Genomic DNA, 57,428 nt, shown 5'->3' with positions numbered 1-57,428 from the left:
GTACGCGGCGAACGAGGCGCCGGCACCGGGGTGGTAGCCCCGGGCGGCCTTGACCAGGCCCAGGAACGCGACCTGCACGAGGTCGTCCCAGGACTCGCCCCGGTTGCGGTAGCGCGAGGCCAGCCCCCGCGCCAGGTCCAGGTGTTCCACGACCAGGCCCTCGACGGCCCAGGTGGTGGTCTCGCTCGACGCTGCCGCGTCGACGTCGGGAACTAGAGCGGTCACGGAACCCTCCGCATCTGTTCGTGCTCGGTGGCCAGGCGATCTGCTGCACCCGCGGGCCACAGTCGAGCACCGACACCCCCGGTCGGCAACCGCAGCCGGACGGGTTCACGGGCTCCGCTCAGGAACCGGCCGGCACGACCTCCAGCAGCTCGAGCAGGTGCACGAACGCCTGTGCGAACGGGCGCTCGCGCACCCGCTCGCGCACCTCGTCCCAGTCGACGGCCTCGCGGATGCTGCGCACCACCCGCAGGCCCGGCGCGAAGTCGCAGGTGTGCTCGTCGAACGCGCACAGCTTGTGCACCACGACGTCGGTCGCGCTGATGACGGGCATCTCCACCGACAGCACCTCGTGCCGGCCCGCACGAGAGAGGAGGTCGTCGTCGACCGGCACGCCGCCGCCGCGGTGCAGCAGGTCGACCTCCACCCCGTCGCTGAGGACCTTGAACAGCCAGTCCTCCGGCGGGCTGAGCACCTCGTACCCGGCCTCACGGAAGTGCTCGCGCACGCGTTCCGCGTCGCACGCGCGCAGGTCGAAGTCGACGTCGTGCACCGGTTCGGGGGCGCCGTGGACCCACGCCGCGTACCCGCCCGCCAGGGCGAACGGGACCTCGGCGCGCTTGAGCTCCGCGGCGACCCGCACCAGCGCCGTGCGCCGCTGCTCGATCGTCGTCGCGGTCGCGTTGACGCCCGCGTCCACCTCCCCGTCCCCGACGCCGTGCGCTCCCCTGTTCTCCACCGTGCCCCTCCTGCCCTCGTGGCGCACCCTGGAGGGGTGCGACTGGCGACCTTCAACATCCTGCACGGCAGATCGCTCGAGGACGACCGGGTGGACGTCGCCCGCTACGCGGACGCGATCGCCTCCCTCGACGCGGACGTGGTGGCGCTGCAGGAGGTGGACCGCTCGCAGGAGCGCTCGGCGCGCGCGGACCTGACGGCGGTGGCCGCCGGGGCGCTGGGCGCCGACGAGCACCGGTTCGTCGCGGCGCTGTCGGGAACCCCGGGAGCGACGTGGATGGCGGCCACCGGGGCGGAGCAGCCCGACGAGGCCGCCTACGGCATCGCCCTGCTGTCGCGGCTGCCGGTGCGCTCCTGGGAGGTGGTGCGGCTGCCGTCGGTGCCGTGCACGGTGCCGGTGGTCTTCCCCGGCCGGCGGCGCCCGACGCTGGTGCGCGACGAACCGCGGGTGGCGGTCGTCGCCGTCGTGGAGGATCCCGCGACGGGGCGCTGCCTGACCGTGGCGGGCACCCACCTGTCGTTCATCCCCGGCTGGAACACCTGGCAGTTGCGGCGCTTGGTGCGCACGCTGCGCCGCTGCCCCGCCCCGGTGGTGCTCATGGGGGACCTCAACCTGGAGGCGGAGGCGGTGCGCCGCAGCACGGGGATGCGCTCGCTCGTGCGGGCCGACACCTTCCCCGCGCACGCCCCGCAGCGCCAGCTGGACCACGTGCTGGTGGGCGGCGACGGCACCCGCCCGCTGCGCGTGCTCGACGCCGGAGCCCGGCGCCTGCCGCTGTCGGACCACCTGGCCCTGACGGTCGACCTGGGCTGAAGCCCCCGCGAGCGCTGCGGGACCCGCCCGCGCGAGAACGCTCAACCCCGCACCCGCGAGCGCCGATGGACCCAGGACGCCGATGCGCAGCGGAGACGGAGGGTGACGTGAGCACCAGCACGGACAGGGCCCTCGCGCCCGCCCGCGCGCGCGCCGCCGACCCGGCCCCGGCGCCGGACCCCGAGGTCGCGGCGGCCGTCCGCCTGGCCGCCGCCGTGGCGGGGCTGTCCAGCCGGGACGTGGAGGTGCTGACCGGGGACGAGCCGTGCGCGCTGGAGCCCGGCGCGGCCTGCACGTGCGCGCGCGTGCCGGTGGTGGGGGCGTGGGGAGCAGCGCTGGGTGCCCTGTGCCTGCACGCCGCGCACCCGGACGCGGCGCTCCTGGCCGGCCTGGAGGACGTGGCGCTGCTGCTGGTGCCGGTGCTGGAGCGGCGCACCGGCGCCTCGGTCTCCCGCGACGCGCTGGACGCCGAGGAGCAGCGCACGCTGGCCGAGCTGGTCATGGCGGAGGTCGAGCACCGCCGCGAGCTGACCGAGGCGGTGCTGGCCACCGTGGACGTGGGCATCCTCGTCGCCGACCCCGAGGGACGGCTGCAGCTGGGCAACGACACGGCCATCGACTGGCTCGGGCAGCCGGTGCGCGACGACCTGGACCCCGAGGACCAGCCGGCCCACTACGGCCTGTACGGGGCGGACGGGCGGACCCTGCTCACCGCGGCGGGCTCCCCCCTGCAGCGCGCGCTGCGCGGGGAGGACGTCGTGGACGCCGAGGTGGTGGTGGTGCCGTTCGGGCGTCCCGCCCGCACGGTGCTGTGCACGGCGCGCACGATGAGCACCGCGACGGGGAACCTGCTGGGCGCGGTGCTGGCCATGCACGACGTGACCGCCGCCCGCGCCCGCGAGGCGGCGCTGGCCGAGGCGCACGCGCAGCTCGCCGAGCACGCCGAGCAGGTCGAGGCCCTGGCGCGGGCCTCGCGCGCGGTGGCCACCGCCGAGGACCCGCGCGAGGCGGTGTGCGAGGCGGTGCGCGAGCTGGCGGGCGCGGACGCCGTGTACCTGCTGCAGCCGGAGGAGCCCGGTGTCCTGGTGCCCACCGCGGCGGCGGGGACGGGGACCGTGGCGGGCACCCGCGTGGACGTCACCTCCCGCACCGGCCTGACGGCCACGGCCTTCCTGGACGGCGAGCAGGTCTTCGCCCCCGACCTGGCCACCCACCCGGGCGCCGACCCGGACCTGGCCCGCTCGGTGCGGGCCGCCTCGGCGGTGTGGCAGCCGGTGCTGCTGCGCGACGACGAGCCGATCGGCGTCCTCAGCGTGGTGTGGCACCGGCGCGTGGCGGCGCTGCCGGCGGGACTGTCCTCCCTGCTGCGCACGTTCGCCGGGGAGGCGGCCCACGCGGTGGAGCGTGCGGACCTGCTGGCGCGGCTGGCGCGGGCCGCGGAGCGCGACGCCCTGACCGGTCTGGCGAACCGCCGCCGCTGGGACGAGACGGCACCGCGGGAGATCGCCCGGGCCCAGCGCACGGCGACCCCGCTGACGTTCGCGCTCATCGACCTGGACCACTTCAAGCGCTACAACGACACGTTCGGCCACCTGGAGGGCGACGCGCTGCTGCGCGAGTTCGCCGACCTGGCCGGGTCCTGCCTGCGGGAGGCCGACACCCTGGCCCGCTGGGGTGGGGAGGAGTTCGTGCTGGCCCTGCCCGGGTGCACCGCCGCGGAGGCGGTGCACGTGGCCGACCGGATCCGCGCGGTGGTGCCGCGCGGGCAGAGCGCGACCGTCGGGGTGGCCCAGTGGGTGCCGGGCGCGTCGGCGGCCGAGGTGCTCGCGCTGGCCGACGAGGCCCTGTACCGCGGCAAGCACGCGGGACGCGACACCACGGTCGTCGCGACGCCGGCCGCGCCCTGCGGGCTCCCGGCGGCCACAACCCCCTGCTGACGCGGCCGGCGGCGTCCCCGCAGCGGGCCCTACACGCGGGTCCAGTGCCGTGCGACGAGCTCGCGCGGGTCGCGCACGGTGGTGGGGGTGGGGTGCGGTTCGCGCGGCGGGACGCCGGCGGCGCTGGCGGGCAGGTCCTGCAGGAGCGCGGTGGCCAGGTCGAACAGCTTGACGTTGTGCGCCTGCGAGACCCGGGACAGCTGCTGGAAGGCGGTCTCCTCGTCGCAGCGGGCCACCGCCATGACCGCGCCCTTGGCCATGTCGATGACGGGCCGGCGGGTCAGGGCGACGCGCAGCTGCGCGACCTCGGTGCGCAGCTGCTCGAGCTCGGCGCGCTCCCCCGCGCGTTCGTCCCCGGGCCGGGCCAGGGGTCCGGTGCCGTGCTCGCGCGCCGGCGCGCCGTCCTGCATGAGGAACCTCCGTACGACGTCTCCCGGGCGCACGTCCACGCCGGGTCCGCGCACGGCGAGGTCCGGGCCACGCGCTGTCCGCAGCCTAGCCATCGCTCGCAGTGACGGTCGCGCCGGCCCGCGGCGCCCCTCTCACCCCAGGTGCGGGCCCAGCAGCGACAGGTCGGCCGTGGACAGGCGGTCCTTCGCGGTGGCCGCCTGGTGCCAGTGCGGGTAGCGCAGCGGCACCGCGCTGACCTCGTCCAGGCGGCGGCGCTCGTCGCCGGTGAGCACGAGGTCGGCGGCGGCGAGGTTGTCGCGCAGCTGCTCCTCGGTGCGCGCGCCGATCACCAGGGACGTCACGCCGGGGCGGCCGAGCAGCCAGGCCAGCGCCACCTGCGCGGCGGAGACGCCGTGCGCCTCGCCCACCTCGACGAGGACCTCCACGGTGTCGTACAGCTTGCCTTCGTCGTGCACGGGCGGTTCGCTCCACTCGGTGAGGTGCCGCGAGCCCTCCGGTGCGCTGCGGTCGCGGCGGTACTTGCCGGACAGCAGCCCACCCGCCAGCGGGCTCCACACCAGGATGCCGAGGTCCTGGTCGAGCGTCAGCGGCACCAGCTCGTCCTCCGCGTCGCGCGCCTGCAGCGTGTAGTGGATCTGCTGGGACACGTATCGCTGGTACCCGCGGGCGTCGGCCACCGCCAGCGCCTTCATCAGCTGCCAGCCGGCGTAGTTGGAGGCGCCGACGTAGCGGACCTTGCCGGAGCGCACGAGCGTGTCCAGCGCCTCCAGCGTCTCCTCCAGCGGGGTCTGCCCGTCCCACTCGTGGATCTGGTAGAGGTCCACGTGGTCGGTGCGCAGGCGGCGCAGGCTGCGCTCCACCGAGCGCACGAGGTGGTGCCGCGAGGCGCCGCCGTCGTTGGGGCCCGGGCCGGTGACCATGCGCGCCTTGGTGGCGACGAGGACGTCGTCGCGACGGCCCTGCAGCACCTCCCCGGTGATCTCCTCGCTGACGCCGTCGGAGTAGATGTCCGCGGTGTCGAAGAGGTTCACGCCGGCGTCGAGCGCCGTGTCCACCTGGCGGCGGGCCTGCTCGACGTCGGTGTTGCCGACGTTCGCGAAGGCGCCCCTGCCGCCGAACGTCATCGTGCCCATGGTGATCGTCGAGACGCGCAGCCCCGACCGTCCGAGTCGTCGGTACTCCATGCCCGCGACCCTACGCGCGCCCCTCCCCGCCCGCCCGGGAGCGCCACGCCTCCTCGATCGCGGCGGGGCGCTGCTGCGCGGCGCGCACCCGCGCCACGTCCAGCTTCTGCGAGCGGTCGAAGGAGTAGACGCCGTTCTGCTCCTGGAAGACGTCGGTGAGCTGGGTGTAGCAGTAGCCGAACATCAGCGGGTCGTCCAGGAGGGCGGCGGTCAGCCCGGCGAAGCGCTCGTGGAACTCCTCCTCGCTGCGCGGGGCCTGCCCGTAGCCCCAGGACGACTCCGCACCGCGGTCCACGGAGGAGTCGCTGGCCTGGGTGTCCGGTCGCCACCAGATGCCGCCGAACTCGCTGCAGAACCAGGGCTGGCCGCCGTAGGGCACCGACCACACCTCCCCGTCGGGGCCGCGGTTGGTGTGCGGGTCGTCCTGCGCCAGGCCGCCGACCTCCCGGGCGAACTCGACGGGGTCCTGCGTGTAGTCGTGCGAGTCCCACACGTCGGACTCGGCGACGCGGTGCGAGTACCCGGAGGCGTCCAGGACGGGGCGGGAGGTGTCCATCGCCTTCGCCGCCAGGAACATCGCGCGGGTGACGTCGTCCAGCACGGTGATCCGGTCGGTGAGGCGCTGGTAGGTCTCGTTCAGCCCGCACCAGCCGATGAGCGAGGGGTGCGAGTGGTCGCGCTCGAGGGCCTCCAGCCACTGCGTGACGAAGGACGCGGTGGGCCGCTGGAACTCGTGGTCCAGCTGCGTGCCGCGCTCGGCGGCGCCCCAGTCGCCGAACTCCCCCCAGCACAGGTACCCCAGGCGGTCGGCGTGGAAGAGGAACCGCTCCTCGAAGACCTTCTGGTGCAGCCGGGCGCCGTTGAACCCGGCGGCCAGCGACAGCTCGATGTCGCGCACCAGGGCCTCGTCGCTGGGCGCGGTCATCAGCCCGTCGGGCCAGTACCCCTGGTCCAGCACCAGGCGCTGGAAGACCGGCCGGCCGTTGAGCAGCACCGCCTTGCCGTCGATGGAGACCGAGCGCAGGCCCGCGTAGGTGTCCACGGCGTCGACCTCGGCGCCGTCGGCGTCCAGCAGCGCGATCCGCACGTCGTACAGGTGCGGGTCCTGCGGCGACCACAGCCGCACCCGGTCCTGCGGCAGCGCCAGCACCAGGCGCGGGGACAGGTCCAGGTCGGCGCGCGCGGCGGCGGTGAGCACCTCGCCGTCCGCGTCGGAGACGGTGGCGCGCAGCGTCCAGCCGGCGCGGTCCCCGGCGCTGCCGGTGCCGGAACGGCGCAGCGGCTGCTCCAGGTGGAACGCGGAGCCGGCGACGTCCGGGGTGATCCGCGGCCGCGCCAGGGAGACGTCCGGCACCGGCTCCGCCCACACCGTCTGCCAGATGCCGGTGGTGCGCGCGTAGAAGCACTCGTAGGCGTCGTAGCGGGTGGACTGCTTGCCGCGCGCCTGCGGGCCCCACCGGCTGTCGCGGGCGCGGACCACGACGGTCACCGTGCCGCTGCGGTGCCCCAGGTCGACCGTGAACGGGGTGAACCCGCCGCGGTGGCGGGCCAGCTCCTCGCCGTCCACCCACACGGTCGCGTCGTGGTCGACGGCACCGAAGTGCAGCAGGGTGCGCCGGCCGGCCCACTGCGCGGGCAGCTCGACCTCGCGGCGGTACCAGACGGCCGGCAGGAAGTCCGTCGTCCCCACCCCCGACAGCTGCGACTCCGGGGCGAACGGCACGGTGATCGCCCCGGCGAGCGGGCGTTCCAGCAGGCCGCGCTCCAGACCGGAGTCCCCGGCGTCCACCTCGAACTCCCAGCGGCCGTTCAGGCAGAGCCAGTCCGGGCGGCGCACCGAGGGCCGGGGGTGCTCCGGCCGGGGGACGTGGTTCGGGTGGTCGGAGCGGCCGGTGGCCTGGGGCACGGGAGCCTCCTCGTCGAGGGCTGGGACGAGCGCAGCATGCCGCCGCCGCGACGGTGCGGGCAACACCCCTCGACGGCTCCTGACAACGTTGCAGGTCGGTGCTAGCGTCCGGCAGCACCAGCGGGGACATCGGAGTCCCCGCCCGGGCGAGGGACGGACGGCGTGACCAGTTCTCCACCTGCACCACGGCGCCGGGCGATGACCCGGCGCTCCCTCCTGCACGGCGGCCTCGCCGCCGGCGGCCTCGGGCTGGCCGCGACGGCCTCCGGGTGCGGGACGCCCTTCGCGGCAGGTGTCGCAGGCACCCAGCTCGCGCCCGGCACCGTGACCTTCTGGAACCTCTTCGGCGGCGGCGACGGCGCCCGGCTGCAGCTCATGCTCGACCAGTACGAGCAGCAGCACGGCGGCTCGGGCGCGCTGCAGGCGGCGACGTTCGCCTGGGGCAACCCGTACTACACGAAGGTCTCCCTGGCCACGCTCGGCGACAAGCCCCCGGACGTGGCCGTGGCCCACGCGACGCGGGCGACGAACCTCGCGCGCGCCGGGCTGCTCACCGAGATCACCGAGGAGATGCTGGCCTCGGTGGGGCTCTCGTCGACCGACTTCACGCCCAAGGTGTGGGAGTCCACCGTCCTGGACGGCAAGGCCTACGCGATCCCGCTGGACACCCACCCGTTCGTCCTCTTCTACAACAAGACGGTCTGCCGCGACGCCGGCCTGCTCGACGCGGACGACGAACTGGTGCCCATCCAGGGCACCGAGCAGTGGGAGGCCGCCCTGACGGCGGCGAAGGAGGTCACCGGGGCCTACGGCGCGAGCGTCGCGACGGTCAGCGAGACGGCGACGCCCTGGCGCTTCTTCCAGACGCTGTACTCCCAGCGCAACGGCAGCACCCCCTTTCTCTCCGACGGCGGGACGGAACTCACGTTCGACGAGGCGCTCGTCGCGGACACGCTGGCGTACCTGCAGGGCCTGACCGGCAGCGGCCTGATGCCGCAGGCGACGGACTACGCCGGCTCGCAGACGCTCATGTTCACCGGGCAGTCGGCGTTCTACCTGCAGGGCGAGTGGGAGATCACCACTGCGCAGAGCGTCGAGGGGCTGGAGTTCGGGATGGCCCCCGTCCCCACCCTGTTCGACCAGCCGGCCTGCCAGGCCGACTCCCACGCGTTCGTCCTGCCCACGATGGAGCGCACCCCGGACCAGCTGGAACGTGCGATGGGCTTCGTGAAGTCCATGCTCGACCAGAGCCTGGCCTGGGCGGAGGGCGGGCACGTCCCGGCCTACCTGCCCGCGCTGCGCAGCCCCGAGTACGCCGCGATGGAACCGCAGTCCGACTACGCGGAGGCCGCCGACTACGCCGTCTACGACGCCCCGGCGTGGTACTCCGGGTCGGGGTCGAACTTCGAGAACATCGTCGGGGCCCAGATCGGCCTGGTCATGCAGGGCATCGCCAGCCCCGAGCAGGCCATCGCCAGCATGCGCTCGCAGCTGGGCACCTACGCCAGGACCGCGGACCCGCTGTCGTGAGCCCCGTACCGCAAACCCGCTCGTGCCGACAGGAGAGCCGCTCGTGAGTGCACCGACCATCACGCAACCCGGAGCGGCCGCCTCTCAGCCGTTGAGGAAGGACCGGATGCGTGCGGGCGACACCAAGCCCGCCTGGCTGTTCATCGCCCCCTTCGCCCTCTTCTACGTGCTGTTCCTCATCTGGCCGACCGTCTACATGGTCGTCGCCAGCTTCTTCAACACCAGCATCGTCCAGGAGGGGTTCGGCTCCTTCGCCGGCTTCGGGAACTACCAGGAGATGCTGACCCGGCCGGAGTTCTGGTCGGCGATGTGGCACACCCTGCAGTTCACGATCTACACGACGCCGCCGCTGGTCGTGCTGGCCTTCCTGTTCGCCATCCTCGCCAACCGGGTGCGCAGGGGGCAGGCGCTCTTCCGCCTGGCCTTCTTCGTTCCGTTCATCCTGCCGTCCGCCGCCATCGCGCTGATCTGGAACTTCATCTACACCCCGGCCAGCGGCCTGCTGGCGGTGGTCCAGGGGTGGTTCGGCGTGGATGCCCCCTCGCCCGTGCTGGGCACGCCGAGCATCGCCATGGTCGGCATCGCCGTCACCACCGTCTGGTGGACGATCGGGTTCAACTTCATCCTCTACCTCGCCGGCCTGCAGGACATCCCGCGGGAGCTGTACGAGGCGGCCGCCCTGGACGGCGCCACGCCGTGGCAGCAGATCCGGTGGATCACCATCCCCATGCTCAGCCGCACGACGACCCTGGTCGTCCTGCTGCAGATCATCGCCAGCCTGAAGATCTTCGACCAGGTCTACCTCATGACCGGCGGCGGCCCCGGCATCGCCACGGAGGTCGCCCTGGGCCTGATCACCACGTCGGCGTTCACCGACTTCCGGGTGGGGGCCGCCTCGGCCGCCTCGGTGCTTCTCTTCATCGTCATCGTGATCATCGCAGTGCTGCGGCAGCTCATCGACCGCGCGCAGGAGAGGAGGGCCTGACATGGCGTCCACCGGAACGAGCAGCACCCCGCGCCGCACCCCCGGGATCTCGGCCGCGGCCCCGCCGCCGCGGCGGGTGACGGACTCGTCGAAGAACAGCAGCCGCGCCTTCAACGTCGTGTGCGGCGCCGTGCTGGGCGTCTTCGCGGTCCTGTGGCTGATCCCCAGCCTCTGGGCGATCAAGACGTCGCTGACCCCGAACAGCGTGTCCGCGGTCGGGGCCGAGGAGATCCTCCGCCACGGCGGCCTGACCCTCGAGCCGTACGCCAACATCCTGCGCGACGGCGCCATCTGGGACTGGTACCTGGCCAGCTTCTTCACCGCCGCGGTCACCACCGCGCTGACCGTCGTGTTCGCGTCGATGAGCGGGTACGCCCTGTCCAGGCTGCAGTTCCGCGGCCGAGGACTGGTCTTCGTGCTCATGCTGGCCGGCATCATGATCCCGAACCAGGTCCTCGTGGTGCCGATCTTCCAGATGCTCGACGCGGCCTCGCTGCTCAACACCTACTGGGCGGTGATCCTGCCGCAGATCCCGTACGTCATCGCGGTGTTCGTCTTCAAGCAGTTCTTCGACGGCCTGCCCAAGGAGCTGGAGGAGTCCGCCCGCATCGACGGCGCGGGCTTCTGGCGCATCTACCGCTCCATCATCATGCCGCTGTCCAAGCCGGTCGTCTCCGCGATGGCGATCCTGGCGTTCGTCAACGTCTGGAACAACCTGCTGCTGCCGCTGTTCGTGGTCTCCAACCCGGAGCTGATGACCATCCCGGTCGGCCTGGCGACGGTGCAGGGTTCGTTCGGCCAGCGCTACTCCGACATCCAGGCGTCGTCCATCCTGGGCGCCCTGCCGCTGGTGATCCTGTTCCTGCTCTTCCAGCGCCGCATCGTCGAGGGCGTCGCCGGGACCGGCCTGAAGGGCTGAACCGGCGCCCGCTCGCGAGGCGCTCCCAGCGGGCCCCCGGCCGTTCGGCCGGGGGCCCGCTGCCGCTCAGGCGGGAGCGTCCGCCCGCCACCCCAGCGCGGGGCCGAGCCGGGTCGCGGTGTCGGTGAGGATCTGCACGTAGTCCTCGTGCGCGAAGCCGAACGGCAGGGCGAACACCACCTCGCTCACCTCCTGGTACCCCGGGTGCGCGCGCAGCGCGGCGGCGATCTCCTCGCTGCCGCCCAGCAGGTCCGGGGCGAACAGCAACCGGGCCGGCCCCTGCGGTTCCCGGGTGCGCGGGGTGCGCGCGGCCACGTAGGCGGCGTAGCGCTCCCGCTGGGCTCGGCTCGCCCCGTCGGTGGGGATCACCACCAGGCCCTGCGAGGTGCGGGCCGCCGCGCCGGCCGGGTGGGCGGCGCGGAACGCCCGCACCTGCGTGCGCTGCAACCGCCCGAAGTCCCACGGCCCGTCCCCCTCGGCCTTCACGACGCTGGAGGTCAGCAGGTTCAGCCCGTTGCGCCCCGCCCAGCGGGCCGAGGCCAGGCTCGAGGCCCCGTACCAGAGGCGCCGCGCCAGCCCCGGTGAGTGCGGCTGCACCCGCTCGGAGTACGTCTCGGTGCCCTCGGTGCCGCTGAAGGAACTGGCAGCCTCGCCGCCCAGCAGGCGCTGCAACCGCAGCACCCGCTCGTAGCCGAAGTCCTCGGCGTCCGCGGTGCCCGGGTACAGCGCGTCGCGCACGTGCGGGAAGTGGGCCGGCGGCCCGACGCTGACGCCGGGTTCCAGCCGGCCGCCGGACAGGACGTCCACGGTCGCCAGGTCCTCCGCCAGGCGCAGCGGGTTCTCCCACCCCAGCGGCGTCACCGCCGTGCCCAGCCGGATGCGGCGGGTGCGCTGGGACGCGGCGGCCAGCACCGCGACCGGGGAGGAGATGCCGTGCTGCAGGTGGCGGTGGCGCACCCACGCGCTGTCGAAGCCCAGCCGCTCCCCCAGCTCGATCACCTCCAGGGTGCTGCGGTGCCCCGGGCCGGGGTCGTCGGGGTCGAACGAGCCGATGGTGAGGAACCCCATCCGCTCCAGCGGCTCTCCTTCGCGCGGCACGCGCTCCTCCTCGTCCGGGACACGGGACACTCGCCCCGCATCCTCACCCGCGTGGTCGTCTCCCACGCACCCGGCCCCTCACCCCTCCAGGCCGTGGGTGCGCAGCACCCCCGGCAGGGCGCCCGCCGGGACCCCGCGGCCGTCCGGGCGCGGCCAGTGCACGACGACCTCGTCGAAACCGGCCGCGGCCAGGCGGTCGGCGAACTCGCCGTACCGCTCGAGCACGCCCGTCTCGTCGCGGCCCACCAGGGCCAGGCGGCGCGGCTCGCGCTCGGGGGCGACCGCGCGGCGGGTCCGCTCGAACCGCTCGGCGGCCGCGACGTACCCGGCGGTGACGGCCTCCGGCCCGGTGGCGGACGGGTCGCCGTAGGTGACCCACGCGCTCGCGGTGCGGGCGGCGAACGCCATCCCGCGCGGCCCGGCGGCGGCGACGGTGAGCGGCACCCCGCCCGGCTGCGCGGGGCCGGGGACGGTGCGGGCGTCGTGCGCGGTGTAGTGCTCGCCGCTCGCGTCGGTGACCCGCTGCGCCAGCAGCCGGGTCAGCAACGTCGCCCACTCCTCGAACCGCCGCTGCCGCTGCCCCGGCGTCAGCGGCGGGGCACCGAGCACGGCGGCGTCGTGCGCCGACGTGCCCGCACCCACCCCCAGCTCGAAGCGACCGCCGCACACGTGGTCCAGCGTCATCACCTCGGAGGCGAACGTGACCGGGTGGCGGAAGTTCGGGGACGCCACGAGCGTGCCCAGCCGCACCGTGCTCGTGGCCGTGCCCGCGGCGGCCAGCAGCGGCACGGCGTTGAACCAGGGCCCCTCGCGCATGTCCCGCCAGGACAGGTGGTCGTACGTCCACGCCGTGCGCAGCCCCGCGGCCTCCACCTCCCGCACGGCGGCGCTGAACGCCGCGGGCGCGTGGTCGTTGAGGACGACGGCGGACAGGGCCAGGCTCACGGCGCGACCCTAGACCGGCGAGGGCTCAGCCGCGCCGCCGCCACCACCGGCGGCGCACCGGCACCGCGGCCGCGGGCGGCGCGGCGGGTGCGGGGCGGGTGGCCTCCCAGCGCTCGCGCAGCCGCGCGGCGTCCAGCAGCGCGACGACCACCAGCGGGCCGTCGGCCGGGCGCCGGTACAGCTCGCGCACCCGGTCGTTGAACCCCTCCACGACGGCGTCGACCTCCGCGGCCGAGCGCAGCTCACCCAGGTCCCGCAGCAGGACCTCCCGCTCGCGGCGCAGCGCGAGCGCCGGCGGCAGCATCGCCGAGACGTCGAAGCCCTCGCGGCGCGCCTTGTCGGCGGCCCACTCCTCCGCGGAGAACGGGCGGTCGAGGTGGCGCAGCGGTTCGCCGGAACCGCGCAGGCCGTCGAACTCGCCGCGCTCGGCGGCCTCGCGCACCTGCCGCTCGACCCAGCTCTCGAAGGAGCTGCCGGCGGGTTTCCGGCTCGTCACCCCAGCGAGGCTACGGCCGGGGGCCGGGCCACGCGCGGTGCCGCGGACGCCGGTCCCCCGGTCCCGGCTGGCCGGGCCGCGCCCGGCCGCGCAGACTTCCCCGGGTGGGGACGAGCGAGGCCGAGCAGCACCTGCTGACCTGGCCGGAACGGGGCGACGCGCAGGAGGCGCTGGACCTCTTCGACGCCCTGGCCCCCCTCTCGCCGGCCGAGCTGCGCGGGCGCTGGCGCGGCACGGGGCTGCCCACCGGGCACCGCCTGGACGGGTTGCTGGAGCTGCACGGCTGGTACGGCAAGGAGTTCCTCGGCCCGGAGGAGGTCCACCCGCTGCTGTTCCGCGACGCCCGCGGCCGCCCGAGGCCCGTCGACCCGCGCTGGGCACCGGTCGGGTTGCTGCGCGAGCACGGCCACCTGGCCCGCAACCGCCTCGCGCGCTGCGCCTCCGCCGTTGCGCGCCCGTTGCTGTTCACGCGGCGGCCGGCGGCGCGGCTGCGGCTGGTGGAGCACCGCGGGGCGCCGACGGCCACCGTCGTCTACGACGACCTGCCCGTGCTGGACCACCTGCGCCGCGCCGGGCCCACCACGCTGCTCGGGGTGATGGACCTGCGCGGGTTGCGGGAACCGTTCTTCTTCGTGCTGCACCGGGCTCCGGAGCGGCCCTGAGCGCAGCGCACCCTCAGACCTCGGAGTCGATCTCGTCGGCGATGCGCCGGCCGATCTCCAGCGAGGCGGTCGCCGCGGGCGAGGGGGCGTTCAGGACGTGCACCTGGCGGATGCCGCGCTCGAAGTAGAAGTCGTCCACCAGCGCGCCGCTGCGGTGCAGGGCCTGCGCGCGCACCCCGGCGTGGGTGGGCACGAGGGCGTCGTCGGCCAGCGCCGGCACGAGCTCGCGCAGGCTGGCCAGGAAGCGCTTGCGCGAGGCGGAGCGCAGCACCTCGTCGATGCCGGTCCGCCAGTACTTCTGCCCCAGCTTCCACGTGCCGGGCCAGCGGAACGTGTCGAGCAGGTCGCCGGCGGAGACGTCGCGCCAGGTGTAGCCCTCGCGCTTGAGGGCGAGCACCGCGTTGGGGCCGGCGTGCACGCCGCCGCCGATCATCTTGGTCAGGTGCACTCCGAGGAACGGCAGCGTGGCGTCGGGAACCGGGTAGATCAGGCCCTTGACCAGGTGCGACTGCTGCGGGGTGAGCTCGAAGTACTCCCCGCGGAACGGCACGATGCGCACCTCCGGCTCCAGGCCGGCCAGGCGGGCGATGCGGTCGGACTGCAGGCCGCCGCAGTTGACGAACACGTCGCCGGTGACCTCGCCGGTGGTGGTCTGCACGGTCACCGAGCGGAACGTGGAGGAGACCCCGACGATCTCGGAGCCGGTGCGGATCTCGCCGCCGTCCTTCTCCACGAGCTGCGCGAGGGTGTCGCACACGCCGCGGTAGTCGACGATGCCGGTGCTTTCCACCCGCAGGGCCGCCACGCAGGTGACGTGCGGCTCGAACTCGCGGGCCTCCTCCGGGGAGATCAACCGCACGGGCACGCCATTGGCGCGGCCACGCTCCAGCAGGCGGCGCAGCGCCGGGACCTGCTTGGGGGTGGTGGCCACGACGAGCTTGCCGCAGATGTCGACGGCGACGCCGTGCTCCTCGGCGAACTCGCGCATCGACTTCGCGCCGGCGGTGCCGAGCGTGGCCTTCAGGCTGCCGGGCGCGTAGTACAGGCCCGAGTGGATGACGCCGGAGTTGTTGCCCGTCTGGTGCTCGGCGAGGCGGTCCTCCTTCTCCAGGACCGTGACGCGGTGCCCGCGCGAGCTCAGCGCCCAGGCCGTGGACAGGCCGACGATGCCCCCACCTGCGACGACGACGTGGCTACCCATGCGTGTTCCTCCCCCTGCTGCTGCGGTGCGGTGCGTGCTCCCGCGGCGCCGGGCGCGCGGGACCCCCGCAGGAGTGTCGCGCATCGGCGGGGCACCGGGGGACCACCCTCGCGGATCGCTGCGCCACCCCGGGCACGTCGCACCCGTGCGCAGCTAGATGCTGACGGCCAGTGACCGGCGGTGGTCAGCGGAGCGGTGCGGGGCGGGGCTCGTCGCGCTGGGCGCGCTTGCGCTCGTACATCGCCTCGTCGGCGCGGTGCAGCAGGTCCTCCACCCCGTCGCCCGCGGCCGAGACGGCCACCCCGACGCTGACGGAGATCGACACCTCCACCCCTCCCAGGGGGATCGGGTCGGTCACCGCCCGGGACAACCGGTCCGCGACCTCGCGCACCGCGCCGAGCGCAGGCCGCCCGGGCGGCGCGGTCAGCGCGACGATGAACTCGTCGCCCCCCAGGCGCGCCACGAGGCCGCCCGGCGGCAGGACGTCGCGCAGCCGGCCGGCCACCGCCACGAGCAGGTCGTCGCCCGCGCCGTGGCCGAAGCGGTCGTTGACGGCCTTGAAACCGTCGAGGTCGCAGAACAGCAGGGCGACCGCGTCCCCCGCCGCCAGCGCGCCGGCCACCCGGTCGGCCAGGTGGCGGCGGTTCGGCAGGCCCGTCAGGGCGTCGGTGCGGGCCAGGTCCTCGATGCGCCGCAGGTGGGCGCGGGTGCGCTCGCGCTCCACCTCCAGGGCCCGTTGCGCCTCCACCCGCTCGGTGACGTCGTTCTGCAGGCCGACGTAGCGCACCACGCGCCCGGCGGCATCGCGCACGGGGGCCAGCTGGATCTCGTTCCACCAGGGGGTGCGCTCGGGGCCTCGGTGGTTCAGCACCACCCCGCGCCACTCCCGCCCGTCCTCGATCGCCGCCCGCAGCGCCGCCAGCGCCACCGGGTCGGTGCCCGGCCCCTGCAGGAACCGGCAGTTGCGGCCCAGCACCTGCTCCGAGCGCAACCCGGACAGCACCTCGAAGGCGGCGTTGACGTACACCAGCGGCTGGTCCGGGCGGGTGACGTCGGCGATCGTCACGCCGTGCGAGGTGGTGCCCAGCACGCGCTGCAGGACGCGCTCGGCGACGGAGGCGTCCGCGCCGAGGCCGGCGACGCCCGCGGCGACCGCGGCCGCCCCGACGGCGGCGGCCACGCCCGGGCCGACGGCCGTGGTCGTGCCGGCGGCCACGGCCGTCGCGGCCGGCGCGGGGACGCCTGCGGGGGGCGCGGCCCGCGGCGCCACCCTGGACAGCAGCGAGTGCGCGGCCGCCACGACCGTCCTGCGGTCGTACGTCAGGGCGTACTCGAACGTGCGGCGGGGGTCCGGGCCGTCGTCGCCCAGGTCGCGCGCCAGCAGCGCCACGGCGAAGTGCGGGCCGAGGACGACGACGTCCCACTCCCCGCGCACCGGGTCGTGCGGAGACAGCGCCGCACCGCGCAGGCCGGGCAGGGGCTCGGCGGGCAGCCCCTCGCCCAGCGCGCACACGAACCCGGTGCGCTCGACCAGGTCGCGGTAGCGGCCGGTGGCGGCGGGGGTGAAGTGCCGCGCCTCCTGGAAGGTGGCGGCGACCACGCACGTGGAACCGATGCGCAGCGCCTCGCGCTCGAGCTGCTTGGACAGCTCGATGAGCAGCGACTTCGGCGAGCGCCGCAGGGGCGTGCCGGGCGGCAGCAGCGCGAACGGCGACGACTCCGCGAAGCGCCCCACCGCCGGCGCCTCGAGCAGGCGCAGCTCGCCGGCGCGCAGGCCGGGCACCGGGGCCGGGCCGGGGCGGCCGAACAGCCAGCCCTGCCCCAGGTGGGCGCCCAGGGCGCGCGCCATCGTCAGGTGTCGCTCGTCCTCGATGCCCTCGGCCAGCACGGTCGCCCCGCTCGCCTGGGCGTACGCGTTGACCGCGTGCATGATCTCGGCGACGGCGGCGCCGGGGCGCTCCTGCACCAGGCGCAGGTCCAGCTTGACCACGTCCGGCTGCAGCAGCGGCATGAACGCCAGCGACATCGCGTCGGCACCCACGTCGTCCAGGGCGACGCCCCAGCCGAGCTCGCGCACGCGGGCGACCGTGCGCAGCAGCTCCGCGGGGCGGGCGGCGAGGGCGCGCTCGGTGATCTCCACGACGACGCGCAGGTCCCCGGGCGCGCCCTCGGCGATGGCCAGGAGCTCGTCGAGCGGGGCGCTGTCGAGCACCTCGGGCTCGACGTTGACGAACAGCGTCAGGGGCGCCAGCAGCCCGCTCGCCACGGCGCCGCGGAACGCCGCCGCGCGGCACGCCTCGTCCAGCTGCGCGAGCAGGCCCTCGGCGCGGGCGGCGGCGAACAACCGGTCGGGGCGCTCCAGCGGGCCGACGGGGCCGCGGGCCAGCGCCTCGTAGGCGACGACGTCACCGGTGTCCAGCTCGACGATCGGCTGGAACACGCTGCGCACCCCCGCGCCGAGCAGCACGTCGCGGACCTGCACGGTCACCTCCTGCGTCACCCGCGGGTGTTCGGCACGGCGGCCGCCCGGCTTGAGCCCGGCCCGGCCCGGTGCGGCCGGCGGGTTCAAGCGTGCACCGGCACGTCCACCCCGTCCTCCTCGTCACGGTCCTGCGCGAAGAACGTGGAGACCACCTCGGAGACCGCGCCGGCCACGCCGGGCCGCGCCGTCCACGGCTCCACCGCGGACAGCACCCCGAGCTCGACCAGGGCGCGCACCGTCTCCAGCGCCGCGGGCAGCTCCTCGCCGTCCCCGGTGGTGTCCAGCACGGCCTGCAGCTGCTGCGTCGTCATGGGCCCCAGCACGGAGGAGGTGACGACGCTGAGGCCCCCCACGACGGCGGCGGGGGTCGAGGAGGCGGCGAGCACGGTGGTGATCGCGGAGGCCAGGGCCCCGGCGGCGACGTCGCGGCGGGCCTCCACGTCGTGCAGCGCGTCCACGGGCCCGGGCACGTGGGTGCGCCCGTCGACGACCTCCACGACGCCGGCGGCGCTCCAGTCCAGCCACAGCGCCACCGGGTCCAGCACCTCGCCGACCTGCGCGCGCAGCGCGTCGATGACGGGGCCGTCCACGACGGGCTCCTCCCCCACCGGGACCCCGGCGCGCAGGGCGTCCAGGGCGCGCAGGGCACCGGTGACCACGGGCACGGCCTGCAGGTCGCGCAGCTCCTCCTCGGCCGGCACGGCCAGGGCCGCCGCCTCCAGGGCGTCCAGCACGCTGTGCTGGTCCGAGGCGGCGCCCGCGATGCCGCCGGAGGCGACGTCCAGGCAGTCCGCGAGCTCCTCCGGGTCCCCCCGCCAGGCGCCGGACTCGCCCAGGAACATCAGGTACGTCGTCCACGCCACGCGGACCTCGTCGACGAGCTCCTGCGGGTCCAGGCCGTTGTGCTCGGCGACGGCGGGGACGACCTCGGTGAACAGCTCGCGCAGCTGCGCCGGCGAGAACCACGTGGCGGAGCCCTGGACGATCGGCTCGCCGGAGTCGAGCAGCAGCCAGCCCAGCGACTCCATCAGGCGCGCCTCGAGGTCACCGGGCGCCAGGACCGCCTCGTCCTCCTCGGTCTCCAGGAAGGTGCGGTACGCCACCTGCAGGTCGCCCAGGGCGCGGCCCCCGGCCCGCAGGGGTGCGGGGCCGGGCGCGGGCCGCGTCCCGGTGGTGCGGCGGGCGGGCTTCTTCTTCTTCGGCACGGCGGCACCTCGGCGTCGGGGGCGGTCCCCCGCACCCTACCCAGCGTGGCCGTGGAAGGACCTGCCGTCAGGCGGGAGCGCCGGGCCCTGCCGGGCCCACCGCCCACCACCCCGACCCGGTGACGGGGAAGCGGCGGCCGCTCAGGTCGCCGCGCACCCGCACGAAGCGGCCCTTGCCGCCGGCCTGCCAGGGGGCCAGGTGCACCGAGGCGGTGTCCAGCAGCTCGGCCATGCGCGTGACCTGGTGCGCCACGCCGCGCAGCACGACGCTCCAGGCCAGGTCGCCGCTCACGCCGTCGACCTCGAAGGCCACGGGCGAGCCGGACGCGACCGCGGCCAGCTTGCCGCCGTCGGCCGTGCGGAACAGGACGCTGCCGTGGTCGACGGCGTGGTTGACGGGGAACACGTCCGGGCGCCCGTCGGCGTCCACCACGACGAAGCGGCCGTAGGGGGCCTGCCGCAGCAGCTCCCAGCAGGTGCGCTCGTCGAGGACCTCCACGCCGGGGACCGGCGCTGCGGCGCTCACCGGCCCAGCCCCCGCGCGAGGTCCTGCGCGCGGTCCTGCGTGAGGTCCACGACGCGGTCCCGCCCCGGTGGCGGGACCAGGCGGCGGTCAGCGTCGACGTGGTCCAGCGTCGCCACGGCGGGCACGGCGTGGGCGGCCCGGCCGGTGCCCCGCTCCCCCGGGAGCGCCCGGCGCTCGAGCGCGGTCAGCGCGGTCAGCGCGGTGAGGTGGCTCATGCCCCGACGGTGCCCCCCGCGGGTGCCGGTGGGGCAGGGCCGAAGGTCCCCACCGGGGTCCCGGCCGGTCGGGACCTCCGGCCCTGCCGGCGCCGCCCGCCCCGCAGCAGGCTGGAGGTGTTCCCGGGGCGGTCGGTCGCCCCGGTCCCACGTCCGGGAGGACACCGTGAGAGCTGCCGTCGTCACCGAGTTCGCCGCCCCGCTGCAGGTGCGCGAGGTCCCCGTGCCCACCCCGGGACCGGGTGACGTCCTGGTGCGCATCGAGGCCAGCGGCCTGTGCCACACCGACATCCACGCCGCGCACGGCGACTGGCCGGTGAAGCCGAACCCGCCGTTCGTGCCCGGCCACGAGGGCATCGGGATCGTCGAGGCGCTCGGGGAGGGGGTGACCTCCCGCCGCGTGGGCGAGCGGGTCGCGATCGCGTGGCTGGGCTCGGCGTGCGGCAGCTGCCGGCACTGCGTGAGCGGCTGGGAGACGCTGTGCGCGCAGCAGCGCAACTCCGGGTACTCCGTCGACGGCGCGTTCGCCGAGTACGCGGTGCTGCCGGCGGCGTTCGCCACCCCGGTCCTGGAGGGCATCACCCCGCTGGACGCCGCACCGCTGACGTGCGCGGGAGTGACCACCTACAAGGCCGTGAAGGTCGCCCGGGTGGCGCCCGCCGAGACGGTCGCCGTCTTCGGCATCGGCGGGCTGGGGCACCTGGCGCTGCAGTACGCGCGCATCGCCGGCGGCTTCACCGTGGCGGTGGACGTGCAGGAGGACAAGCTGCAGCTGGCGAAGGAGCTGGGCGCCGACCACCTCGTGAACGCCCGCGAGGTGGACGCCGCCGAGGCGGTGCAGGCCCTGGGCGGTGCCGACGTCAGCATCGCCCTGGCGGCCTCCCCGGCCTCCTTCGAGCAGGCGTACCGGGCACTGCGCCCCGGTGGCCGGCTGGTGTGCGTGGCGCTGCCCGCCGACGGCACCATCACCCTGCCCATCTTCGACACCGTCCTGCAGGGCAAGTCCGTCATCGGCTCCATCGTGGGCACCCGCAACGACCTGGCGGACGTTTTCGCCCTGCACGCCGCCGGCCGCACGCGGGTGGTGGCGGTGCCCCGCCCGCTGGAGAGCGTCAACGAGGCCATGGCCGACGTCCTCGCCGGCCGCGTGCCGGCCCGGGTGGTCTTCGAGCTCTGAGCGGCACCAGCACCCCCGGCGGCCCCGGCGGCCCCGGCGGCCCCGGCGGCCCCGGCGGCCCCGGCGCGCAGCGGACCCCGCGCGCCGGGGCCGCTGGGCGTGCTGCGGGGGCGGGTGCGAAGCTGTGCCCTGCACGGGCGGGTCCGGGCACGACGGAGACCGCGACGGGAGCGGGGGGACGACGCGCGGGACCATGGACGACGGCACGCACGAGAGCACCCAGCGACGACCCCGCGAGAGCGCCGGGGCGCTCGACGAGCCCGTCCCCGGTGAGGAGCGGGCGGACACCGGCGAGCGCTGGCACCTGGACCTGGAGCACCACCTGTCCTCGGTGCCGCTGGCCCGGCACTGGGTCGTGCAGCGGTGCACGGCGGTGCGGGTGCCGCTGCCGGTGCTGACGGTCGTGGAGCTGCTGACGGCCGAGCTGACCGCCAACGCCGTCCTGCACGGCCGCCCCCCGGTGCGGCTGGACCTGCGGCGCACCGCCGGGGAGGTGCGGGTGGCCGTCGCCGACGCCGGCAGCACCCCCCCGGTGCGGCGCACGGTCGGCCCGGAGGCCACCGGCGGGCGGGGCGTGGCCCTGGTGGACCTGCTCTCCAGCGAGTGGGGCGTCGAGCAGCACGGGGGCGGCAAGACGGTGTGGTTCACGGTCGCGCTGCCCGGCGGCTGAGCGCCGCGCACCGGTGCGCCGGTGGGGGCTCGCGCGTAGGGTCGGAAGTCCCTGGTCCTGAGCGCCCGCGCGCGCGAGGGTCGGTGCATCCACCGAGGAGGAAGCACGCATGTCCACGACCAGCGCCCCCACCACCACCACCACCGTGAAGGGCGCCACGCCGCAGCTCGTCGACGCCCTGGCCCACCCCACCCCGGACGAGGTGACCGCCCTCGACGCGTGGTGGCGGGCCTGCAACTACCTGACCGTGGGGCAGATCTACCTGCGCGCCAACCCGCTGCTGCGCGAGGAGCTGAGCAGCGAGCACATCAAGCCGCGCCTGCTGGGGCACTGGGGCACCAGCCCGGGCCTGTCCTTCGTGTACGCGCACCTGTCCCGGCTGATCCGCCGCACGGGGCAGTCCTCGCTCTTCCTCACCGGCCCGGGCCACGGCGGTCCCGCCCTGGTGGCGGCCGGCTACCTGGAGGGCACCTACACCGAGAAGTTCCCCCAGGTGACGCTGGACACCGAGGGCATGACGCGGCTGTTCCGGCAGTTCTCCGCCCCCGGCGGCATCCCCAGCCACGTGTCCGTGACGACACCCGGCTCCATCCACGAGGGCGGTGAGCTGGGGTACGTGCTCGTGCACGCCTTCGGCGCCGTCATGGACAACCCGGACCTGCTGGCGCTGGCCGTCGTGGGCGACGGCGAGGCGGAGACGGGCCCGCTGGAGGGCTCCTGGAAGGGGATCTCCTTCCTGGACCCCGCGCGCGACGGCGCGGTGCTGCCGGTGCTGCACCTGAACGGCGCGAAGATCTCCGGGCCGACGGTGCTGGCTCGCAAGGACCCCGCCGAGGTGCGCTCGCTGCTGGAGGGGCACGGCTACGAGGTGCTGGAGGTCGGCGGCGACGACCTGCCCGGCATGCACGAGCGGTTCGCCGCCACCCTGGCGCAGGCGTGGGGCCGCATCCGCGAGATCCAGACGTCCGCCCGCGCCGAGGGGGCGCCCGCCGACGCGCCCCGGCCGCGCTGGCCGCTCATCGTCCTGCGCACCCCCAAGGGGTGGACGGGCCCGGACCAGGTGGACGGCGTGCAGGTGCAGGGCACGTTCCGCTCGCACCAGGTGCCGCTGTCCGGGGTGCGCGACAACGCCGACCACCTGCGGCTGCTCGCCGAGTGGATGCGCTCCTACGGCCCCGACGACCTCTTCGACGCCTCCGGGGCCCCCGTGGAACTGGTCCGCTCCGCGAACCCGGAGGGGGACCTGCGCATGAGCGCCACCCCCCACGCCAACGGCGGCCTGCTCACGCAGGACCTGGACCTGCCCGACTTCCGCGACTACGCCGTGCAGGTGGACCGCCCGGCGGCGGGCCGCGCGGAGTCCACCCGCCGCCTGGGCGAGATGCTGCGGGACGTCTACGCCCGCAACCCCCGCACGTTCCGGTTGTTCTCCCCCGACGAGACGAACTCGAACCGCCTGGGTGCGGTGTTCGAGGTCTCCGACCGGGCGTTCGCCGAGCGCACGTACCCCGAGGACGTCTCGATCAGCCGCTCCGGGCGCGTCATGGAGGTCCTCAGCGAGCACAACTGCCACGGCTGGCTGGAGGGCTACACCCTCACCGGCCGGCACGGGATGTTCGCCACCTACGAGGCGTTCGCGATGGTCAGCGCCTCGCAGACCGTCCAGCACGCCAAGTGGCTGGAGGAGGCCGGCGGCCTGCCGTGGCGCGCCGACGTGCCGAGCCTGAACGTCCTGCTGACCTCCACCGCGTGGCGCAACGACCACAACGGCTTCTCCCACCAGGGGCCGGGCCTGCTGCAGGTGGCCATCACCCAGCGCCCGGAGGTCTCCCGGGTGTACCTGCCGCCGGACGCGAACTGCCTGCTGTCCGTCGCGGACCACTGCTTCCGCTCGCGGAACTACGTGAACCTGATCGTCATCGACAAGCAGCCGCAACTGCAGTACCTGTCGGTCGAGGAGGCGGTGGAGCACTGCCGCCGGGGCGCGTCGGTGTGGGAGTGGGCCGGCAACGACGACGGGCTAGCCGACCCGGACGTCGTCCTGGGCTGCGCCGGGGACGTGGTGACGATGGAGACGGTCGCGGCCGCGCAGATCCTGCGCGAGCGGCTGCCGCAGCTGCGCTTCCGCGTCGTCAACGTCGTGGACCTCATGGCGCTGCAGCGCCCCAAGGACCACCCGCACGGCATGAGCGACCTGGTGTTCCGGGAACTGTTCACCGACTCCGTCGACGTGGTCTTCGCCTTCCACGGGTTCCCCGGCGCGATCCACCAGGTCGTCCACGGCCGCCCCGACGCCGACCGCTTCCACGTGCGCGGGTTCATGGAGGAGGGCACCACCACCACGCCCTTCGACATGACCGTGCGCAACCGCGCGTCGCGGTACCACCTGGTGATGGACGCGCTCAACAACGCCCGCCGCCTGCCGCCGGGCGCCGGGGACCTGATGGCGTACTGCGAGGCGCAGCTGGCGCGCCACCACGACTACGTGGTGGAGCACCTGGAGGACATGCCCGAGGTGCGCGACTGGTCCCTGGGGGACTCCACCACGCTGGCCTGATCCGGCGGGCCGGGCCCGGCCGGGAGCGGGGTAGCGTCACCGGCGTGACGCACCCCGCTCCCCCCGCCGCGCCCACCCGCGAGGAGATCGCCGCCGCCGCCGCGCGGATCGCCGGCCGCGTCCGGCGCACCCCGGTGATCGAGTGGTCGGTGCCGGTGGGCGGCCGCGAGGTGCCCGTCACCGTGAAGCTGGAACTGCTCCAGCACACCGGCTCCTTCAAGCCCCGCGGGGCGTTCCACCGCGTCCTCACCGCTCCCGAGCGCCCGTCGCTGGTGGTGGCGGCCTCCGGCGGCAACCACGGCCTCGCCGTCGCCCACGCCGCCCGCGCCCTGGGGGTCGAGGCGGAGGTGTTCGTGCCCGAGTCCGCGCCCGCCGTGAAGGTCGCCGGCATCCGCGCCCGCGGCGCGCGGGTGACCCTGGTGGGCGCCTCCTACGCCGAGGCCGCCGCCGCGAGCGCCGAGCGGGCGAGCTCGCCCGGCGCGCTGGCCGTGCACGCCTACGACGACCCGGCGGTGCTGGCCGGGCAGGGCACGGTCGCCCTCGAGCTGTCCGAGCAGGCCCCGGACCTGGACACCGTGCTCGTCGCCACCGGCGGCGGCGGGCTGGTCGGCGGCATCGCCGCCTGGTACGGCCCCGGCACGCGGGTGGTGGGCGTGGAGACGCACGGCGCACCGACTCTGCACGCGGCCCTGGCGGCCGGCCGGCCGGTGGACGTGGAGGTCGGCGGGCTCGCGGCGGACTCCCTGGGTGCGCGGCGCATCGGCGAGCACGGGTTCGCGAGCGCCGTCGCGGCCGGGGTGCGCGCCGTCCTGGTGAGCGAGGAGGCGGTGCGCGCCGCGCGCCGGCTGCTGTGGCAGGAGCTGCGGGTGACCGCCGAACCCGGCGGGGCGGTGGCGCTGGCGGCGCTGCTGGACGGTGCCCACGTGCCGGGGGACGGAGAGCGGGTCGGGGTCGTGGTGTGCGGGGGCAACGCGGACCCGCACGACCTGGCGGAACCCCGCTGAGGGGACGGTCCCGGCCCGTCAGAGCGAGAAGCCGAACACCAGCGGGCCGAGGGTGAAGACGACGGCCGTGAGCAGCACCACGGCGACGAGGTTCAGCCACACCCCCGAGCGGACCATCTGCCCGATCGTGACGCGGCCGGTGCCGTACGCGATGGCGTTCGGCGGCGTCCCCACCGGCATCATGAACGAGCAGGAGGCGGCGAGCGCGGCCGGGACGAGCAGCAGCAGCGGCTCGGCGCCGACGCCGACGGCGACGGCGGCGAGCACCGGCAGGAAGGTCGCCGCGGTGGCGGTGTTCGAGGTGAGTTCCGTCAGCGCCAGGATCCCCAGCGCCACGGCGGCGACCAGCAGGACGAGCGGCAGCGCGTCCAGGCCGCTGAAGCGCTCGCCGATGTAGGTGTCCAGGCCGCTCGCCTGGATGGCGGCGGCCATCGACAGCCCGCCGCCGAACAGCAGCAGGACTCCCCACGGGACGCCCTTCTGCAAGGTCGACCAGTCCAGCGCGCCGCGGCCGCGCTGGCCCCGCACGGGCACGAGGAACAGCGCGATCAGCGCGGCGATCGCGATGCCGCCGTCGGACATCCGCGTGACGAGGGGGACGGCGTCCGTCAGCGCGGCCCAGTCGCTCAGCGGCGCGCGGAACACCCACAGCAGCGCCGTGGCGACGAACACGACGGCGACGGTCCACTCGCCGGCCGACATCCGGCCGAGGGCGCGCAGCTCCTCGGTGATCGCCTGCCGGCCCCCGGCGATCTCCCCGATGCGGGGCCGGTACTGGACCTTGGTGAGCAGCAGCCACGTGATCACGAGCATCACGACGGAGAGGGGCACACCGACGGCCATCCAGGTGGCGAAGCCGATCTCGATGCCCAGGCTCGACTCCGCCACGCCCGCCAGGATGAGGTTGGGCGGGCTGCCGACGAGCGTGGCCAGGCCGCCGATGGTGGCGGCGTAGGCGATGGCGAGCACGAGACCCGCCCCGAAGCGCTGCACCTCGTGCTCGGGCAGGGTGCCGCTCGTGCGGCGGTCGACGAGGGCGAGGACGCTGACGCCGATCGGCACCATCAGCAGCGTGGTCGCGGTGTTGCTCACCCACATCGACAGGAACGCCGTCGCGATCATCACGCCCAGCACGAGCCGGGTGGGGCGGGTCCCGACGACGCGCACCGTCGCCAGCGCGATGCGCTGGTGCAGGCCCCACCGCTGCATCGCCAGGGCGATGGCGAACCCCCCGAGGAACAGGAACACGGTGGGGTCGCCGTAGGCGGCGGTGGCCGTGCCCAGCTCGACCACCCCGGCCAGGGGGAAGACGACGATGGGCACCAGCGCGGTCGCCGCCAGCGGCAGCGCCTCCGTCATCCACCAGACGGCGATGAGCACCGCGAGCGCCGCGGTGACGCGCCCCTGCGGGGTGAGCGCCGGGGAGGCCGGCAGCGCCACGTGCACGAGCACGGCGAGCAGCGGCCCGAGGACCAGGCCGGCCCCCTGCAGCCGCGTGCGCCCCCCGGCGGCCCCCTCCCCCTCCCGCCCGCCGGGCGGGGGTCCACCCCGGTGCTCGACCCGCAGCTCCTCGGCCCGCTGCGGGCTCTCCGGCGCGGGCCGGCCGTCCTCGACTGCGCCCGCGGTGCCGCTCGCTGCTCTCCTCGTCCTCATGTCGCCGCCCCGTCTCCTCGTCGAGAGTGCTGAACGCCGGTGGTGCACCGCCGGGCGCGGGTCGTCCTCGGCCCGTCGCCCTCCAGCGTGCTCCCGCCGCGGCCGCTCAGCAGGTCGAGCGCGCCGCGCGCCGCCGCCGCACCGCGCCGGGCTGGGACACTGGTGCTCCCCGGGCGGGAGCCGCCCCGGGACGCGATCACGGGAGCTGTTGTGCTGCGCACGGTCATGCACGGGAAGATCCACCGGGCCACGGTCACGGAGGCCGACCTGCACTACGTCGGCTCGATCACCCTGGACGCCGACCTGTGCCGGGCCGCGGACCTGGTGGAGGGCGAGCGCGTCCAGGTCGTCGACGTCACCAACGGCGCGCGCCTGGAGACGTACGTCATCGTCGGCGAGGCCGGCAGCGGGGACGTGCGCATCAACGGCGCCGCCGCGCACCTCGTCCGCCCCGGCGACCTGGTGATCATCATCTCGTACGTGCAGCTCGACGAGGCCGAGCGCGCCGCGCACCGCCCCCGCGTGGTGCACGTGGACGGGACCAACCGCGTCGTGGCGCTGGGCTCGGACGCGGCCGAGCCGGTGCCGGGCGCCGAGGACCAGGTGCGCTCGCGGTAGCCGGCCACCCGCCGCAGCCGCACGCGGGTGACCGCGCCCGGCGCGGGGGCGTGCGGACAGCGGTCACGGGAGATGATGGGGCTCCCGTGTCCCGTCGAGCCGTGAGGAGCCGCCGTGCCCAGGCGCCGCGTCCACCTGTCCTCCCTCGGGCGCCGGGGGGCGGTCCCCTCCACCCGCAACCTCGCGCAGGACGGAGCCATCCCGACCGAGCCGCTGGGGCGCAGCAGCCTGGTGGACTCCGGCGTGTACGCCCGGGGCGAGCGGGTCGCCTCCCCGGCCACGCTGGCGGACACGTACCGCTGCCTGCACGAGGACGACGCCCGCATCGCGTGGATCGGGCTGTACCGCCCCTCCGCCACGGAACTGGGCTCGCTGGCCCGGGAGTTCGACCTGCACGAGCTGGCCGTCGAGGACGCGATCGTGGCGCACCAGCGACCCAAGCTGGAGCGCTACGGCGACACGCTGTTCGTGGTGCTGCGCGCAGCGCGCTACGACGACGCCGCCGAGGAGGTCGAGTTCGGCGAGCTGCACCTGTTCATCGGCCCGGACTTCGTCATCACCGTGCGGCACGCCGAGTCCCCCGATCTGGCGCAGGTGCGCCGGCGCATGGAGCTGGACCCGGAGATGCTGGCGCTGGGCACCGAGGCCGTGCTGTACGCGATCCTCGACGCGGTCGTCGACGGGTACGCCCCCGTGCTGCGCGGGCTGGAGAACGACATCGACGAGATCGAGGTGCAGGTCTTCGACGGCGACCCGTCGGTGTCGCGGCGCATCTACGAGCTGTCCAGGGAGGTGACGAACTTCCAGCGCGCGGTCGTCCCGTTGACCGCCGTGCTGGGCGGCCTCAGCGACGGCTTCGCGAAGTACCGCGTCGACGAGGAGCTGCAGCGCTACCTGCGCGACGTCACCGACCACGTCACGGTGGCCGCCGAGCGCATCGAGAACTTCCGCAGCCAGTTGCGCGACATCCTCACCGTGAACTCCACGCTGGTCGCGCAGCGGCAGAACGAGGAGATGCGCTCGCTGACGGAGGCGAGCTACGCGCAGAGCGAGGAGGTCAAGAAGATCTCCTCGTGGGCGGCGATCCTGTTCGCCCCCACGCTCGTCGGCGGGATCTACGGCATGAACTTCGAGCACATGCCGGAGCTGGACTGGACGTACGGTTACCCGCTGGCACTGCTGCTGATGTTCAGCAGCTGCCTGGTGCTGTACGTGGTGTTCAAGAGGAGGGGATGGCTGTGACCGGAGAACCGCAGCACGCCGACGCCGGGGCGGAGCTGTCCAGGCTGCGGCACAGCATCGACAACCTGGACGCCGCCCTGGTGCACCTGCTCGCCGAGCGGTTCAAGCTGACCGAGGCGGTGGGCCACCTCAAGGCCGCGCACCGGCTGCCGCCCGCGGACCCGGCCAGGGAGCAGCAGCAGACCGCGCGCCTTCGCGTGCTGGCCGTGGAGTCCGGCCTCGACCCCGTGTTCGCGGAGAAGTTCCTGGCGTTCGTCATCGCCGAGGTGATCCGCCACCACCGGGCCATCGGCGAGGTGGCCGGGTGACCCGGCGGGCGCCCGGGCGGCCGGCGAACGGGCTCGCCGCGGCCTGCGCCGCCGCGCTGCTGCTGGTCCTGGCCGGCGGCTGCACGAGCCCCGGCTCCCCCACCGGCGGGACGACCGCCCCTGCCGGGACCCCGACCGAGGAGGAGACCGTGACCCCCGCGAAGGAGACGCCCGGCTGGTGGAGCCCCGAGCCGGGCACCGCCTGGCAGTGGCAGCTGTCCGGCGACCTGGACCTCACCGTGGACGTGCCCGTCTACGACGTCGACCACCAGGTCCCCGGGGAGGTCGTCGACCGCTTGCACGCCGAGGGGCGCCGCGTGGTCTGCTACCTCAGCGCCGGCACCGTGGAGGCGTACCGCGACGACGCGCACCGCTTCCCCGCCGAGGTGGTCGGGAAGGTCCTGGGCGACTGGCCGGACGAGCGCTGGCTGGACGTGCGCCGCATCGACCTCATCGGCCCGGTGCTGCTGGACCGCCTCGACGAGTGCCGCGACAAGGGGTTCGACGCCGTCGAACCCGACAACGTCGACGCCTGGGCCAACGACAGCGGGTTCGACCTCACCGCCGCGGACCAGTTGCGCTTCAACCGCTGGATCGCCGCCGCCGCCCACGAGCGCGGCATGGGCGTGGCGCTGAAGAACGACCTCGACCAGGTCCGCGACCTCGTCGACGACTTCGACTTCGCCGTCAACGAGTCCTGCGCACGCTACGAGGAGTGCGACCTGCTGCAGCCGTTCGTGGACGCGGGCAAGGCGGTGCTGCACGTCGAGTACGACTTCACCCCGGAGCGGTTCTGCCGCACCGCGCACCGCCCGGGTTTCTCCTCGATGCTCAAGGACGGCGACCTGACGGCCTACCGGTACGTCTGCGACCACGACTGACCCGCCGCCCCCGCCACCGGGAACGCCGAGAGCCCACCCGGAGACCGGGTGGGCTCGGGCGCGGCCGGTGTCAGCAGTCGTCCCAGCGCCACTGGCCGTCCTCGACGGTCCAGCGCTCGCCGGTCACGTCACGGCCGGGTTCGGCGTAGGAGTAGTCGACCTGCGCGGTGCCGCCGGTCGCGCGGCTGGTCACCGCGGTGACGGCGGCGAACCCGGCGCCGGCGGCCGCGCGCAGCGCGTCGTCGGGCACGGCGGGCCGGCAGCGCAGCGACACCAGGCGCTGGGCGGTGGGGACGTCCCCGGCGAGCAGGGCGTCCGAACGCAGCCGCACCGCGACCTCCAGCTCCGTCGTGGTGCCCAGCGGCACGGGGGCGACGGCCTCGCCCTGCTCACCCTCCCCGACCGGGGCCGCCGCAGCGGCGCTCCCCGGAGCGGACGTCGCCGGGACGGGCGCGGCGGCCGTGCCGGCGGGCGCCGACGGGGCGGGCGCCGACGAGGTGGGTGCCGTCGGGGTGGGTGCCGTGGTGGTGGTGGGGGCCGCAGGAGCGGTGGGCGTGGCGGCGGTCGTCGGGGCGGCGGGGGAACCGTCCGCCGCACCGACCGCCGGGGCGCCGCACGCACCGCTCGCCGCCACCGCTGCGGTGAGCGCAGCGGTGGCGGCGAGGCGCGCGAGGGGGAACCTCACCACGCGTGCACGGTGTTCGAGGCAGCCGAGGCGGTGCCCGCACCGGCCGCGGTGACGGCCTGCACGGTGAACCGGTACCGGGCGCCGCGCACCGGCAGGGCCACGGTGGCGCTGCCGGCGGTGGCCGCGTGCACCGTCGGATCGGTCACCGTGGACAGCGGTGCGCCGAAGAACGACAGGCGGGTCGCCGTGATGCGGTAACCGGTGATCGGCGTCCCGCCGGTGCTCGGCGGGCTCCAGCGCACGGTGGCGGTGGCGGTCCGGTCCCAGATGCTGCCGGAGGAGGCGGTGCCGATGACCGGCGCACCCGGCAGCGTCGGGGCCGGCGTCGTCGGAACGGGCGTGCTCGGAACCGGCGTCGTCGGAACCGGCGTCGTCGGAACGGGCGTGCTCGGAACCGGCGTCGTCGGAACCGGGGTCGTCGGTTCCGGGGTCGCCGGGGTGCCGACGTAGCCGAACCGCGCGGCGGCGGGGGTGGCGAGGACCGTGTCGGTCGTGGGCGCGGTGATCCACGCCGAGCGCTGCCCGCCGTGCTCCTCCAGGGCGACGGTGGTGGACGCGTCCCCGGGGACGGTCAGCGGGACGGTGGTGCCCGCGGGCCCGCTGACGTGCACGCCCTCGTCGTCCACGTACGCGGTCACGCCGGTGCGCGCCTGGCGCCACTCGCTCGCGCGGCTGAGCTGGCGGCTCTGCTCGGTGAGGGTGGTCGTGATCAGCGGGGCGTCGGCGGTGTGGGTGGAGCGGTACGCCTCCAGCACGCCCTGCACCACGGGCAGCAGCAGCGCGTCCTCGGCGAGGTTGGACTGGTGCGCGTAGAAGGGGCGCGGGTCGTCGGCGAGGACGCGGCGCAGGGCGTTGCGGACCTCGAGCGGCTGGAGGTACTGCTCGTAGCTGCTGCGGGCCTGCTCGGCGTCCGCCGCCGGCAGCGGGGTGATGCACGTGGTCGTGGCGGGGTTGTCGTCGCAGACGCCGCTGCCGCCGGTGGTGCGCGAGGTGTAGTACCAGTTGTACTCGTCGATCTGGTCGAGGTACGTGCCGGTGTTGTAGTAGATGTTCATCGGGTACCGCGGCACGGTGACGGCCTCATCCACGGCGCGCGCGTCCGCCTCCCGGGAGGCGTCGGAGGCCAGCGTGGTCACCCCCGCGGCCTGCAGCGCCGGCGCCAGGAAGGGGTTGTCCTCCGGCTGGTTCGTCGTCATCAGCCCGGAGTGCTCCCCGGTGACCAGCTCGGTGGCGTCGAAGCGCGGCAGCGCGTTGGCCCGCGCCCAGTCGATGTTGTCGGTCACCTGCTGGGTGATGAACGCCTGCGACGCCCACTGCAGCCCGCCGCTCTCCTGGGCTTCGACGTCGGGGTCCTGGCGCGGCGTCTCGGCCGGATCGGTGGCGCAGTGCCACGGCTGCCCGACGACCGTGGGGGCGATCTGCACGCACCCCAGGTACGGGTGGCTGAAGGTGTGGTTCACCCAGGTGAACTCGTCCTTGCGGGCGAGGAAGGCGTCGGTGAGGGGGTCGGTGCCGCCGTTCTCCGTCTTCGCCGCGTCGCTGCCTCCGCCGTTGAAGACCATCGTCAGCTCGAAGTCCTGGGCCTGCTGCCACTCCGACAGGCGCTGCACGTCGGCGTCCGTCATGCGGATGTCCGTCGTGGTGACGGCGGGGTCGACGCAGTCGTCGCCGGGGGTGCAGTTCCCGTCGGCGCTCCAGCGGCCGTCGGGCAGGAAGACGTCGTCGACCTGGACGTCGAAGTAGGAGCGGTGGTACCCGAGGTGCACGCCGCGGGTCATCCACGAGACGATCCCGTGCCCGACCGTGCTGAACCACTGCATGGACTCGTTGTAGGCGGCGGACACCATGAGCTGCACGCGCCCGCCGGACTCGAACTCCCAGGCGATGCTGCCGTCGACGTCGCCCTGGCGGGCGGTGAGCAGCGGGGTGACGCGCTCACCGTCCGCGGGGGCCGGTTGGGCGAGGTACCCGTACACCTCCAGCGTCCCCGCGTCGACGTCGTCGACGGGGAACGACCCCGACAACTCCGAGAAACCGTCGGTCTGGCCGTCGGCGGTGACGGTGCCGGCGGCGCCGTCGAGGGAACCGGCATACGTGGCGCTGCCCCCGGTTCCCGTGCCGGGGTAGACGTACGCGTTGACCTGACGCACGCCGAAGCGGCGCTCGTAGGCGGCCAGGGCGTCCAGTTCTTCCTGGCTCACCCCGGCGGGAGCGGCGTTGGGCAGCACGACGGCCTGGTAGCGAGCCGCACCGGTGACCGGGTCGACGAGGAACTGCTCGTCGATGGCGGGGCGGTCCCCGGCGGTGAGGTCGACGCGGGTGTGGGGAACGCCCTCGCGGTCCAGCTGGGCGGCGATCGCGTTCACCGAGGGGCCGCCGTCGGCGACGACGAGCACCTCCAGGTTCACGCGGGTTCCGGTGGCCGCCTGCGCGGGCACCGCGGCCGACAGCGGCAGCGCCACCGAACCGGTCAGGGCCAGCAGCAGCAGGCGTGCGGCGGTGCTGTGGTGGCGGGTGTTCCTGCGCCTGGGCGGCATGCCGTCCTCCGTCTTCCTGTCAGGGTTTCGTGAGGACGGTAAGCACCGCCGGTGACCTGGCCGGCGATACCAGCCGCGGTGGCACCAGGTCGGGGGTGAAGTTCACCCGCACCACCCACCGCGTGACGGGGGGGATGCCAGCCCTCACCGCACGTGACCGGTTTCGGCGTGAATGCGGTGCGTCACCGGTGTGTCGCAGCAGCTCACCCCTTCGGAGCAGCACCGGCACGACGTTCGACCTCCACGACCCCGCACACGGGTGAACCCGCTGCGGGTCCCTCGGGGCGGTACGGGGGTTCCGTTACCGTCGCTGCCCGTGACGGCCGGTGGGAGATCGGCCCCTGACGAGGAGGAACCATGCGGGTTCGCCGGTGGAAGCGCGGGGACGCGACGAACCGTGACGAGGCGGAACTGCGCGCCGAGGTCGATCGCCTGAACCAGGAGGTGCTGCGCCTGCGCCTGGAACGTCAGCGGCCGGTGAGCATCGGCAGCGTCGCGGAACAGCTCAGCGCCCTGGCCGCGGTCCGTGCCGACACGGCCACCGCGTCGCGCGCGCAGGACCAGCTGGAGGAGCAGGACCAGGCGCACCACGTCCTGGCGCAGGCGGAGTCGATGCGGCAGTCGCTGCTGGACGTGCTCGACCAGCTGGTCGTGGCCGCCTCGCAGATGCAGCGCCAGTTGCTGGCGGGAACCTCCGTCATGGAGATCGACCGGCGCGTGCTGGACCGCCGCCGCCGGGCAGCGGATCGCGGCCAGGCGCAGCCCGGCGGGGACGGTGCCCCGGCACCGGGCGCCCAGGCTCCCGCGGAGCGGGTCGCCGGGTGACGACCGCGGACCACCGCGGCGGGCGGCCCGCCGCGCAGGCCGAGGTCCGCGTGCTGGTGCTGGCCGGTACCGCCGACCTCGAGGACGACCCCGTGACACGGGCCTGGCTGCGGCTGCTGGAACGCACCGGGTGCCCGCACGAACTGCACCGGCCCACGGCCGCGCAGCCGCTGCGCGACGAGGACCTGCAGCACCCCGGCGGCACCGGCCGCTTCCACGCCGTGGTGCGCACCACGACCGCCGCCGGCGACCTGGACCCCGCGTCCGCGGCGGTTCTCACCGCGTACCGCCGCCGCCACGGCGTGCGGCTGCTGCGCGCCTACGAGTTCCCCGGGCCCGGCAGCGGCGTGGTGGGGGCGACCGGGGCCCCCACCGACGGCTCGACCGCCCGGGTGACCGCCGCCGGCTCCCGGGTGTTCGGCGACCTGCGCGGGGAGTTCCCCCTGGCCCCCGGCTGCTGGGCGTACCTGGGCCGCGTCGAGGACGGAGGCCCCTTCACCCCCCTGCTCGTCACCGGGGACGGCGCCCCCCTCGCCGGCGCGCTGGACGCCGGCGACGGCCTGGAGGACCTGCTGGTCCTCGTGAACACCGCCGAGGACTCCCTGCACGGCCTGCTGCTGGCGCGCGGCCTGCTGACGTGGGTGACGCGCGGCGTGCACCTGGGCGTGCTGCGGCACGCCCTGTCCTGCCACGTCGACGACGTGTTCCTGGCGAACTGGATGACGCCCGGGGTGCGGGTGGGCGAGACGGCGCCGACGGTGCGCATGCGGGCCGAGGACGTCGGGGTCCTCGTCGCCTGGCAGCGCGAGCACTCCTTCACCCTGGACCTGGCGCACAACGGCGCCGGCGCGGACGCGGACGACCCCCTCACCCGAGCCCTGCTGTCGGCAGCGGGCGAGTTCCGCTGGATCAACCACACGTGGGACCACCGCGACCTCGACGACCTGGACGAGCAGGGCCTGCACGAGCAGGTGGAGCGGAACCGCAGCTGGGCCGAACGGGCCGGCGTGCCGGCCAGCCCCACCGCCCTGGTCACCGGTGCGCACTCCGGGCTCGGGAACCCCGCGCTGCCGCGGGTCCTGGCACGCGCGGGCGTCACCGCCGTGGCCGCCGACGCCTCCCGCGGCCCGGCCCCGGACGTGCTGGGGACGGCCACCGTGGTACCGCGCCACCCCACGGAGGTCACCACGCACGTCAGCACCTGGGCGGCGCTGCTGGCGGACCAGGAGCGCCGGCACGGGGCGCCGGCCCCCTCGCGCGAGGAGTTCCTGCGCGCGCAGGCGGAGGTCGTGCTGGGCCGCGTGCTCGCCGGCGACCCGCGCCCGCTCTTCGCCCACCAGTCGAACGTCACCGGCGACCGGGTCCTCCTGGACGTCCTGGCACGGGTGCTCGCCGAGCACGCGCGCCTGCTGGCACCGGCGACGGTGCTGCTGAACCCGTCCATGGACGAGGTGGCGCACGAGCTGCGCCGGCGCCAGGGGTGGCGGGCGGCGCTCGCGGCCGGCGCGGTGCGCGCCCGCACGGGCGCCGGGGAACTGCTCCTGGAGGTGGACGTGGAGGCCGACGTGGAGGTGGAGGTCCCGGTGACGCTGCCCGCGGGCGCCGGTGCCGGCGAGCCGTGCGCGGGGGCGCGCTGCGGCTGGCTGCCCGTCGCGGCCGGCGGCGCGGTGCGCGTGGCGCTGGGGGCGGCGGCGTGAGCGCCGCGGACCTCGTGCGCCCGGCGGCCGGAGCTCGCGCCGACGGCCCGCGCGTGACGCTGTTCGCCGAGGGCACGTACCCGTTCGTCGTGGGCGGGGTGAGCACGTGGTGCGACCTGCTGCTGCGGGGGCTGCCCGGCGTGCGCTGGTCGGTGTTCGCGCTGACCGGCGCGGAACTGGAGGAACCCGTCTTCGAGCTGCCGCCGAACGCGACGCTGGGCGGGCACCTGCAGCTGTGGGGCCCGCGCGAGCCGCGGCGCACCGGTCCGCGACCGCCGCGACGGCGCCGCCGCCGGGAACTGGCCGCGGAACTGGTGCAGGGCCTGCTGGGCTGGTCGCCCGACCCGCTGGACCTGGTGCCCGCGCTGGTGTGGTGCCGGCAGAACCCGGACCTCGTGCTGCCCACGTTCCGCGACGAGGAGACGTGGCGGCAGTACGTCGAGGCGCTGGCGCGGGTGCTCTCGGAGGAGCACCCGGAACTGGGCGAGCCCGCGCCGTTCGACCTCGACCGCGCCGTGGAGACGTACCAGACGATCTCCTGGGTGGCGCGCACCGCGGCCGAGCCCACGCCCGACGCGGACGTCTCGCTGGTGACGGCGGCCGGGTGGTCGGCGGTCCCCGCGGCGGTGGACAAGGCGCTGCACGACCGGCCGGTGGTGCTGTCCGAGCACGGCGTGTACGTCCGGGAGAACTACCTGGCGGCCGTGCGTTCCGGCACCGACGCCGCCGGCCGGTTCGTGCCCACGCGCCTGGCGCGAGGGCTGACCCGCCTGGCGTACGCCGTCTCGGACGTGGTCACGCCGGTCGCGGAGGCGAACGCGGCGTGGGAGGAGGGGCTGGGCGTGGCGCCGGAACGCATCGTCGTCGTCCCCAACGGGGTACCCGCCCCGGGGGCGCCCGCGCCGGCGCCGCGCACCCGCACGGTCGTCAGCGTGGGACGCCTGGACCCCCTGAAGGACGTGCCGACGATGCTGCGGGTGGCCGCGGCGGTGCGCCGGCGCGTGCCGGACGCGCAGTTCCTGCACTACGGCCCCGTGCCGCGCGGTCAGGAGGAGTACGCGCGCTCGTGCCACGAGCTGCACGCGGCGCTGGGGCTGGGCGAGGGGTTCCGGTTCATGGGCCCCACCAAGGACCCCACGGGCGTGGTGCGCGAGGCCGACGTGGTGCTCATGACGAGCATCTCCGAGGGGTTCCCCATGTCCGTGCTGGAGGCGCTGTCGCAGGCGCGACCGGTGGTCACCACGCTCGTGGGCGGGGTGCTGGACGCGATGCGGGGCGCGGGGATGACGGCGCCGCCCGGGGACGTGCACGGGCTGGCGGACGCGGTGTGCGCGCTGCTGCTGGACCCGGGGTTCGCGGAACTGCTGGGCCGGCGCGGGCACGCGCGGGTGACGAGGCTGTTCGGGCAGGACCGCTGCCTGGACGGGTACGCGGCGGTGCTGGGGGCGCTGGCCGCCGACGTGCGCGGCGTGCCGGCGGCAGCGGTGGTCGCGGCGGGGACGGTGGCCGGGTGAGGACGGGCCGCCGGGTGAGGACGCGGCGCTGGGCGAGGACGGGGGCACGGTGAGGATCACCGAGGGTCAGGCGGCGGCGCGCGTGCGCGCGGCGCTGGGCAGGGAGCCGCAGGACGCGCTGGAGTCGGCGGTGGTGCTGGAGGCGTGGGGTGGGCTGGTGCCGCGGGTGGCGATGCCGCTGGCGCGCGGCACCGCCGGCACGCAGGTGCGCCGGGCGCGCGCGGCGGCCGGCGGGCCGGTCAAGCGACCCCGGGAGGTGACGCCCAGCGATCCCCGGGAACTGCTCGGCCTCGTGGCCGCGCTGCTGGCCACGACGGCGTGGGTGGCCCCGCTGGCGGCGGAGTTCGGCACGGCGGTCACCGAGGGGGCGTGGAAGCTGGCGCTGCCGTTCAGCTTCGCGCTGCAGTGGCTGGTGCGGCGCCGCTGGCTCACCGACGCCGACGGCCTGGGCCGGTTGCGCGCCGAGCGGGGCCTGCTCACCGCGGTGGGTGCACTCTCGGCGCTGGTGCCCGTGGGGGTGCTGCTGGCTCCGGAGCGGAGCCTGGCCGCCGCGCTCCTGGTGACCTGGGTGGGCAGCCTCGTCGTGGTGGTGCGCGGCTGGGGGGTGCAGTACGCGCTGGCCCTCGTGCTGGCGGTGGCGGCGGTGCACGCCGGCCTGCCGGTGCGCGCGGACGTCCTGGCGGTGGTGCTGCTGACGCAGGCAGCGGTGGGCGCGGCGCTGCTGACGACGCCGCGCTCGGTGCGCCCGCCCACCCCGTGGGGGCGCGCGCTGCCCGCCGCGGCCGTGGGCGGTGCGACCGCGCTGCTGGTGGTGCTGGACCCCTCGGTGGGGTGGACGAGCACCTCGACGTTCCCGGTGGTGGCGCTCGTGCCGTCGCTGCTGGGCAGCATCTGGGCCAACCGGCACCTGGACCGGGTGTGGACGGTGCTGCTGGACGTGCTGGCCTCCACCCGGCTGCGCGAGCACGCCCGCTCGCGCGCCGCGGGCGTGTTCGGGGGCATCGTGGCGGGCGCCTTCGCGCGGCTGCTGCTGCTGACGACCGCGTCCTCGCTGGTGCTGGGCGCCGTGCTGCACGCCGGTGGCGCCGCCCCCGCCGCCCTCACGGCGCTGCTGCTGGGTCTGGGCTGCTTCGGCGTGGTGGGTTTCCTGGCCGGCGTGCTGGAGGCGTACTCGCGGCTGGGTGCCGCGGCGGCGGTCGTGGCGGCGGCCCTGGCCGCCGAGGTGCTCGCCGGTGCGGGGGCGCTGGGCGACGCGCTGCCGCCGCTGGCCGCGGCGGCCGTGGCCGCGACCGCCACGGCGGTGCCCGCGGTGGTGCGCCTGGTGCGCCAGCCGGCGCGGACGCTGGCCACGATGCTGTGAGCACCCGCCCGCGGGCGCGCCGGACCGGCTGAGCCGGCGGGGTGTCAGCCGGCGGGGTGTCAGTACGTGCGGGCGTCGATCTCCGCCGCGGTCACGGTGCGGTCGAACTCCCGGCCCGGGACCACGACGCGGTCGGGCACCCGCTCGCCGGCGGCGACCCGGCGCAGCACCCCGGCGAGCTGCTCGCCGAACGCCGGGTCGCACTCGACGACGTGCTCCAGGTCGCCCGCGGCCAGCGCGCGCAGCGCCTCGCGGGTGCCGTCGACGGACACCACGCGCACGTCCACGCCCGGGCGGCGGCCGGCGGCCCGCACGGCCTCGACCGCGCCGAGGGCCATGTCGTCGTTGTGGGCGAACACCAGGTCCACGTCCGGCCACGCCTCCAGCGCGGCCGCGGTGACGTCGCGGCCGCCGGCGCGGGTGAAGCCGCCGGTGGCGGCACCGACCACCTGGTCGCCGGCGACGGCGTCGAAACCCTGCTGCCGGCCGGTCTGGGCGCCGGAACCCAGGGTCCCCTGCAGCTCGAACACCCGCGCGCCGGGTGCGTGCTCCCGGACCCACCGCCCCGCCCGCTCCCCCTCGGAGCGGAAGTCGGCCCCGACGCGGGTGGCGTAGGCGCCGGGCAGGTCGGTGGTGATGCCGCGGTCGACGAGGACGACGGGGATCCCGGCGTCCCGGGCCTCGAGCAGCACCTCGTCCCAGCCGTCCTGCACGACGGGTGAGAGCGCGATGACGTCGACGTCGGCGGCGATGAAGCGGCGCAGGTCCTCGACCTGCCCCTCCTGCCTCTGCTCCTCGTCGCTGAACGTCAGCTCGAACCCGGCGGCCGGTGCGAGCGCCGCCCGGACGGAGGCGGTGTTCGCGGCCCGCCAGCTGCCCGCCGCGACGAACTGGGAGAAACCCACCCGGACGACCCCGTCGTCGCGCCCACCGCACCCCGACGGCGCCACCGCGACGCCGGCGGCCAGGGCCGCGGCCACCAGGCCCCGCACCAGCCGCCGCGCCCCGCCTCGAACGCACCGTCGCTCCACCACGCACCTCCCGGTCAACGGCATCGGCACGGCGCACCCGCGTCGTGCTGCGCCGTCCGGGTGGTGCGCGGGCCCGGTGCGCTCCCGCGCGCACGGCGCGGCTCACGTCCGGGTCGGCGCCCGCCGATGCCCAGCGCGTGGAACCGACGACGGACCGGGCGCTGGGGCGCCGGCTGCGGGAGCGCCCCGTGTGGCAGCACCTCGCGGCCCTCGTCGTCGTCCCCCTGCTCGCCACGGGGGTCGTCACGACCAGCTCGGTGGTCGAGCGGGCCCGCGACCTGCGGGTGGCGGACGAAGCCGGCGCCCTCATGCGCGCCGCGACGGAGCTGGACGCGCTGCGCCGGGCCGTGGACAGCGAACTGCTGCCCACCCTGACCCGCAACGTCACCCGGCACCCGCACGAGGCCGCCGCGGCCGGGTTCGGCGACCAGCGCCCGCGGCTCTACCTGGACGCGGTGAACAACGTGCAGCTGGCCCGGCAGGTCACCGACCGGGCCGTCTCCCGCATCGCGCCGGGCTCGCCCGCCGCGACGCGCACCGCCCTGGCCGTGCAGCGGTTGCGCACCGTGCGCTCGGCCGCCGACCAGGGCACCTCCAGCACCGAGGCCCTGGCCCAGCTGTACCTGGGTCTGTCGGACTGGCTGGCGCACGCCGAGCAGGAGGTCATCACCCGCACCACCGCCACGGGCCTGAGCGACCTCAGCGCGCTGGCCGTCAACGACGTCACCCTGGTCGCCGGGCTGACCCAGCAGGCCAGCCGGGAGGTGCCGGTCACCTTCACCGCGCGCGTGCTGACCGGCGGCTCGCAGGTGCGGGCCCGGCAGCGCTCCGCCCACGTCATCGGCACCTACCGGGAGGTGGCCGGCGCCGCCTCGGAGCTGTCCACCGCGCCGATGCGGGTGCGCTGGGCGGCGGCGGTCGGCAGCGAGCCGGCCCAGCTGCTGGCCCGGGCCCTGGGCACCGAGACGGCCGAGCCCGGCCGCCTCAGCGGACCGCAGCTGCTGGACCTGGCCGCTGCCAGCGCCCAGCGCGACCGGGACCTGGCGCGCCTGCTGGAGACCGCGGTGGACACCGCGGTGGCGGCGATCGACGTCGAGCAGCGCACCGCCGCAGGTCGCCTGCACGTCACGGTGCTGGCGTCCCTGCTGGCGCTGGCCGGCGCCCTGGCGGCGGCCGTCGTGCAGGGGCGCTGGCTGGCCCGGGCGCTGCGGCGCCTGGCCGCCGCCGCCCGCCGCATCGGCCAGGGCGAGCTCGTCGAGGTGCCCGAGACCGGCCCGCGGGAGGTCCGCACCGCGGCCCGCGCCCTCGCCGGGGCGGTCGCCGGGCTGCGCCAGGTGCGCGAGCAGGCCGACTGCCTGGCCCGGGGCGACCTGGCCGGCGCGCTGCGCGAGCAGCCGGTGCGCGGGCCGCTGGGCGAGGTCGTCCAGGCGTCGGTGCAGCAGCTGGTCCGGGCGGTGCAGCAGCGCGAGCACCTGCAGACCGAACTGGCCCACCAGGCCGCGCACGACCCCCTCACCGGGCTGCCGAACCGCGCGGCGACGCTGCGGCTGCTGTCGCGGGCGCTGGAGCGCACCGCGCCCGGCGGTGCCACCGGTCTGCTGTTCGTGGACCTCGACGGGTTCAAGGCCGTCAACGACGGCGCCGGGCACGCCGCCGGCGACGAGGTGCTGCGCGAGGTCGCCCAGCGGCTGCGCGGCTGCGTGCGCGAGGGCGACGCGGTGGGGCGCCTGGGCGGTGACGAGTTCGTGGTCGTCGTGCACGACGTGCCCGACGTGGAGCACCTGGTGCAGCTGGGCTCGCGCATCGTCACCGCGGTGCACCGGCCCGTCGAGGTCGCCGCCGACCGGGCCACCGGCGCGGCCGGGCGAGCGGTGCGCGTGGGCGCCTCGGTGGGCGTGGCGCTGAGCCACGACGGCGCGGCGTCCGCCGAGTCGCTGCTGGCGGAGGCCGACTCCGCGGTGTACCGGGCCAAGTCGCGCGGTCGCGGGCGCGTGGAGGTGTTCGACGACGCGCTGCGCGCCGAGCTGGCCGCCCGCTCCGACCTGCAGTCCGCGCTGCGCGAGGGCCTGCGGCGCGGGGAGCTCACCCTGCACTACCAGCCCGTCGTGGACCTGGGCGACGGTTCGCTGACCGGGTACGAGGCGCTGGCGCGCTGGGACCGTCCCGGCGCGGGGCCGGTGCGCCCGGACGTCTTCGTGGCCGCGGCGGAGACGTCCTCGCTGGTGTGCGACCTGGGCCGGTGGGTGCTGCACGAGGCCACCGCGCAGCTGGCGCGCTGGCGCGCGCAGCGGCCCTGCGCCTGGCCGGCCCCGGGCGAGGGGCCCGAGCCGACCGTGGCGGTGAACGTGTCCGGGCGGCACCTGGCCGACCCGCGGCTGCTGGAGGACGTCGCCGACGCCCTGGCCGCCTCGGGCCTGCCCGCTCACCTGCTGGTGCTGGAGATCACCGAGACGGTCCTCGTCGACGACCCGGTGGCCACGGCGCGGCTGCAGCAGCTGCGGGCCACCGGGGTGGCCGTGGCCATCGACGACTTCGGCACCGGCTACACCTCCATCGGCCAGCTGCCCTCCACGCCCGCGGACACCCTGAAGGTCGACCGCAGCTTCGTCGCCTCCGCCGACCCCGGCCGCCGCGGGCTGGTGGAGCTGGTGGTGCGCGCCGCGCACACCTTCGGGCTGCGGGTCGTGGCCGAGGGCGTGGAGGAGCCGGAGCAGCTGCAGTGGCTGCGCGAGCACGGGTGCGACACGGCCCAGGGGTACCTGTTCTCCCGGCCGCTGCCGGCGGACGAGGTCGCCGGCTGGGCGTTGCCGACGCTCGGGACCGCCGTGGTGTGACGGGGCCCCTGCAGCCGCCTCAGCCGACGGCGCGCAAGGCGGCGACCGCCGCGCCGAGGTCGTCGACGGCGAGCGCGTCGGCCATGCCGACCAGCTCGAGGACGCGCCGGGGGCGCGTGCCCCGCGGGGCGACCACCCGGAAGGGCGCCCCGCCGACGGCGCAGGCGCGGGCGAGCCGGTCCACCAGGTGGACGCCGCCGCTGTCGAGGAACGTCGCCCCCGACAGGTCGAGCGCCACCGCGCGGGCTCCGGCGACGAGCGACGCCGCGCGCGGCAGCAGCGCGGGGACGACGGCCGCGTCCAGCTCACCGGTCGCGGCGAGCACGCGCAGACCGTCGGCCTCGTCGGGCAGAGCGCGCAACGTCACGCCGCACCTCCCCGCAGCCCGTGCCGCAGCACCAGGCGCGTCCCCGTGTCCGACGGTTCCACGCGCACCTCGTCCACCACCGCGCGCATGATCCCCAGCCCCCGCCCCCGCTCGTCCGACGCCGTCCTCGCTCGCCACCGACCCGGGTCCGCGACGGTGATGAGGACGACCGGGTCCCGCACCGGGCCGGCGGCACGGGCGAGCTCGGCCCGGACGGTGACGTGCTGCTCCGGCCTGCCGCCGCACCCGTGCTCGACGGCGTTGGCCACCGCCTCCGAGGCGGCCAGCACGAGGTCCTCGGCGGTCTCCTCCTCCGCGCCGCGCTCGGCCAGCCAGGCGCCCAGCTCCCGCCGGAGGGGGGACAACCCCGTCAGGTCGGCGGCCACGCGGCGCTCGAGCACCGGTCCCGACCAGGACAGCAGCAGGACGCAGACGTCGTCGCGGGCGTTCCCGTCGTCGAGGAGCGCGCCGGTCAGCGACTCCACGACCTCCTGCGCACCGAGGCCGTGCAGCGGCGCGACCGTGGACAGCAGCACGTCCAACCTCTCGTCCAGACCCTGCTCGCGCCGCTCGACCAGCCCGTCGGTGTAGAGCAGCAGGCGGTCGCCGGGACCCAGCTGCACGGTGTCCTCGCCGCGCCCGCGGGTGCCCAGGACGACGCCCAGCGGCGTCGACCGGCCGCCCCACAAGTACCGGGGAGCACCCTGCGCCGGCAGGAGCAGGGGCGGCAGGTGACCGGCGCACGCGTACCGGACGCACCCGTCGCCGAGGTCGAGCTGGGCGTGGACCAGGGTGGCGGTGCGAGCGGCCTCGACCTGGTCGACGAACCGGTCGAGGCGGGAGAGCACCTGCGCGGGCCCGGTGCCGGGGTCGGCGACGGCCCGCACCGCGCTGCGCAGCTGCCCCATGGCGACGGCCGCGCCCAGCCCGCGCCCGACCACGTCGCCGACGACCACGGAGACGACGTCCTGGCCCGTGGTGAACACGTCGAACCAGTCGCCGCCGACCTCCAGCGCCTCCACGCCCGGCCGGTAGACGGTCGCGAAGGTGAACCGCTCGTCGTGCGGGTGCTCCCCCGCCAGGAGCGATCGCTGCAGCTGCTCGGCGATGCCGGCGCGCTCCTCGTAGCGGTGGGCGCGGTCCAGGGCCAGGCCGGCCTGCTGCCCGACCGCGGTGTGGACGTCGACGCTCGGGGGTTCGGCGCCCGCACCGCGGTCCAGCGTCAGCGCGAGGACCCCGTGCAGCGCCGTCTGCCCGCGCAGGGGCACCAGCAGGTCATCCCCGACGAGGACGGGCTCGCCGTGCACCACCTCGCCGAACGGCGGGGGCCGCAGCTCGACGACGGCCCCGGTGGACCGCCGGGGCGACAGGCCGCCGTCGCCACCCGTGAGCCAGACCGTGCCGGCCGACGCGCCCAGGGGCGCCACCGCGGTCCGCAGCAGCGCCTCGGCGACGCCGTCGACGCCCACGGCGCGCGACAGCGCCGCGGTCACCGCCTGCAGGGCCCGCAGGCGCGCCTCGGACCGCTCGGCCTCCCGCCGCGCGGCGACGAGCTCCCGCTCGTAGCGGGAGCGGTCGCCGGCGCTGGACAGCGCCACGTGCACGACCTCCGCCGGGCCGTCGCCGGCCGTGGTCAGCACGGCGCTCATCAGGACGGGCAGGCGGCCGCGCGGGGTCCGCACCTCCACGGCGACCTCGTCGAGGCGCCGCTCGACGAGCAGCAGCGGTGCCAGGTGGGTCTCCCAGAAGATGCGGCCCCCGACGGTCAGCAACCCGCTCAGGGTCCGGCTGCCGACGACGTCCTCGCGCTGCAGGCCGGCCCAGTCGAGCAGGGTCCGGTTGGCGTCCAGCACCGTCCCGTCGGGGCGCAGCGTCAGCAGGGCGCTCGGTGACCGCTCCCAGGCCTCCCGCGCCGAGCGCCCCGGGTGCTCCGTCACGCGGCGAGGTAGTCGGCCACGGCAGCGACGACCTGCTCGGGCGCGCTGAGGTTCGGGCAGTGGCCGGTGGTGTCGAGGACCACCATCTCGCTGCCCGCCAGGTGCTCGTGGACGTAGCGGCCCACCTCGGGCGGCGCGATGACGTCCTCACGGCTCTGCAGGACCAGCGCGGGGGTGCGGACCCTCGGCAGGTCGGCGCGGTTGTCGGACAGGAAGGTGGTGCGCGCGAAGCGGCGCGCGATGGCCGGGTCGGTGCGGCAGAAGCTGTCGGTGAGCTCCCGGCCCAGCTCGGGGCGTTCGGGGACTCCCATGATCATGGGCGCGACGTGGGCGGACCAGCCGAGGTAGTTGTCGTCCATGGTGGCGAGCAGCTCGTCGATCTCCTCCCGGCTGAAGCCACCGCGGTAGCCGGTGTCGTCGACGTAGCGGGGGCTGGGTCCCACCAGGACCAGGTGCGCGAACCGCTCGGGCCGCTCGGCGGCCGCCAGGACCCCGATCATCGCGCTGACGGAGTGGCCCACGAACACGGCGGGCGGCAGGTCCAGGGCCTCCAGCACTTCCAGGACGTCGGCGGCGTACCCGTCGAGACGGCTGTGGCGCACGGGGTCGTAGGCGGCAAGGTCGGACCCGCCCGCCCCGACGTGGTCGAACAGGACGACGCGGTGGTCGGCCTCGAACGCCGGGGCGACGTGCCGCCACATCAGCTGGTCGCAGCCGAACCCGTGGGCGAAGACGACCGGGGGGCCGCCGGGGCGGCCCGTCACCGTGACGTTGTTACGGCGGAGGACGTCCATGCGGTCAGGCTATGCCCCGCTCCGCCCCGCGTCGCTCCACGCCGTGCAGCGGCGGGTCTCCCGGCGGCCCCGGACGGCAGGCGCCCCGGCCTCAGCCGGCGGCGGGCGCGCTGCGGACCGGTGCCGGCAGGTGCTGACGCGCTCGCCGTCAGCGCACGGCGTCGAGGGCGTCGACGAGGCCCTCGCCGAAGAACCCGTTGTCGGCGGCCGTGCCGGTGCACTGCGCGCTGCCGGTGGGGCAGGGCACGTCGTCCGCCTGCTGCTCCAGGCGGCCGGTGAGCGCCTCGCCGGACAGCTCGGGGTGCGCCGACTTGATCAGCGCGAGCACGCCGGCGGCGTGCGGGGAGGCCATCGAGGTCCCGCTCTTGAGCCCGTACCCGCCGCCGGTGACGGTGGACAGGCTCGACGAACCGGGGGCGGCGACGTCGACGACGCCCTCGCCGTAGTTGGAGAACGACGACTTCGCCCCCGTGCTGGTGGTCGAGGAGACCGTGACGACGCCGCCGAGCTCGGCGGGGACGTCGTCGCAGCCCTGGTCGATCGACCGCTGCACCGGCGTGGTGTCGTTCGGGCTGGAGGTGTCGACGGTCTTGTTCGCCAGGTCGACGTTCGAGTTCCCCGCGGCGGCCACGTTGGCGACCCCCCGGTCCTGCGAGTACTGCACCGCGCGATTCACGGCCGTCTTGACGGCGCGCTGGTCCACGACGTCGTCGCACCAGAACTGCCACGGGTCGACGTAGTAGCTGTTGTTGGTGATGTCGGCGCCGCTGAGGGCGGCCTGCATGAACCCGCAGATGGCGGCCTCGGCGAAGATGAACCCGTCGTCGTTGACGACCTTGACGGACGACATCCGCACCCCGGGGGCGACCCCCACGATGCCGACGCCGTTGCGGGCGGCGGCGATGGTGCCGGCGACGTGGGTGCCGTGGTCGCTCGTGCTCGGCTGCCACGCGGCGTAGGAGGTGTCCGGCACCCCGCTGAGGCAACCGGCGGAGGCGGCGGCGTCGACGTTCGCCGCGAGGTCGGGGTGGTCACCCTGGATGCCGGAGTCGAGGACGGCGACGAGGACGTCGCGGCTGCCGTCGGTGATCTCGTGGGCGTCGTCGGCCCCGATGGCCGCCATGTCCCACTGCTCGCCCTCGCGCGGGTCGGGCACGACGGTGGTGGCGGCCTCGACGCCGGCGGCGCGCCGTGCGCCCTGCGCCGCGGCGGGCTTCTTCCCGGGCTCGCCGGACTCGCCCGGCGCCAGCGGGTCACCGACGCCCGTGGTCGCGTCGGTGGTGGCGACGGCGGCGGTGCGGGTGGCGCCCACGGAGTCCACGGCGCCGCTGCGGCGCAGCAGCTCGGCGAACGCCGGGTCGCTGGACCGGGCGATGACGACGCCGATCTGCGCCCACGAGGTGACGACGCTGCCACCGGCGGCGCGCACGGCGCGCTCGGCCTTGAGCGTCTGGCCGCGGTTGGCCTTCGTGGCGTTGACGGCGTAGTTCATCGGCTGGCCCTGGGCCACGACGGCCGAGGCGGTGACCGCGTCCTGCGTGGAGGGGGCGGCCACCGCGCCCTGGGGCGCCAGGACGGTCAGGCCCAGGGCGGCGCTCAGGGCGACGGCCGTGGCCGGGGTGCGACCGCGCACGGGCTTGCGCGGGGTGCGGACGGGCATGGTGCTCCTCGGGCGGGTGGTGGTGCGGGGCCGAGCCGCGGGGCCGGCCCCCGCGGTGCTCGCGAACTTCCTCCGGCTCAGCCGACCTGGACGGTCGCCATGCCCTCGGAGTTGCTCTGCACGACGCGGATCGTGGTGCCGGTTCCGGCGACCTTCACGCTGCCCTGCGGGTTCGCGGGGTCCCAGTAGGCGTCGGGGTCGCTGTCGTCGAACACGGCGACGCCGGGCCGGGACGCGACGTCGAGCAGGGTCGTCCCCGCCGCGGTCTCGCGGTGCAGCTGAACCAGGTCGGTGGCCTGCTTGCCGAAGGTCGCGTCGAAGCTCTGGACGCGGTTGCGCACCAGGGTGCCGTCCGACCAGATCAGGGCGTCCGGGTGCGAGTCCACCGGGAGCACGAGCCCCTCCCCGGGGTGCCGGCTGGTGTTGTTGTCCCGCTGGGCGGTGTTCCAGTAGGAGACCAGCAACCCGTCCTGGTAGGGGAAGTGCTCGACGCGGTCGGGTGCGCTGAAGCTCCAGCCGAAGTTGTAGGGGCCCTTCTGCAGGGTGCTGTCGTAACCGAGGTACTGGCGGTTCTCGGCGATGTAGAACCGGCTGTTGCCCGCGGCGTCGTCCGGCAGTTCCACGACGAGCGCCTGCGCGCGCTTGGTGGCGTGCTCCGCGGGGCCGAGGTTGTGCGTGGACCGCGTCCCGGCCCGGGCGACCTCGTGGTCCAGCCAGCCCAGCTGGAGCTTCTCCCACGCCCCCATGTGGTTCGGGGTGGTGCCGATGGCGTCACCCCCGTGGCCGAGCCAGGAACCGGAACTCATGAGCGTCCAGAACCCGGTGCCGTTCTCCCCGCCACTGGTGTCGTAGAGGTCCGGCAGACCCAGGTCGTGACCGTACTCGTGCGCGAAGACACCCACGCCGCCGTTCTCCGGCTCGGTGGTGTAGTCGCGGATCCAGAACCCGGTGTCGCCGATCTGCACCCCGCCGAAGCGGTTGAACTCCGGACCGGTCGTGCCGCGGCCGGCCTGACCCACGGCCCAGCGGTGCGCCCAGATCGCCCAGCTCGGCGCACCGGCTGACTCGTCCTCACCGGCGTGCACGGCCTGGAAGTGGTCGATGTACCCGTCCGGCTCGTCGAAGTCGCCGTCGCCGTCGTAGTCGTAGCGGTCCCACTCGTCGAAGCTCGCGAGGTAATCGCGGACCTGCGCGTCGGTGCGGCCCTTCGCCCTCTCCGCGGCGTACCACGCGTCCGCGCTGTCCTGGATGAAGCGCGTCATGTCGACCTGGCTCTCGGTCTCGCCGTAGCTGGCCTCGTTGTGCGGCACGCGCACCCAGTCGCTGACGTCACCGGTGACGGTGTACCGGCCGCTGGACATCTCCTCGTAGGCGCCCTTGAACGACTCCCCGGATTCGCCGAAGAACATGTCCTGGTAGTGGGCGCGGTCGAAGTCCGCGGCCCACAGGGTGCTGTTGTCAGCGCTGCGGTCCGGCTCCGGGACGTCGTTGTGCAAGGGTCCGGCAGGCGCCTGCGGGAACCGGGGGTCGACCTGGTCGCCGAACTCGACGAGGAAGGTCAGCAGGCGGTCGCTGTCCTGCAGGCCGTACTGGGCCCACTGGCCGGGGGCGACGCGCACGGCCTTCGAGTCGCCGCGGGTCTCGACCTCGCGCTCGCCCTTGAGGACGAGCTCGACGCCGCGGCGGTTCAGCTCCCGCTGCTCCGCAGCCGCGGCGTCGGTGCGGTCGCCGGTCTTCGCGGCGGGTGCGGGACCGGATGCGGGGGGCGCGGCGTGCACCGCACCGGGCAGGGACAGGGAGAGCAGGACGGCGACGGTGAGACCACTGGCCGCCCGCAGGGCATGACGACGCACGGGTTTCCTCTCGGGCGCGAGGGATCAGTGGATCCGCACAGCGAGTTCCTGGCCGGCTCACGGACTCCGCGCACATGGGAACACACGGAACGTCACCCGTCTAGTACGTCCCGGCAACCTGCTGTTCGCGTCGGGATCACCAGCGCGGCGCCCCGGCAGGGATCCGGCGCGAGGAGCCCGACGTGCGGGGTTCCGGGACAGCGCGTAGGCATGGGGGGTGCGCGTCGTCGAGGTGGGTGAACCCGGTGGTCCCGAGGTCCTGCGGGTGGTGGAACGGGCAGAACCCGGGGCGGGGGCCGGTGAGGTGGTCGTCGCGGTGGAGGCCGCGGGCGTGAACCCCACCGACCTGGCGGCCCGGCAGGGCATGACCGTCGGGGACTCCGCCTCTCCCCCGTACGTGCTGGGCTGGGACTTCGCCGGGACGGTGCGCGCGGTGGGCGAGGGCGCGGACGGGCTCGCGCCGGGTGACGCGGTCGTCGGGATGGTGCCCTGGTACGCGGTGCACGGCCGCGTCGGCGCCTACGCGGAGCGGATCGCCGTGCCGCGGGAGTGGGTGCTGCGGCGCCCGGAGGGCCTCGGTGCGGTCGAGGCCGCCACGGTCCCGCTCAACGCGCTGACCGCCGCGCAGATGCTCGACCGGCTCCCCCTGGACGCGGGTCAGGGGGTGCTGGTGACCGGGGCGAGCGGCGCCGTGGGCGGGTACGCCGTGCAGCTGGCCGTGCGGGCGGGGCACCGCGTCACGGCCGTGGCCGGCACCGGCGACGAGGAGTGGGTGCGCGACATCGGCGCGCACGTCGTGCTGCCGCGGGACACCGGCTACTCGCGGATCGGGGAGTTCTCCGCCGTCGTGGACGCCGTCCCCGTGGGCGAGGCGCTGTTCCCGGCGGTGGCCCGCGGCGGGAAGGTCGTCAGCACCCGGCCCGTGCCCGACGCGCCCGCCGGGGCGGGGATCACCCAGGAGGTCGTGCTCGTCGAGCTGGACCCGCCCCTGCTGGAGCGGCTCGTCGGCGAGGTCGCCGCCGGGCGGCTGCGCACCCGGGTGGACCGGACGTTCCCGCTGGAGCGCGCCGCCGACGCCCACCGCGCGGCCGAGGAGCGGGGGCGCCGGGGCAAGGTCGTCCTCACGCCCTGACGCGACCGCCGGGCCACGCGGTCGGCCCGGCGCCCTCAGCGGTGCGTCGGCACGGCCCCGTCGCCGGTGAGGTCCACGACGGCCGGTTCGGCGCCGGCCGCTCGCGCACCGCCCGGGCCCGGCACAGGTGCGTCCAGGGGGGTTCCGTCCGGGTCGCTGCCGTCCGGGCCGCTGCCGTTCCGGGGGGTCAGGACGCCCTCGGGCAGGGCCGCGGGATCGGCCCTGCCCCACTGGGCTTCGACGTCCTCCAGCAGGCCCTCCAGGTAGGCGCGCAGCTGCGCGCGGCAGGCGCGCCCGAACGCCTGCAGGTAGACGACCTGCTCCTGCACCTGTTCCGGCGTCAAGCCGTCCGCGGGGTCGGTGGTCCCGCCCGGGGGGACCTCGTCGCCCGCACCGGCCGGTGCGCCGGCGTCGGCGCCGGTCGACCCGGCGGCGCGCCGCACGATCCCGTCGGCCTCGTCGCGGGCCTGCTGCAGCAGGTTCTCGTACTGCTCGCGCGCCTGGGTGGCCAGCATCCTGCTGAAGCTCTCGGCGTCGGCGACGTACTGGTCGGCCGTCTGCTGGGCCGCGGCGAGGATCCCCACCGCCTGGTCCGTGGGGTCGACCGGGGCGGCGGCCTCGCCGGCCGCCGGCACGCTGCGGCGCAGGCTCTGGACCTCCTCGCGCAGGGCGGCCCTCTCGGCGGCCAGCCTGCCCACCTCGCTGCGCACCCGGGCCAGGAACGCGTCCACCTCGCCGCGGTCGTAGCCGCGCTGCAGCAGCGGGGCGAGACCGAAGTCGACGCCGCGCGCGACGTCGTCCGCGACGTCCTCCGGCGTGCTGCGCGGGGTTCCCTCGTCGCTCACCGCGACACCTTCCCTCCGACGTCGGGCCCCGAACGGCTCGGGGTGAACACCTGCGCGCGCACGCGCTCGCGCGGCAGGCCCTGGGCGGTCAGCAGCTCCACCGTGCGCTCGACGTCGTGGCGGTCCCCCGCCACGTGGGCGTCGCGCGCGTTCCACGGGCCGTGCTGCAGCACCACGTCCGGCAGGTCGCCACCCGGGTGGGTGGAGCGGGACCCGCCGGGAACGACGGGTGTCACGGTCAACCAGGGGTGCTCGGACTCCAGCCGGCGCAGGTCCGGCAGGTCGTACAGCCCCGCGTCGTCGTGGGCGCCGACGAACAGGTGGACCCGGCGGCCGGGCGCCCCGGCGGCGACCTCGGCGATCAGCGCCTTCGCGGGCGCGAGCCCCGCACCGGCGGCCACCACGAGCAGGTCGCGGTCCGAGCCCGGCACCAGGGCCGGCTCACCCACCGCCGGCCCCAGCCGCAGCAGGTCGCCCACGCCGACGTGCAGGGCCAGCGCGGAGCTCACCGGCCCCCCGGCGTGGGCCTGCACGTGCAGCTCGAGCGCGCCGTCGGGGCCGTGGACGCCCGCTGGGCAGTAGTACCGCCACAGGCGCGGGCGCAGTTCCGTCTCCACCGAGACCGCCTGACCGGCGCGCACGGGCAGGGGCGCGTGCGGTTGCACGCGCAGCACGCTCACGTCGACGGACCGGCGCTCGTGCTCGACCACCTTGGCGTCCCACCACGCGGGCTGGTCGGCCGCGGCGTCGGCGGCCTGCACCATCACCTGCGCGACGAGGCCGTAGGCGGCGGTCCAGTCGCGCTCGAGGTCCTCGTCCCACTCGTCGTCGAAGTGCCGCAGCGTCGCCAGCAGGCTGGCGCCGACGGCCGGGTAGTGGGCGGCGAGCGTGCCGAACTTGCGGTGGTCGCGCCCGAGGCCCTGCAGGACGGGCACCAGGGAGTCGAGGTCGTCGACGAGCGCCACCACCTGCCCCAGGGCGCTGAACAGCTTGTCGCGCTGGTGGGCCATCGAGACGGGGAACATCTGCCGCGTCTCGGGGTGCCGCAGGAACAGGTGCGAGTAGAAGTACAGCGGGGCCTCGTCACCGGCGGCGGCCGCCTTGGCGAAGCTGGCCCGCATGGCCGCGACGTCCACGGGGCCTCGCCCGGCCCGCTCAGCCCGCGGACGGCGCGGGCCGGGCGCCGTCCGCCGTGGCGCCGGCACCGTCCTCGGCGCCGGCCACCGGCGGGGTGCCGGGACCCCCCTCGGCGAGCGCCAGCAGCCGGCCGGCGAGCTCACGGGCCTGCTCGCGCGCGTCGGCGCGGGTGCGTTCGATCTCGGCGATCGCCCGCTCGGCCTCCTCGTGCCGGCGGCGGCTCTCCAGGTGCAGCGCGAGAGCGGCCTCGCGGGCCTTCTCCTCCCTGGCGAGGGCCCGTTCCTCCGCCTCGGTCACGATCGCCGCGGCTCGCTGCCGGGCGTCGGCGACCGCCGCGTCGGCGGTGCGCTGCGCGAGTTCCAGCAGGCGGGCGGCCTGCTGCGGGACGTCCGCCGCGCCGGGGTCACCGGTGCGCTGGGTGCCGTCGACGGTCGTGGCCATGGTCCCTCCGGTGGACGCTGGGCGCCGCGGGCCGGGGGACCGCGTGCGACGCGCCAGTTGTACCAACGCGGGAGCCCGCTGTCACGAGTCGATCGCCGTGGGCCCCGGGGCCGGGGAGCGGGGGTCTCAGCCGCGGGGAGGGACGGCCGGGCCTCCCGCGCCGGGACTCAGCGGCCGCCGAGGATGTCGCGGATCTGCTGCTTCTGCGCGTCGCCCAGGCCCAGGGTGTCGGCCACCGAGTCGAACCACAGCGGCTCGCCCTCCTCGCCGAACAGCCCGCCGCCGGGCTCCTCCCCCTCCGCGGCGACCCCCGCGGCCACGGCCGGCCAGTACCCGCGCGCCACCGTCCACGGCGAGGTGGGGCTGACGACCCCGAACGCCGCCAGGTCGGCCAGGCGCTCGCGGACCTCCTCCACCGCCGCGGCCACCGCCGGCCCGAGGTCGGCGACCTCCTCGACGAGGTCGGCGAGCTCGGCCTCGTCGAGCGGCTGGCCGGCCACCGCGGCCGCCAGCACCGTGGGCAGCAGGGCCTCGGCCACGGAGAAGCCGCCGTCGAGGGTGGCGGGGTCGTCGAGGACGAAGCGCCCCACGAGCTCGCGGCGCAGCTCCCGCGCCTCCGGCTCGGCGTCCAGCCACGTGGCCGCCTCCTCGCCCGGGGCGAGCGCCGTCTCGTCCTCGCCGTCCAGCAGGTCCAGGTCGAGCATGGCCAGCAGGACCTGCCGCAGCCACGGCACGTCCTCCAGGCCCGGCGCGTCCCCCTCACCGGCGGGGTGGTCCAGGGCGCTCAGGACGGCCGCGACGTCGGCGGCGGACAGCTCCTCGTCGTCGGGCACGGCGATGCCCCCACCCACGTGCGCGAGCACCGCGCTCGCGACCCGCACGGGGAAGGAGGCCAGGACGGCGGCGTCCTCCTCCTCGGGGCCGACGTCCTGCGCGGCCTGCGCCAGGACCTCCAGCAGGTCGGTCTCGGCGGCCCCGAGCAGCGCCAGGCACGTCTCCAGGTGACCGGGCGTGCCGTTCCAGCGGCCCGTGGCGGCCAGGAAGGAGAGGAACTGGTACCAGACCGCGCGGAAGTCCTCCTCGACCTCCTCGGGCTCGTCCGCCCCGACCTGCTCCGCCAGCGCCGGCAGCACGCGCCCGGTCAGGACCTCGACCTCCTCGGGGGTGAAGCGGGTCGCGACGGGCGCGCCCGCCGGCGGGCGCAGCACCAGCAGGCCCCCCAGGGAGACGGCGAGGGCGTCGACGACCCCGTCGGCGCCGATCTCCTCGTCGAGGCCGGCGTGCTGGTGCAGCCACTGCTCCAGCGGCCGGCGGAGGTCTCGCAGGGCGCGCTCGCCCGCCTCGCGCAGTTCCTCGAGGGGCGGCATGTCGTCTCGGGTGGGCACCCGTGCACCTTGTCACCCGCACCGGGCCGGCAGCCACCCGCGGTCGCCGGTGCGACCCGGACCGGCGAGCCGGCAGGACACCGGTGGGTACGCTGCCCGCACGGGGCCCGGCGCCGCGCGCACCCGAGCCGAGAACCTGCACGCCGTCGAAGGGCTGAGTCCGTGAAGATCCTCTCCATCCAGTCGGCGGTCGCCCACGGCCACGTCGGCAACTCGGCCGCGGTGTTCCCGCTGCAGCGCATGGGGGTGGAGGTCGTCCCCGTCCACACGGTCAACTTCTCCAACCACACCGGGTACGGCTCCTGGCGGGGCCCCGTCATGGCCGCCGAGGACGTCCGGGAGGTGCTCGCCGGCGTCGAGGAGCGCGGGGTGTTCGCGCAGGTCGACGTCGTCCTGTCCGGTTACCAGGGGGGCGCCGGCATCGCGGACGTCATCATCGACGCCGTGCGCCGGGTCAAGGCCGCCAACCCCTCGGCCGTCTACGCGTGCGACCCGGTGATGGGCAACGCCAGGTCCGGCTGCTTCGTGGCGCCGGAGATCCCGGTGCTGCTCCGGGACCGGGTCGTGCCCGCCGCCGACGTCATCACGCCGAACCAGTTCGAGCTGGGCTACCTGACCGGGACCGAGCCGACGACGCTGGAGTCCACCCTCGCCTCCGCCGACCTCGCCCGGGCGATGGGCCCCTCGACGGTGCTCGTCACGAGCGTGGAGCGGCCCGACCGCGAGGAGGGCACGATCGAGATGCTCGTCGTCGACGACGCCGGCGCCTGGATCGTGCGCACCCCCTGGCTGCCGTTCAAGGCCAACGGTTCCGGTGACGTCACCGCGGCGCTCTTCGCGGCGCACTACCGGAGCACCGGGGACGCCTCGGTCTCGCTGGAGCGCACCGCGTCCAGCGTGTTCGACCTCATCGAGGCGACGCACCGCTCGGGCGAGCGGGAGCTCCGGATCGTCCAGGCGCAGGACGTCTTCGCGAACCCGCGCGCGCAGTTCACCGCCGAACGGGTCCGCTGAACCGCAGCGGCCGCACCACCGCGGCCCGACCGCCCGGGGTCAGCGCCGGGGGGTGTCCTCGCCGTCGCTGCGGGAGGGGGAGAGTTCGTGCGCGGCGACGCCGCCGGAGGACACCAGGGTGCGCTCGCGTGTGGTGGCCCACTCGGCGATGAGCAAGGTGGCGTCGTCCTGCAGGACGCCACCTTGGCGGTCCAGGACGTCGTGGGCGATGCGGCGCAGGGTCTCCGGCGCGGGCAACCCCGCTGCCGCGGCCCTGCGCAGGTGGTCCGCGAGCCGGTCCAGGCCGAAGAACCCCCCGTCGCGGTCGCGGGCCTCGGTGATGCCGTCGGTGTAGAAGACGATGCGGTCGTCCGGCTGCAGCCACTCCTCGGCGATGCTGACCTGCCCGTCACCGAGGCCGAAGAGGATGCGGTGCCCCTGGCCGAGCTCCTTGACGACCTTCCCGTCGCGCATGAGCAGCGGCGCGGGGTGCCCGGCGTTGAGGTAGCGCAGCCGCCCGGTGGACAGCTCCAGCTCCGCCAGGACCCCGGTGGCGAAGCGCTCACCGCGCCCGTGCTCGGCGATCAGCTCGTCCACGGCGCCGGCGCTGTCGTACAGGCCGTGACCGCTGCGGCGGCTGTTGCGATAGGCCGACAGCGCCACCGCTGCCAGGATCGTGCCGGCCAGGTCGTGACCGGTGGCGTCCAGGACGGCCAGGTGGGCGGTGTCGTCGACGACGTCGTAGTCGAAGGCGTCGGCGGCGACGTCGTAGGCCGGCTGCAGCAGACCGGAGACGACCAGGCCCTCGCACGCGAAGGTCAGCGGCGGCAGGAGCTGGTGCAGCAGCTCGGAGGCCACCGTGCGCGGGCGTCGGCGCATGAGCTGGTCCAGGGCGTCGCCGTAGGGCCGCTTCGCGGTGATCAGGTGCCCGGTCAGGTGCGCCAGCAGCCGGCAGCGCTCCTGGACCACCGGGTCGTGGAGGTCCACGCCCTCGGGGAGGGCGACCTCCAGGACGCCGAGGCGGTCGGCGCCGTCGAGCACGGGCAACCACACCCCCGGCGTGCCGGCGGCCGACACCGTCGGCTCCACGGAACGGAAGCACCGCCCTGCCAGGGTCGTGTCCACCGCCTGCGGGCGCCGGGCCGGGACCCCGCTCAGGGGAGCCGGCACGAGCAGGCGCTGCTCGTGGTCGACGAGGTGCAGCACCGCCGTCCACCCCAGCGTGCGTGCCGCCTCGGCCACCGCCTGCGGCACCTGCCCGGCCGTGGCCAGGTGCACTCGGTCCAGCAGCGTGCGCACCAGGGCCAGCGTCTGCTCGGACTCACCAGCGGTCATGGCGCGGCAGGTTAGCCCGGTCGTCGACGCCGGGCCCGGCGACGCCGGCGGACCGGCCCGTGCGCGCGATCCGGCCGTCGTGGTCGTGCTGCTGGTCGCCGTCGTCGAGCGCGCTGCCCGGGCCTGAGCGGCCTCACGTGCCGTGCCCGTCCCGCCGGGGGGTGGGCGGCGGGTGCGCCAGCAGGCGGGTGACGGGGGCGAGCGCGGTGCCGAGGCCGACGCGGGCGGTGGCGAGGTCGCGCACCGCGGCGAGCGCGCGGTGGCGGCGGAACACCAGGGTCGCCAGCTGCCGGGAGGTGCGCTGGGCGGCGTGCACGCGGGGGCGCTGCTGCCGCTCGTAGGCGGCGAGCACCGCGGGGACCTGCGGCGCCCCGGCTCCGCGCAGGTGGGCCGCCAGGACGTGCGCGGACTCCATGGCCATGCCGGCGCCCACGCCGGCGGTGGGCAGGAAACCGGCGGCGGCGTCGCCGAGGAGGACGACGCGGCCGGTGGCCCACCTGCTGCTGCGGCAGTCGGTCAGCGGCCAGCGGTAGGGGTCCTGCGCGGCGGCGACGGCGTCCAGGGCCCGGCCGAGCGCTCCCCCGGTGTCGGTGAGGCGCTCGCGCACCGCGGCGACGAAGCGCGAGCTCCTCGCGGCGGTCCGACGGCGCGGGCCGCCGACGAAGACGCCGGTGCCGCCGAGCACGGGGTAGCTGCCGGCGAAGAAGCCCGCTCCCCACGTCTCCTCGACCAGGTCGTCCTCGGCGGCGTCGGTCCCGGCCCAGGCCACCCAGCCGTCCCAGCCGGTGTCCACGACGCGGGTCCCGCGCTTCCCCAGCAGGAGCGGGCGCAGCGCGGAGCGCAGCCCGTCAGCGGCGACGACGAGGTCGAACTCCCCCTCGACCCGTTCCCCGCCCCCTCCCGCCGCCCCGGGCCCGCGGGTGGTGAGCGTGGCGCGCACGGCTGACCCGGTGTGCGCCAGCGCGGTGACGGTGGTGCCGTGGGAGACGGTGCCGCCCGGTTCGGCCAGGGTGCGCAGCAGTTCGCCGCGGGCGATGCCCCGGTAGTCGCCGTAGGGGTCGACGAGCCGGTCCAGCCGCTCCTCGCGCAGGACGCGCCCGGTGCGCGAGCGGGCCCGGTACCTGCGCAGGGCCGTGCTGCGCGCCCGGTACGCCTCGCGCACGCCCAGGGCGTCGAGGACGGGGTCGGCCACCGGCAGCAGTGCGAGCACGTAGCCGGCCGCGGCGCCGGGTGCGCCGCGCTCGACGAGGACGGGGTGCAGGCCGTCGCGGCGCAGCAGTTGCGCGACGCTGAGCCCGGCGACCCCGGCGCCGACCACGAGCACCCGCAGGGCGTCCCCGCCGGCGGCGGCCAGCTGGGTCCGCACGTCCGTCTCGCGCACTGCTCCCCCTAGGGGGGGGGGGGGGGGGGGGGGGGGGGGGGGGGGGGGGGGGGGGGGGGGGGGGGCGGGGGGGGGGGGCGGGGCTGCCCGCGGGGG

Annotated in this window: 49 protein-coding genes and 1 pseudogene (1 of these 50 running past the window's edge); 22 read left to right on the top strand and 28 right to left on the bottom strand. The window is 75.8% G+C overall.

From position 1 onward, the window contains the following. Nucleotides 1-225 (bottom strand): annotated as a pseudogene (locus ACRYM0_RS01920) (sigma-70 family RNA polymerase sigma factor) (its annotated part extends 483 nt beyond the left edge of the window); the annotation flags it as partial. Nucleotides 226-343: 118 nt separating this feature from the next. Next, entirely contained in the window at nt 344-961 is a 618-nt protein-coding gene (locus tag ACRYM0_RS01915) for a nucleotidyltransferase (protein WP_432501587.1), read from the bottom strand. 36 nt (nt 962-997) lie between these two features. On the opposite strand from ACRYM0_RS01915, the gene ACRYM0_RS01910 reads away from it, so the two are divergent. Further along, nucleotides 998-1,774, top strand: coding sequence for an endonuclease/exonuclease/phosphatase family protein (locus tag ACRYM0_RS01910; protein ID WP_432501585.1), 777 nt, complete (start codon nt 998-1,000; stop codon nt 1,772-1,774). Nucleotides 1,775-1,881: 107 nt separating this feature from the next. Continuing rightward, nucleotides 1,882-3,711 (top strand): GGDEF domain-containing protein, encoded by a 1,830-nt coding sequence (locus tag ACRYM0_RS01905; protein ID WP_432501584.1) that lies wholly within the window; start codon nt 1,882-1,884, stop codon nt 3,709-3,711. 29 nt (nt 3,712-3,740) lie between these two features. On the opposite strand, the gene ACRYM0_RS01900 is transcribed toward ACRYM0_RS01905, so the two are convergent. The 3 genes from ACRYM0_RS01900 to ACRYM0_RS01890 all read right to left on the bottom strand — a co-directional run bounded on the left by ACRYM0_RS01900 (nt 3,741) and on the right by ACRYM0_RS01890 (nt 7,212). Then, nucleotides 3,741-4,175, bottom strand: coding sequence for an ANTAR domain-containing protein (locus tag ACRYM0_RS01900; RefSeq protein WP_432501582.1), 435 nt, complete (start codon nt 4,173-4,175; stop codon nt 3,741-3,743). 78 nt (nt 4,176-4,253) lie between these two features. Further along, nucleotides 4,254-5,306, bottom strand: a complete 1,053-nt coding sequence (locus tag ACRYM0_RS01895) for an aldo/keto reductase (protein WP_432501580.1) — start codon at nt 5,304-5,306, stop codon at nt 4,254-4,256. Nucleotides 5,307-5,316: 10 nt separating this feature from the next. Beyond that, on the bottom strand, nt 5,317-7,212 hold the full coding sequence (locus ACRYM0_RS01890) for a glycoside hydrolase family 2 protein (protein ID WP_432501578.1): 1,896 nt from the start codon (nt 7,210-7,212) through the stop codon (nt 5,317-5,319). Between the two features lie 198 nt (nt 7,213-7,410). On the opposite strand from ACRYM0_RS01890, the gene ACRYM0_RS01885 reads away from it, so the two are divergent. The 3 genes from ACRYM0_RS01885 to ACRYM0_RS01875 are packed head-to-tail and all read left to right on the top strand — an operon-like array spanning nt 7,411 to nt 10,646. Continuing rightward, entirely contained in the window at nt 7,411-8,742 is a 1,332-nt protein-coding gene (locus tag ACRYM0_RS01885; RefSeq protein ID WP_432501577.1) for an extracellular solute-binding protein, read from the top strand. 43 nt (nt 8,743-8,785) lie between these two features. Beyond that, entirely contained in the window at nt 8,786-9,727 is a 942-nt protein-coding gene (locus tag ACRYM0_RS01880; protein WP_432501576.1) for a carbohydrate ABC transporter permease, read from the top strand. Between the two features lies 1 nt (nt 9,728). Next, entirely contained in the window at nt 9,729-10,646 is a 918-nt protein-coding gene (locus tag ACRYM0_RS01875) for a carbohydrate ABC transporter permease (protein WP_432501575.1), read from the top strand. Nucleotides 10,647-10,712: 66 nt separating this feature from the next. On the opposite strand, the gene ACRYM0_RS01870 is transcribed toward ACRYM0_RS01875, so the two are convergent. From ACRYM0_RS01870 to ACRYM0_RS01860, 3 genes are all read right to left on the bottom strand, one after another. Next, nucleotides 10,713-11,714: an LLM class flavin-dependent oxidoreductase gene (locus tag ACRYM0_RS01870; protein ID WP_432501652.1), complete on the bottom strand. Its 1,002-nt coding sequence runs from the start codon at nt 11,712-11,714 to the stop codon at nt 10,713-10,715. 108 nt (nt 11,715-11,822) lie between these two features. Beyond that, nucleotides 11,823-12,689, bottom strand: a complete 867-nt coding sequence (locus ACRYM0_RS01865; protein ID WP_432501574.1) for an LLM class flavin-dependent oxidoreductase — start codon at nt 12,687-12,689, stop codon at nt 11,823-11,825. Nucleotides 12,690-12,714: 25 nt separating this feature from the next. After that, a complete protein-coding gene (locus ACRYM0_RS01860; protein ID WP_432501572.1) occupies nt 12,715-13,185 on the bottom strand; it encodes a DnaJ family domain-containing protein in 471 nt (156 codons plus the stop codon). A 104-nt stretch (nt 13,186-13,289) separates the two neighbouring features. Here ACRYM0_RS01860 and ACRYM0_RS01855 point away from each other — a divergent pair, with 104 nt between their 5' ends. Next, a complete protein-coding gene (locus ACRYM0_RS01855) occupies nt 13,290-13,847 on the top strand; it encodes a GXWXG domain-containing protein (RefSeq protein WP_432501570.1) in 558 nt (185 codons plus the stop codon). Nucleotides 13,848-13,860: 13 nt separating this feature from the next. Here ACRYM0_RS01855 and lhgO read toward each other — a convergent pair whose 3' ends face one another. The 5 genes from lhgO to ACRYM0_RS01830 form a co-directional block, all read right to left on the bottom strand. After that, entirely contained in the window at nt 13,861-15,132 is a 1,272-nt protein-coding gene (gene lhgO / locus ACRYM0_RS01850; protein WP_432501569.1) for an L-2-hydroxyglutarate oxidase, read from the bottom strand. 100 nt (nt 15,133-15,232) lie between these two features. Beyond that, a complete protein-coding gene (locus ACRYM0_RS01845) occupies nt 15,233-17,548 on the bottom strand; it encodes an EAL domain-containing protein (protein ID WP_432501567.1) in 2,316 nt (771 codons plus the stop codon). A 65-nt stretch (nt 17,549-17,613) separates the two neighbouring features. Next, nucleotides 17,614-18,735, bottom strand: coding sequence for a hypothetical protein (locus tag ACRYM0_RS01840; RefSeq protein ID WP_432501566.1), 1,122 nt, complete (start codon nt 18,733-18,735; stop codon nt 17,614-17,616). Nucleotides 18,736-18,802: 67 nt separating this feature from the next. Then, nucleotides 18,803-19,261 (bottom strand): pyridoxamine 5'-phosphate oxidase family protein, encoded by a 459-nt coding sequence (locus ACRYM0_RS01835; RefSeq protein WP_432501564.1) that lies wholly within the window; start codon nt 19,259-19,261, stop codon nt 18,803-18,805. Further along, nucleotides 19,258-19,476 (bottom strand): hypothetical protein, encoded by a 219-nt coding sequence (locus ACRYM0_RS01830; RefSeq protein ID WP_432501562.1) that lies wholly within the window; start codon nt 19,474-19,476, stop codon nt 19,258-19,260. Before ACRYM0_RS01830 ends, ACRYM0_RS01835 begins: the two co-directional genes overlap by 4 nt. Before the next feature lie 166 nt (nt 19,477-19,642). Here ACRYM0_RS01830 and ACRYM0_RS01825 point away from each other — a divergent pair, with 166 nt between their 5' ends. From ACRYM0_RS01825 to ACRYM0_RS01810, 4 genes are all read left to right on the top strand, one after another. Next, on the top strand, nt 19,643-20,653 hold the full coding sequence (locus ACRYM0_RS01825) for a zinc-dependent alcohol dehydrogenase (protein WP_432501559.1): 1,011 nt from the start codon (nt 19,643-19,645) through the stop codon (nt 20,651-20,653). Between the two features lie 193 nt (nt 20,654-20,846). Further along, complete coding sequence (locus ACRYM0_RS01820; protein ID WP_432501556.1) at nt 20,847-21,323, top strand: ATP-binding protein; 477 nt, start codon at nt 20,847-20,849, stop codon at nt 21,321-21,323. 109 nt (nt 21,324-21,432) lie between these two features. After that, on the top strand, nt 21,433-23,880 hold the full coding sequence (locus ACRYM0_RS01815; RefSeq protein WP_432501554.1) for a phosphoketolase family protein: 2,448 nt from the start codon (nt 21,433-21,435) through the stop codon (nt 23,878-23,880). A 44-nt stretch (nt 23,881-23,924) separates the two neighbouring features. Then, nucleotides 23,925-24,884 (top strand): threonine/serine dehydratase, encoded by a 960-nt coding sequence (locus ACRYM0_RS01810; protein WP_432501553.1) that lies wholly within the window; start codon nt 23,925-23,927, stop codon nt 24,882-24,884. 18 nt (nt 24,885-24,902) lie between these two features. Here ACRYM0_RS01810 and ACRYM0_RS01805 read toward each other — a convergent pair whose 3' ends face one another. Beyond that, complete coding sequence (locus ACRYM0_RS01805; protein ID WP_432501552.1) at nt 24,903-26,537, bottom strand: SLC13 family permease; 1,635 nt, start codon at nt 26,535-26,537, stop codon at nt 24,903-24,905. A 210-nt stretch (nt 26,538-26,747) separates the two neighbouring features. On the opposite strand from ACRYM0_RS01805, the gene panD reads away from it, so the two are divergent. The 4 genes from panD (at nt 26,748) to ACRYM0_RS01785 (ending at nt 29,586) form a co-directional block, all read left to right on the top strand. Then, entirely contained in the window at nt 26,748-27,155 is a 408-nt protein-coding gene (gene panD, locus ACRYM0_RS01800; protein WP_432501550.1) for an aspartate 1-decarboxylase, read from the top strand. A gap of 114 nt (nt 27,156-27,269) precedes the next feature. Next, nucleotides 27,270-28,397 (top strand): magnesium/cobalt transporter CorA, encoded by a 1,128-nt coding sequence (corA, locus tag ACRYM0_RS01795; RefSeq protein ID WP_432501549.1) that lies wholly within the window; start codon nt 27,270-27,272, stop codon nt 28,395-28,397. Continuing rightward, entirely contained in the window at nt 28,394-28,705 is a 312-nt protein-coding gene (locus ACRYM0_RS01790) for a chorismate mutase (protein ID WP_432501548.1), read from the top strand. Before corA ends, ACRYM0_RS01790 begins: the two co-directional genes overlap by 4 nt. Continuing rightward, the gene (locus ACRYM0_RS01785) at nt 28,702-29,586 is read left to right on the top strand and encodes an endo alpha-1,4 polygalactosaminidase (protein ID WP_432501545.1); all 885 of its coding nucleotides are present in this window, start codon (nt 28,702-28,704) and stop codon (nt 29,584-29,586) included. The genes ACRYM0_RS01790 and ACRYM0_RS01785 overlap by 4 nt, the downstream gene beginning before the upstream one ends. Nucleotides 29,587-29,656: 70 nt before the next feature. On the opposite strand, the gene ACRYM0_RS01780 is transcribed toward ACRYM0_RS01785, so the two are convergent. Both ACRYM0_RS01780 and ACRYM0_RS01775 read right to left on the bottom strand, forming a co-directional pair. Then, nucleotides 29,657-30,274, bottom strand: coding sequence for a hypothetical protein (locus tag ACRYM0_RS01780; RefSeq protein ID WP_432501543.1), 618 nt, complete (start codon nt 30,272-30,274; stop codon nt 29,657-29,659). Next, nucleotides 30,268-32,811, bottom strand: a complete 2,544-nt coding sequence (locus tag ACRYM0_RS01775) for a fibronectin type III domain-containing protein (protein ID WP_432501541.1) — start codon at nt 32,809-32,811, stop codon at nt 30,268-30,270. The genes ACRYM0_RS01780 and ACRYM0_RS01775 overlap by 7 nt, the downstream gene beginning before the upstream one ends. Before the next feature lie 357 nt (nt 32,812-33,168). Here ACRYM0_RS01775 and ACRYM0_RS01770 point away from each other — a divergent pair, with 357 nt between their 5' ends. Genes ACRYM0_RS01770 through ACRYM0_RS01755 form a run of 4 tightly spaced genes read left to right on the top strand, consistent with a single transcriptional unit; the run spans nt 33,169 to nt 38,207 of the window. Then, a complete protein-coding gene (locus ACRYM0_RS01770) occupies nt 33,169-33,636 on the top strand; it encodes a hypothetical protein (protein WP_432501539.1) in 468 nt (155 codons plus the stop codon). After that, complete coding sequence (locus ACRYM0_RS01765; RefSeq protein WP_432501537.1) at nt 33,633-35,333, top strand: hypothetical protein; 1,701 nt, start codon at nt 33,633-33,635, stop codon at nt 35,331-35,333. The genes ACRYM0_RS01770 and ACRYM0_RS01765 overlap by 4 nt, the downstream gene beginning before the upstream one ends. Then, complete coding sequence (gene pelF / locus ACRYM0_RS01760; protein WP_432501535.1) at nt 35,330-36,847, top strand: GT4 family glycosyltransferase PelF; 1,518 nt, start codon at nt 35,330-35,332, stop codon at nt 36,845-36,847. The genes ACRYM0_RS01765 and pelF overlap by 4 nt, the downstream gene beginning before the upstream one ends. A gap of 49 nt (nt 36,848-36,896) precedes the next feature. Continuing rightward, a complete protein-coding gene (locus ACRYM0_RS01755; protein ID WP_432501532.1) occupies nt 36,897-38,207 on the top strand; it encodes a hypothetical protein in 1,311 nt (436 codons plus the stop codon). A 59-nt stretch (nt 38,208-38,266) separates the two neighbouring features. Here the strand turns inward: ACRYM0_RS01755 and ACRYM0_RS01750 are convergent, their stop codons facing one another. Further along, nucleotides 38,267-39,241, bottom strand: a complete 975-nt coding sequence (locus ACRYM0_RS01750) for an ABC transporter substrate-binding protein (protein ID WP_432501530.1) — start codon at nt 39,239-39,241, stop codon at nt 38,267-38,269. A 134-nt stretch (nt 39,242-39,375) separates the two neighbouring features. Here ACRYM0_RS01750 and ACRYM0_RS01745 point away from each other — a divergent pair, with 134 nt between their 5' ends. Further along, nucleotides 39,376-42,072 carry a putative bifunctional diguanylate cyclase/phosphodiesterase gene (locus tag ACRYM0_RS01745; protein WP_432501528.1) on the top strand — a complete coding sequence of 899 codons (2,697 nt, stop codon included), beginning with the start codon at nt 39,376-39,378 and terminating at the stop codon, nt 42,070-42,072. A 19-nt stretch (nt 42,073-42,091) separates the two neighbouring features. Here the strand turns inward: ACRYM0_RS01745 and ACRYM0_RS01740 are convergent, their stop codons facing one another. From ACRYM0_RS01740 to ACRYM0_RS01720, 5 genes are all read right to left on the bottom strand, one after another. After that, nucleotides 42,092-42,439 carry an STAS domain-containing protein gene (locus ACRYM0_RS01740; RefSeq protein ID WP_432501525.1) on the bottom strand — a complete coding sequence of 116 codons (348 nt, stop codon included), beginning with the start codon at nt 42,437-42,439 and terminating at the stop codon, nt 42,092-42,094. Next, nucleotides 42,436-44,376: an ATP-binding SpoIIE family protein phosphatase gene (locus tag ACRYM0_RS01735; protein WP_432501524.1), complete on the bottom strand. Its 1,941-nt coding sequence runs from the start codon at nt 44,374-44,376 to the stop codon at nt 42,436-42,438. The genes ACRYM0_RS01740 and ACRYM0_RS01735 overlap by 4 nt, the downstream gene beginning before the upstream one ends. Beyond that, nucleotides 44,373-45,170 carry an alpha/beta fold hydrolase gene (locus tag ACRYM0_RS01730; RefSeq protein WP_432501522.1) on the bottom strand — a complete coding sequence of 266 codons (798 nt, stop codon included), beginning with the start codon at nt 45,168-45,170 and terminating at the stop codon, nt 44,373-44,375. The genes ACRYM0_RS01735 and ACRYM0_RS01730 overlap by 4 nt, the downstream gene beginning before the upstream one ends. A 148-nt stretch (nt 45,171-45,318) precedes the next feature. Beyond that, complete coding sequence (locus ACRYM0_RS01725; protein ID WP_432501519.1) at nt 45,319-46,830, bottom strand: S8 family serine peptidase; 1,512 nt, start codon at nt 46,828-46,830, stop codon at nt 45,319-45,321. A 77-nt stretch (nt 46,831-46,907) separates the two neighbouring features. Further along, complete coding sequence (locus ACRYM0_RS01720; protein ID WP_432501518.1) at nt 46,908-48,683, bottom strand: immune inhibitor A domain-containing protein; 1,776 nt, start codon at nt 48,681-48,683, stop codon at nt 46,908-46,910. Between the two features lie 217 nt (nt 48,684-48,900). Between ACRYM0_RS01720 and ACRYM0_RS01715 the strand changes: the two genes are divergently transcribed. Further along, a complete protein-coding gene (locus tag ACRYM0_RS01715) occupies nt 48,901-49,815 on the top strand; it encodes an NADP-dependent oxidoreductase (RefSeq protein ID WP_432501516.1) in 915 nt (304 codons plus the stop codon). 35 nt (nt 49,816-49,850) lie between these two features. Here ACRYM0_RS01715 and ACRYM0_RS01710 read toward each other — a convergent pair whose 3' ends face one another. The 4 genes from ACRYM0_RS01710 to ACRYM0_RS01695 form a co-directional block, all read right to left on the bottom strand. Beyond that, nucleotides 49,851-50,660: a DivIVA domain-containing protein gene (locus tag ACRYM0_RS01710; RefSeq protein WP_432501513.1), complete on the bottom strand. Its 810-nt coding sequence runs from the start codon at nt 50,658-50,660 to the stop codon at nt 49,851-49,853. Further along, a complete protein-coding gene (locus tag ACRYM0_RS01705) occupies nt 50,657-51,796 on the bottom strand; it encodes a globin domain-containing protein (protein ID WP_432501512.1) in 1,140 nt (379 codons plus the stop codon). Before ACRYM0_RS01705 ends, ACRYM0_RS01710 begins: the two co-directional genes overlap by 4 nt. Before the next feature lie 19 nt (nt 51,797-51,815). Then, nucleotides 51,816-52,238, bottom strand: a complete 423-nt coding sequence (locus ACRYM0_RS01700) for a hypothetical protein (RefSeq protein WP_432501509.1) — start codon at nt 52,236-52,238, stop codon at nt 51,816-51,818. A 167-nt stretch (nt 52,239-52,405) separates the two neighbouring features. Beyond that, nucleotides 52,406-53,623, bottom strand: coding sequence for a hypothetical protein (locus tag ACRYM0_RS01695; RefSeq protein WP_432501506.1), 1,218 nt, complete (start codon nt 53,621-53,623; stop codon nt 52,406-52,408). A gap of 162 nt (nt 53,624-53,785) precedes the next feature. Between ACRYM0_RS01695 and pdxY the strand changes: the two genes are divergently transcribed. Further along, complete coding sequence (pdxY, locus tag ACRYM0_RS01690; protein WP_432501504.1) at nt 53,786-54,637, top strand: pyridoxal kinase PdxY; 852 nt, start codon at nt 53,786-53,788, stop codon at nt 54,635-54,637. A gap of 39 nt (nt 54,638-54,676) precedes the next feature. Here the strand turns inward: pdxY and ACRYM0_RS01685 are convergent, their stop codons facing one another. Continuing rightward, entirely contained in the window at nt 54,677-55,951 is a 1,275-nt protein-coding gene (locus tag ACRYM0_RS01685; protein ID WP_432501502.1) for a PP2C family protein-serine/threonine phosphatase, read from the bottom strand. Here ACRYM0_RS01685 and ACRYM0_RS01680 point away from each other — a divergent pair. After that, complete coding sequence (locus tag ACRYM0_RS01680) at nt 55,950-56,078, top strand: hypothetical protein (RefSeq protein WP_432501499.1); 129 nt, start codon at nt 55,950-55,952, stop codon at nt 56,076-56,078. The genes ACRYM0_RS01685 and ACRYM0_RS01680 overlap by 2 nt on opposite strands. 6 nt (nt 56,079-56,084) lie before the next feature. Here the strand turns inward: ACRYM0_RS01680 and ACRYM0_RS01675 are convergent, their stop codons facing one another. Next, a complete protein-coding gene (locus ACRYM0_RS01675; RefSeq protein ID WP_432501496.1) occupies nt 56,085-57,332 on the bottom strand; it encodes an FAD-dependent oxidoreductase in 1,248 nt (415 codons plus the stop codon). Nucleotides 57,333-57,428: the final 96 nt, after the last annotated feature.

It is taken from the genome of Kineococcus arenarius subsp. arenarius (assembly GCF_050871845.1).
GTDB lineage: Bacteria > Actinomycetota > Actinomycetes > Actinomycetales > Kineococcaceae > Kineococcus.
The sequence above is the reverse complement of the archived record's forward strand: the minus strand, read 5'-3'. Positions and strand labels throughout refer to the sequence as shown.

What these genes read in the sequence shown, in the direction of transcription:
- ACRYM0_RS01805 (WP_432501552.1), bottom strand. Translation starts at nt 26,537, where the DNA reads ATGAGGACGAGGAGAGCAGCGAGCGGCACCGCGGGCGCAGTCGAGGAC.
- ACRYM0_RS01870 (WP_432501652.1), bottom strand. Translation starts at nt 11,714, where the DNA reads ATGGGGTTCCTCACCATCGGCTCGTTCGACCCCGACGACCCCGGCCCG.
- ACRYM0_RS01770 (WP_432501539.1), top strand. Translation starts at nt 33,169, where the DNA reads ATGCGGGTTCGCCGGTGGAAGCGCGGGGACGCGACGAACCGTGACGAG.
- ACRYM0_RS01700 (WP_432501509.1), bottom strand. Translation starts at nt 52,238, where the DNA reads ATGGCCACGACCGTCGACGGCACCCAGCGCACCGGTGACCCCGGCGCG.
- ACRYM0_RS01830 (WP_432501562.1), bottom strand. Translation starts at nt 19,476, where the DNA reads ATGAGCCACCTCACCGCGCTGACCGCGCTGACCGCGCTCGAGCGCCGG.
- ACRYM0_RS01685 (WP_432501502.1), bottom strand. Translation starts at nt 55,951, where the DNA reads ATGACCGCTGGTGAGTCCGAGCAGACGCTGGCCCTGGTGCGCACGCTG.
- ACRYM0_RS01815 (WP_432501554.1), top strand. Translation starts at nt 21,433, where the DNA reads ATGTCCACGACCAGCGCCCCCACCACCACCACCACCGTGAAGGGCGCC.
- ACRYM0_RS01875 (WP_432501575.1), top strand. Translation starts at nt 9,729, where the DNA reads ATGGCGTCCACCGGAACGAGCAGCACCCCGCGCCGCACCCCCGGGATC.
- ACRYM0_RS01680 (WP_432501499.1), top strand. Translation starts at nt 55,950, where the DNA reads ATGGCGCGGCAGGTTAGCCCGGTCGTCGACGCCGGGCCCGGCGACGCC.
- ACRYM0_RS01885 (WP_432501577.1), top strand. Translation starts at nt 7,411, where the DNA reads ATGACCCGGCGCTCCCTCCTGCACGGCGGCCTCGCCGCCGGCGGCCTC.
- ACRYM0_RS01775 (WP_432501541.1), bottom strand. Translation starts at nt 32,811, where the DNA reads ATGCCGCCCAGGCGCAGGAACACCCGCCACCACAGCACCGCCGCACGC.
- ACRYM0_RS01725 (WP_432501519.1), bottom strand. Translation starts at nt 46,830, where the DNA reads ATGCCCGTCCGCACCCCGCGCAAGCCCGTGCGCGGTCGCACCCCGGCC.
- lhgO (WP_432501569.1), bottom strand. Translation starts at nt 15,132, where the DNA reads ATGCGCGACACTCCTGCGGGGGTCCCGCGCGCCCGGCGCCGCGGGAGC.
- ACRYM0_RS01820 (WP_432501556.1), top strand. Translation starts at nt 20,847, where the DNA reads ATGGACGACGGCACGCACGAGAGCACCCAGCGACGACCCCGCGAGAGC.
- ACRYM0_RS01895 (WP_432501580.1), bottom strand. Translation starts at nt 5,306, where the DNA reads ATGGAGTACCGACGACTCGGACGGTCGGGGCTGCGCGTCTCGACGATC.
- ACRYM0_RS01730 (WP_432501522.1), bottom strand. Translation starts at nt 45,170, where the DNA reads ATGGACGTCCTCCGCCGTAACAACGTCACGGTGACGGGCCGCCCCGGC.